The organism is Nocardiopsis synnemataformans (assembly GCF_965343085.1).
Lineage (GTDB): Bacteria > Actinomycetota > Actinomycetes > Streptosporangiales > Streptosporangiaceae > Nocardiopsis > Nocardiopsis alborubida.
Genome location: NZ_CBDRFA010000054.1, coordinates 1 through 57671 on the forward strand (window position 1 = coordinate 1; position 57671 = coordinate 57671).

The window sequence follows — 57671 nt, forward strand, 5'->3', positions numbered from 1 at the left end:
TCCGCTTGGCGGGCTCAGGGATACCCACCCGCTCCAGCGACTCCACCGCTCGGGCGTGCGCCTCGGCCTTGGAGGCCTTGGGCCGGTGGATGCGGTAGGCCTCGATCAGCTGGTTGCCGATCGTGTACTGCGGGTGCAGCGACTGCATGGGGTCCTGGAAGACCATGGCGATGTCGTTGCCGCGCATGCGCCGCAGCTTCTTGTCCGAGGCGCTGACCACGTCCTGGCCAGCGACCTCGATGGCGCCGGTGATCTTCGCCTTGCTGCCCCGGTGCAGGCCCATGAGCGCCAGCGAGGTCACGCTCTTGCCCGAGCCCGACTCGCCCACGATGCCGAGGGCGCCTCCGGCGGGCACCTCGAAGGACAAACCGTTCACCGCCCGGACGTCACCGTCCATGGTCGGGAACGTCACCCGCAGGTCGTCCACGCGGACGACGGGCTCGGTCGAGGCCATGTCACTTTCCTTCGCTAGAACTGCTCTGTTCAACGCTGTCGGTCGTTAGCTGGCGATGCGCACACGCGGGTCGAGGACCGGGTAGAGCAGGTCGACGACCAGGTTGCAGACGACGATGAAGACAGCGCCCATCAGGGTCACACCGAGCACCACGGGCAGGTCCTTGCCGATGATCGCGTCGATGGCGTAGGCACCGATGCCGTTCAGGGAGAACACCTTCTCCGTGAGGATCGCGCCGCCCAGGACCAGGCCCACGTCCAGGCCGAAGATGGTCACGATCGGGGTCAGCGTGGGGCGCAGCGCGTGCTTGAAGATCACACGGCGCTCACTCAGCCCCTTGGCGCGGGCGGTGCGGATGTAGTCCTCGCCCAGGATCTCCAGCATGCCCGCGCGCGTCTGGCGCGCGTACTGCGCCGCGTGGAGGAAGGCCAGGGTCACCCAGGGCAGGAACATCACCTGGAACCAGCCGACCGGGTCCTCGGTGAGGGGGACGTAGCGCGAGACCGGGAAGAGGTTCCACGTGTGCACGAGGAAGGCCAAGGCGAGCAGACCGGTGAAGTAGATCGGCATGGACACGCCCACCAGGGCGGCGCTCATGGCCAGGCGGTCGAAGATGCTGCCCTTCTTGACCGCGGACAGGACACCGACGGCCACGCCGCCGATGATCCAGATGATGGCCGCGCCCAGGGCCAGCGAGGCGGTGACCGGCAGGCGGTCGAGCAACTGGGGCAGCACGGGGCTGTTGGTGGTGAAGGAGTAGCCCAGGCAGGGCGCCGCGCACTCGATCGTCTCCCGGCCGAAGGTGTACTCGGAACCGAGGACGAGGCCCTTGATGAAGTCCAGGAACTGCACGGCGATGGGCTGGTCCAGGCCCAGGCGCGCCACCGTGGCGTCGAGCGCCTCGGGGGTGGGGGCCTTGCCCACGTACATCGCGGCCATACCGCGCGGGGTCACTCCCGCCCAGCGGGGCAGGACGTAGAAGATCCAGAAGGTCACCGCCGTGACGACGGCGAGCAGCAGCAGTCCCGCACCGAGGCGGCGGAGAATATAGTTCAGCATCGCGGTCGGCGGCGGGGGTACCCACGGGGCCGGGGCACCCCCGCCGCCTTCACCTGCCTTCTCGTACTAGTTCAGGCCGGTCGGAGCACTAACCCCGGTCCACGCCCAGGGCCATGAAGTCGTACATCGCGTACGAGGACGTGTAGTAGGCGTTGGTCAGCTCGTCCGAGCGGTAGAACAGCGCGCGGTCGAAGACGACCGGCAGGATGGCCGCCTGCTCCATGACCAGGGTGTCGATCTGCTCGTAGAGGTTGGCGCGCTCCTCCGGGTCCTCGGTGGCCAGCGCCTCGTCCCACAGGGCGTTGACCTCAGGGTCGTCGAGCTCGGAGGTGTTGTAGTTGCCCGTGGCCTGGATGGCGTCGCCGTCGGTGATCTTGGAGGCGAAGCCGTAGCCGGTGGCCCAGTCCGGGATCCAGCCGGAGACGCTCAGACCGATGTTGTTCTCACGGACGTAGTCCTGCGAGCCCGCGTACTGGGCGAAGAAGTCCTCGGCCGGGAAGGTCTGGATGTCGGTCTCGATGCCCACGCGCTTGAGGGACTCCTGGAGGGACTCCGCGGTGGCGATGTCGTTGGGACGGCCGTCGCGGACCGCGATGGTGGTGCTGAAGCCCTCGGCCTCGCCGCACTCCTCCAGCTTGGCCTCGGCCGACTCCAGGTCGCCCTTGTTGTCCTCGGAGGGGTACAGGTCCGCCTCCGGGTTCGAGCCCGGGATGGTCGGCGGGAGCAGGTTGGTGGCGATGTCGCCGCCGGTCTCGCCGCCCCAGGCGCGGTGCAGGCTGTCACGGTCGGCCGCGTACATGATCGCCTGGCGGCAGGCCACGTCCTCGATGACCGGGGTGTGGATGTTGACGTAGCGCAGCGCGCCGGAGTACGGGTTGTCCAGGTTGCCCTGGGCGCCCTCGTCGGTGAGCAGGCTGCTCTTCATCGCCGGGCCGACGCCCACGCCGGACAGGTCGACGTCGAGGTCGCCGTTGACCAGGCGCTGGTCGATCTCGTCCTGGTCGATGCCGATCTGGACGGTGACCTCGTCCGGCAGGGCCGGGCGGATCGGGTCGGTCTCGGTGTCCCAGTGCTCGTTGCGGACCAGGTTGAGCTGCACGCCGGGCTCGTAGTCGCCGTCGAACTGGTACGGGCCCGAGGAGAGGACGTGCTCCTTGTACAGCGCGCCGCGGTCGGCCTCCATGGGCACCGGGGCGGTCTGCGGCTGGGTCAGCACGTAGGGGAACTCGGAGAACGGGGCCTTGAGGTGGAAGACCAGGGTGTGGTCGTCCGGGGTCTCGACCGCGGTGAAGGTCTCCAGCGGGTCGTCGACCTCGTAGACGTTGAAGGGCTCCTGGTCCAGGTGCGACTCGAAGTAGCGCGGACCGTTGGGCAGCTCACCGCCGTTGTAGTTCGAGCGCGCGATGGCGTACTTGATGTCCTGCGCCGTGATCTCGGAGCCGTCCTCGTACTTGAGGCCCTCCTGGATCTTGACGGTCCACTCGGTGAAGTCCTCGTTGGGCTCGGGCATGCCCGCGGCCATGTCCGTGGTCAGCTCCGTGGACTCCTGCGCCGGAGCCGGGGTGAAGGCCAGCAGCGTACGGGCGTAGTAGCGGGTGAAGTTCCAGCTGAACCCGTAGTAGGTGTCGCCCGGGTCGGTGGAGTCGAAGTCCGAGGAGATGGCGTAGCGCAGGGTGCCGCCGGTCTTGTCGGACGGGTTGACGACCTCGGTCGAACCCTGGTCGAAGCTGGCGCTGGACGCGGAGTCTCCGCCGGTGGAGCCACCGCCCCCGCACGCCGAAAGGAGGATGGAAGCCGCCGCGCCGAGCGCGACGAAGCCGAGGGTGCGTTTCCTCAAGGAACTGCCTCTCATGCGAACCTGATGGTGATGATGGGATCAACCTGTCGTCGGATCCCTGCCTTGCGGAGGCCGGGCGGGTCAGCCTCCACCGACCGTGGGTCAGTCGGAGGTCTTGGGGTCGAAGGCGTCGCGCAGCCCGTCGCCGAACAGGTTGAACGCCAGCACGGTGATGAAGATGGCCAGGCCCGGGAAGACGACGAAGTAGGGCGCCTTCTCGTACAGGGACACCGCGTCGGAGAGCATCTTGCCCCAGCTCGGCGTGGGCGGGTTGATACCGACGCCGAGGAAGCTCAGGGCCGCCTCGAACAGGATGTTCGTGGGGATGAGCAGGGTCGAGTAGACGATGATCGGCGTGACCAGGTTCGGCAGGATCTCCCGGAAGAGGATGTGCCGGTTGCTGGCGCCCAGGCTCCTGGCGGCCTCCACGAACTCCCGCTCGCGCAGCGAGAGCGTCTGTCCCCGGACGATGCGGGCGATGTAGGGCCAGTTGAAGAACCCGATGATGAAGACGATGACGCCGATGCGCAGGCCGTTGCCGCTCAGGCCGAGGACGCCCTCGGGGATGACGCCCACGAGCGCGATGGCGAAGAGCATCAGCGGGAAGGCCAGGAAGACGTCCATGGCCCGGCTGATGACGGTGTCGACCCAGCCGCCCTTGTACCCGGCGACGATGCCGAGGACGGTGCCGATGAACACGCACAGCAGCGTGGACAGGAAGGCCACGAGCAGGGAGATCTGGGCGCCGTAGACGATGCGGCTGAACAGGTCGCGGCCGGTGACCGGCTCCACGCCGAGCAGGTGGTCGGCGCTGATGCCGCCCCAGGGGTCGGTGTCGAAGGGGCTCGGGTTGGCCGGGTCGTTGGCCGGCAGCCCGGTGCCGGGCTCGATCAGGTCCTGGTGGAACTGGGTGGGCGGGTGCCCGAACCACTTGGCCAGGAGGGGCGCGAGGATCGCGGCGAGGATGAGCAGGACCACGACCACGCCGGAGACCATCGCGACCTTGTCCTTGCGCAGCCGCTGCCAGGCGATCTGGCGCAGGGACCGGTTGTCGGAGTCTCCGCGGACCCCGTGGGCCTGCGCAGCGACGTTCACGGCGTCGTTCTGCTCCGCCTGCTCCGCCGAATCGGGGGCATGCGAGGGCGCGCTCATCAGGCCACCACTCTCCACTCATACGCTTCTGGCCGAGGGGAACGGGACAGAACCCACGCGTGCGTCCGCAAGGAGGGGTGACCTGCGGTGCGCGCGGTGGGGCCGGCCGGTTCTCGACGCTGGCTGGCGTGGGCTTGCGTGTCGGCGGAGCGGGAGGATGACCCGCCCTCGCAGACCCGGTCCGCGGGAGTGTGCCACATCACCTGAGGAGTTGGACACACCGGGACCGTTGCGCCCGGGCTGTTACACAGCGACCAACTTACTCGCGATCTGAACGCACAGCGTCCAATATCCGATCATGTATCTAAATCGTGACAAACAATGCTAAAAGGCCTATATAACAACAAAAGGCCGCAGAGTTCGCATTCATCGGACGACCGGTCGCGAGCTGCGGCGACGTCCTCTATCGCCGCGCCCACGATACGCCCGGATGTGTACCTGTTCGACCCCGGAAGAGGCACGCTATGGCAAGTGCTATACGTCATAACGTCGTGGTGCGAACACGTAGCGCGACGGTCACGGGCACGCCAGGACGCGGCCACGGACACGTACGGTGACGGCCACGGCATGCGCGAAGACGACGGCCCCGCGCTCGCGGAGCCGTCGTCGGAAGGGTGTGCGGGCCGCGCCCGCGGCGGTCACTCGATACCGCGCTTGCGCAGCAGCTCCTCGATGTCATCCAGGTCGGAGAGGTCGTCCGCGGCCCCGGCCTTCTTGGGTGCCGGGCCCACCGTGCCCTTGGCCTGCGGAGCGGCGGGCGCCGCGCCGGGTTCGGCCGCGCTCCCCGCTCCACCGGCGGCCTTGGGCTCCTTGGGCTCCTTGGCCCTGCCGGGGCGGGTTCCCACGTCACGGGCGCGCATGACGCCCGAGACCACGTAGAGCACCACCGCCAGGCCCGTCAGGGCCACACCGGCCCACACCGCCGGGTTGAACAGCAGGCCGACCAGGATGCCGAAGATGCTCATGGCGAACTGCCAGACGGCGTTCATCAGCCCGATCAGACCGGCGGCCAGCGGCAGCAGCGACCACGCCACACCGCGCAGACCCGAGGCGGCGCCCTTGGCGCGCCACACGAAGAAGGAGATCACCAGCCCCACGAGGGTGAGGCCGCCTCCCAGGACCAGACCGGTCATCCACGTCAAGTTCTCAGGCATGGGGCCAGTCTCCCATCCGACGCCGCGACGCACATCCGGTCGATCCCCTAGGGCGGGCCCCGGAGCAGGGGATCCTGTCCACCCAGGCTACTCCCCGTGCCCGGGGCGGGCGGCCGGGGCACGGGGAGGGGCGTAAGGGCACGGGGACGGGCGGACCCGGCTCAGCGGTCGGCGACCAGGGACTCCAGCCAGTCCAGGTCCACGCCCACCAGGCTGTCGCGGAACACCACGCCCTCGCGCGGCGGGATGTGCACGTGGTTGGGCACCGCGACCGTGGCGCACCCGGCGTCGGCCGCCGAGGCCACGCCGACCACGGAGTCCTCGAAGGCGACGCAGCGCGCGGGGTCCACGCCGAGCCGCCGGGCGGCCCTCAGGTACGGGTCGGGGTGGGGCTTGTTCGCCTCGACCTCGTCCCCGGCCACCGAGTCGTCGAAGTTGTCCAGGCCGATCCCGCCGATCGCCGCCTGCACCAGCGTCCTCTCGGTGGAGGTCACCAGGACCACGGGGACCCCGGACTCCGACAGCAGGGTGACCAGCTCCTTGGCCCCCGGGCGCAGGTCGGCGCCTCCGGCGAGCCTGGCGCGGAACCTCGTGTACAGGCGGTCGGCCACCTGGCGCGGGGTGAGGTGGTGGGCGCCGGTCAGGTCGATGATGTAGCGGCCCACGGGCTCGGCGGCGTTGCCGACGTTGCGCCGGTGGTCCTCCTCGGTCCACACTCCGCCCAGTTCGGCGACCAGGTCGGCCTCGGCCTCACCCCACAGGTGCTCGCTCTCGATGAGGGTGCCGTCCATGTCCAGGAGTACGGCCTGGAGGCGTCGGGCCTGGGGCGTCGCGGTGTCGGAGACTTCGGGACTCAGTGTGCTCTGCTCGCTCATACGTTCGGTGGCGCCTTCCGGACCGGGCGGCACCACGCTCTCCCCTCGTGTGTCATGGGTTGCCCGCTCGCCCACGGGACACCCGGGTTGTGCGTCATCATCGTGCGGGACGCGGGGCGCCCGCGCCGTGAAGAGGACCTGTCGGCGTCCTTTCCACACTACGAACACTCGGGCGCCGGCGGGTGGAGAGCTGTCCCACACTCGCGCACGCGCGCGGCCCTGCCCCCACGTGTGGGAGGGACGGGGCCGCGCCGGACGAACAGCCTCGGACGAGCCGGTCAGACGTTGAAGTAGGTCGCCTCCGGGTGGTGGACCACGATCGCGTCGGTCGCCTGCTCGGGCACCAGCTGGAACTCCTCCGACAGGGTCACGCCCACCCGCTCGGGCTCCAGCAGGCGCATGATCTTGGCGCGGTCCTCCAGATCGGGGCAGGCCCCGTAGCCCAGGGAGAAGCGGGCCCCCCGGTAGCCGAGCTTGAAGAACGCGTCCAGTTCGGCCGGGTCCTCACCGGCGAAGCCCAGCTCCGCGCGCACCCGGGTGTGCCAGTACTCGGCCAGGGCCTCGGTCAGCTGCACCGACAGCCCGTGCAGCTCCAGGTAGTCGCGGTAGGCGTTCTTGGCGAACAGCTCGGCGGTGGCGCGGCTGATCGCCGAACCCACGGTCACCACCTGGAAGGACACCACGTCCAGCTCCCCCGACTCCTTGGGGCGGAAGAAGTCGGACAGGCACAGGTGGCGGTCCCGGCGCTGGCGCGGGAAGGTGAAGCGGGTGCGCTCGGCGCCCTCCTCGTCCAGCACCACCAGGTCGTCGCCCTCGCTGTAGCAGGGGTAGTGGCCGTGCACCACGGCCGCCTCCAGCAGGCCGTCGGTCTGGATGCGGTCCAGCCACATCCGCATCCGGGGACGGCCCTCGGTCTCCACCAGCTCCTCGTAGCTGGGGCCCTCGCCGCCGCGGGCGGCCTTGAGCCCCCACTGGCCCATGAAGGTGGCGCGCTCGTCGAGGAAGGCGGCGTAGTCGGCCAGCGGGACGCCCTTGCTGATCCGGTCGCCCCAGAAGGGCGGTTCGGGCACCCGGTTGGTGGTCGACACGTCGCTGCGGGCGGGCATCTCCTCGGGCTCGGTCACCCTGAGCTTGGCCCCGGACTTGACCCGGCGCTGGCGCAGGGCGGGCAGCTCGGCTCCCTCGTCGCCGCGCTTGACCGCCATGAACGCGTCCATCAGGCGCAGGCCCTCGAAGGCGTCCTTGGCGTAGCGCACGTGGCCGTCGAAGACCTCGGCCAGGTCCTGCTCCACGTAGGAGCGGGTGAGCGCGGCGCCGCCCAGCAGGACCGGGAAGCGCTCGGACAGGCCCCTGGAGTTCATCTCCTCCAGGTTCTCCTTCATGATCACCGTGGACTTGACCAGCAGGCCGGACATGCCGATCACGTCGGCGCGCTGCTCCTCGGCGGCCTCCAGGATCGCCGTCACCGGCTGCTTGATGCCGATGTTGACCACGTCGTAGCCGTTGTTGGACAGGATGATGTCCACGAGGTTCTTGCCGATGTCGTGGACGTCGCCCTTGACGGTGGCCAGGACGATGCGGCCCTTGCCGTCGTCGTCGCTCTTCTCCATGTGGGGTTCGAGGTAGGCGACGGCGCCCTTCATGACCTCGGCGGACTTGAGGACGAAGGGAAGCTGCATCTGGCCGGAGCCGAACAGCTCGCCGACGGTCTTCATGCCCGAGAGCAGGGTGTCGTTGACGATGGCCAGGGCGGGCCTGGACTCCAGCGCCTCGTCGAGGTCGGCCTCGATCCCGGCCATCTCGCCGTCGATGATGCGCCGCTCCAGGCGCTCCCACAGCGGCAGGGAGGCCAACTCCTCGGCGCGGGAGGCCTTCATGGACTTGGCGTCCACACCCTCGAACATCTCCATGAACCGCGAGAGGGGGTCGTAGTCGCCCTCGCGCCGGTCGTAGACCATGTCGAGGGCGACCTCGCGCTGCTCCTCGGGGATCTGGTTGATCGGCACGATCTTGGAGGCGTGCACGATCGCCGAGTCCAGACCCGCCTGGACCGCCTCGTGCAGGAACACCGAGTTCAGCACGATGCGGGCGGCCGGGTTGAGGCCGAAGGACAGGTTGGACAGGCCCAGGGTGGTCTGCACCTCCGGGTAGAGCCGCTTGAGCTCGCGGATGGCGTTGATCGTCTCCAGGCCGTCCCGGCGGGTCTCCTCCTGCCCGGTGGTGATGGGGAAGGTGAGGCAGTCGATGATGATGTCGCCGGTGCGCAGCCCCCACTCGCCGGTGATCTCCTCGATGAGGCGGGTGGCCACGCGCACCTTCCACTCGGCGGTGCGGGCCTGGCCCTCCTCGTCGATACACAGGGCCACGACGGCGGCACCGTGCTCCTTGACCAGCTCCATGATGCGGGTGAAGCGGGAGTCGGGGCCGTCACCGTCCTCGTAGTTGACGGAGTTGACCACGCTCCTGCCGCCGAGGGACTCCAGGCCCGCCTCCAGGACGGGCGGCTCGGTGGAGTCGAGCATGATCGGCAGGGTGGAGGAGGTGGCCAGGCGCGTGGCCAGCTCGCGCATGTCGCCGGCCCCGTCGCGGCCCACGTAGTCGATGTTGAGGTCGAGCAGGTGGGCCCCGTCGCGGATCTGGTCCCGGGCGATCTCCACGCAGTCGTCCCAGCGGCCCTCCAGCATGGCGTCGCGGAACTTCCTGGAGCCGTTGGCGTTGGTGCGCTCGCCCACGGCCAGGTAGCTGGCGTCCTGACGGAAGGGCACGCTCTGGTAGAGGGAGGAGGACGCCGACTCCACCAGGGGTTTGCGGTTCTTGACGCCGCGGCCCTGGACGCGCTCCACCACGTGGCGCAGGTGCTCGGGGGTGGTGCCGCAGCAGCCGCCGACCAGGCTCAGGCCGAACTCGGAGGTGAAGGTGTCGTGGGCGTCGGCCAGCTCGGCGGGCGTGAGGTTGTAGACCGCGCCGTTGGGACCCAGTTCCGGCAGGCCCGCGTTGGGCATGCAGGAGATGGGGATGGGCGAGTGGTGCGACAGGTAGCGCAGGTGCTCGCTCATCTCGGCGGGGCCGGTGGAGCAGTTGAGGCCGATGACGTCGATGCCCAGCGGTTCCAGGGAGGTCAGCGCGGCGCCGATCTCGGAGCCGAGCAGCATGGTGCCGTTGGTCTCGATGCTGACCTGGGCGATGATCGGGACGTCCCTGCCCGCGGCCCGGCGGGCGCGCTGGGCGGCCACCACGGCGGCCTTGACCTGGAGCAGGTCCTGGCAGGTCTCGATGAGGATGGCGTCGGATCCGCCGTCGACCAGGCCGCGCGCGCACTGCTCGTAGTAGTCGCGCAGCAGGGCGTAGGGCGCGTGGCCCAGGGTGGGCAGCCGGTTTCCCGGGCCCACGGATCCGAGGACGTAGCGGGGCTGGTCAGGGGTGGAGTAGGCGTCGGCGGCCTCGCGGGCCACCTGCGCTCCCGCCTGGGCGATCTCGTAGGTGCGGTCCTCGATGCCGTACTCGGCGAGCCCGCCGAGGTTGGCGGAGAAGGTGTTCGTCTCGATGGCGTCCGAACCCACGGCAAGAAAGGCGGCATGGGTGTCGCGGACGATGTCGGGACGGGTGAGGTTGAGGATGTCGTTGCATCCCTCGTGCCCCTCGAACTGGTCGAGGTCGAGATCGTGTGCGTGGAGCATGGTGCCCATCGCTCCGTCCGCCACGACCACACGGCGGGACAGCGTTTCGCGGAAAGTGGGGCTGGCTCTCATATCTGGCAACTCTATGTCGGAGCACCACGGTGGCCCAGTTGGTGTCCCCGTGACGCGTGGCACTGGGCGGACCCGCGGTGCGGGGGCGGGTCGGTCGTCCGGGGACGGCGGTGTCCTTGTCAGTCGCTGTCTGTGAGGTTATCCCATCGGCCGTTCCACCAGATGAGACAGCTGTCCCGCAGCGCGGGGGCCCGAGCCCTCCGGCGGAGCGCGCCGAACGGTTCCCCGAGCGGGTCGTCACCCCGTAGGGTGGACTCCGTCCGCGTGCAGGGAGGAGCCACATGACCAAGCTCGTCCGGGAGCTTGTCGATCCCGTGATGGTGGCGGCGTTCGAGGGATGGAACGACGCTGGTGAGGCGGCCAGCCTGGCCGTGGAGCACCTGTCGAGGGAGTGGGGCGCCTACGAACTGTGCGCGCTGGCACCGGACGACTACTACGACTTCCAGGTGACCCGGCCGCGCATGTCGGTCGTGGACGGCGTGGTCGGCGAGGTCGAGTGGCCCACGACCCGGGTCCGCGTGGCGACGCCGCCGGGTTCGAAGCGCGACGTGGTGCTGGTGACCGGGCCCGAGCCGAACATGCGGTGGCGCTCCTACGCCGCCGACCTGCTGGCCGTGGCGCGGGAGCTGGGCGTCACGCGGATGGTGATGCTGGGCTCGCTGCTGGCGGACGCCCCCCACACGCGGCCGATCCCGGTGACCGGGATGGCCTCGCCCGTGGAGCTGGGCGCGGCGCTGGGGCTGGAGGCGACCACCTACTCGGGCCCGACCGGGATCGTGGGCGTGGTGCACGAGGCGTTCAACGCCGTGGGGATCGAGACCGCGTCGCTGTGGGCGGCCATCCCCCACTACGTCGCCCAGCCGCCGTGCCCGAAGGCCTCCCTGGCGCTGCTGGCGTGGGTGGAGGACTTCCTGGGCGCGCGGGTGCCGCTGGGCGACCTGCCCGAGGACGCGGTGGCGTGGGAGTCCAACGTCAACGAGCTCACCGCCGAGGACGAGGACATCGCGGCGTACGTGCGCGGCCTGGAGGAGGCCAAGGACACGGCCGACCTGCCGGAGGCCTCCGGCGACGCGATCGCCCGGGACTTCGAGCGCTACCTGCGCCGCCACGACGAGGGCTGAGTCCCCGGCGGTGCCCCCGCCGGGTCACCGTGTGCGCCGCGGGCCCGCACCCGATGCCCCGGCCGGTGGAAAGCGGCGCGAAACGGGATCTCCCTCGTCCCGGGCACGCTCACGCGTTCCTCTCCGACCCGGGACCGGATTCCCGCGTGCACCGCGGACCCGTTCAGACCCGCATGTGGCGCCACTCCCCCGTGGACAGCACCACGGCCCAGGCCCCGGCGATGCGGGCCAGCCCGCGGCGGACCTCGTCCACCACCGCGGGGGTCAGCGGCACGGGGGCCTCGCGCGAGGCCTGGAGGCGCACGGTGACGCGGAGGCCGTCCAGGACCTTCTGTCCCCGGGCGATGGCCTCGTGGTCGGGTTCGGCCCGGCGCTCCAGGACCGCCCGAATGCCGTCGCGCAGGGCGATGGCCTCGTCGAGGTCGGCGAGGGTGATGGGGATGGCCCCCTCGGTGGCCAGGCGGTGCTCGCGCAGGAACCGTGCGAGGTCGGCCCGGTCGGTGAGCCTGCCACCAGTGGAGACGAAGTCCGCGATGAGTTCGGCGGCCGTGCTGTGCCGCGTGGGGGTCGTCATGAGGGCTATCCCACCACGGCCGGGTCCCGGATACCGGCGTTTTCGCGAGCCCGTGGCCACAGGTGGTCACCGTGCACGTGCATAACGAGACGGGTGGGGACGAAAGGGGCGCGGTGGTTTCCAGTCCGGTCGCCGTGGGGTTCCGCTCCCGCCCGGCTCAGGCCGCGAGCAGCGCGCGGAGCTCGTGGCGCTCCCGCGGCAGCCCCAGCCGGGCGAGCACGACCAGGAAGTTGGCGAACCGGCCGCCCCAGAAACCGTCGTGCTCGGCCAGGACCCGGAGGTAGTCGCGCTGGACGGCGGTGAGCTCCGCGGGATCGCGCGGCGCGGCGGGTCCCGCCGCGAGCGGCTCCGCGGTCCCGGCGGGTCCTGCCTCGGATCCCGCGTCGGCGCCCCGGAAGACCAGGTCCAGCAGCGGCCCGGCGTCGGCCGCGGCGGTGAGCGGCGAGGTCAGCGGGGCCAGCGCGCGCAGCACCGGGAGCAGGCGCGCGGCGTCCTCGGCGGTGGAGCGCTCGGTGAGTTCCCGGACCAGGGCGAAACGGACGTGGCCGATGAAGTGGGCGGGGCGCCTGGTGAACCAGGCGTCTGCGGCGTCCGGGTCGGCGAGCGCGGCGGCCAGCTCCGCGGTGGCCGCGGGGTTGGCGCGCTGCCCGGGCGCCAGCGCGGCGCAGGCGCGGATGGCGGGGTCCGCGTGGGTGAGGAACTCCGTGGTGTCGCCGCCGCAGGCACCCAGGGCCAGGACGATCACCGCGCCCTCGTCGCGGGTTTCGGCCATGTCGGCGGCCCCGGACAGGTCCGGCTCCAGCCCGCCGAGCCGGGCCAGGGCCGCGGCTGCCTCCACCGCGCACATGCGTGTGCCCGCGTCGGGGGCGGTGAGGTGGGGTTCGACCGCCGCGTACAGCGCGGGGGCGGCGGCGCGCATGTCCGGGCCCACCCGGAGCATGAGCGCGTCCACGGCGGGGGTCTCCCACACCCCGACCGCCTCGTCCTCGTCCTCGGAGGCCAGCGCGGCGTACACCCGGTCCAGCTCGGCCCCGGCTGGAGGTTCGGGCACGGGGCCCGCGGGGTTCTGGTGCAGCGCGCCCTCGGCCGCCCCGGCCAGGAAGTCCAGCAGGACGCGGCGCAGGGAGCCTGGGGCGGCGCCCGCCGCTTCGGGGCCCGGGTCGCGGGACGGGTCGTCGAGTTCGGGGCGGTCCAGGATCCCGGCGACGAACAGGGCGGCGGGGACGGTGGCCGGGTAGACCGTGCCCTGGTGCAGGAGCGCGCTGTGGAGGTGGTCCAGCGCGCGCCCGTGCTCGTGCGCGTCGCCGGTGAGCAGGAGGGCGAGGTGCCCGGGAGCGTCGGCGCCGGAGCCGTAGGCGTGGAAAGTACGGGCCCAGTCGGTGGTGTGGAGTACGTCCGGTCCTGTCTGCATGTCCCGGATTGTGGCAGCGCCCACCGACGCTTTCGCGGCGTGCCAGGGCCTCGGGCGACCCCGGAACGCGCCCGGGTAACGCACTGACCTGGTGTTCCCCGCACAGGCGGAAGGGGCCTCCCCGGAGGAGGGCCCCTCGTGTCCGGCCGCGGTGCGCGGGCTCCGCTCTCGGTTACAGGCGCACGCCCAGCAGGGTGTCGACGGTGGCGCGCACCAGGGCGGGCGCGCCGGTGTCGGTGCCGCCCTCTCCGAGGGCGGTGTCGGCCCAGGCGTCCACCGCGGCCAGGGCGGCCGGGGAGTCCAGGTCCTCGGCCAGGGCCGCGCGCACGGCGGCGAGCACCGGGGCGGCGTCGGGCGCCGCGCCCAGGGCCAGGGCGGCGCGCCAGCGGTCGGCGCGGGCGGTGGCGGCGGGGAGTTCGGCGTCGGTCCACTCCCAGGGGGTGCGGTAGTGGTGGCCGAGCATGGCCAGGCGGATGACGGCCGGGTCGACGCCCTGCTGGCGCAGCTTGGAGACGAACACCAGGTTGCCCAGGGACTTGGACATCTTCTCGCCGTTGAGGCCGACCATGCCCACGTGCAGGTGGTTGTGGGCGTTGGGTCCGCCCGTGGCACATCGGGTCTCGGCCGCGCCCATCTCGTGGTGGGGGAAGATCAGGTCGCTGCCGCCGCCGTTGAGGTCGAAGGCCGGGCCGAGCCGGTCCAGGGCGATGGCGCTGCACTCGATGTGCCAGCCGGGGCGCCCGCGGCCCAGGGGGCTGTCCCAGGCGGGTTCACCGGGGCGCTCGGCGCGCCACAGCAGCCAGTCGAGCGGGTCCTTCTTGCCGCTGCGCTTCGGGTCGCCGCCGCGTTCGCCGAACAGTTCCAGCATCTGCTCGCGGTCCAGGTGGCTGATCTCGCCGAACCCGGACGCCTCGGCGGCGGAGAAGTACAGGTCCCCGTCCAGCTCGTAGGCGGCGCCGGTGTCGCGGATGCGGGCGGCGAGGTCGCTGATGAGGTCGACGGACTCCACCACGCCGACGTAGGAGGTCGGTGGGATGATCCGCAGGGCGGCCATGTCCTCGCGGAAGACGTCGATCTCGCGGTGGGCGAGGTCGCGCCAGTCGACACCGGTGGCCTCCGCGCGCTCCAGCAGCGGGTCGTCGATGTCGGTGGTGTTCTGCACGTAGTTGACGTCGTGCCCGGCGTCACGCCAGACCCGGTTGACCAGGTCGAAGGCCAGGTAGGTGAAGGCGTGGCCCAGGTGGGCGGCGTCGTAGGGCGTGATGCCGCAGGCGTACATCCCCGCCCGGGAACCCGGCGTCGTCGTCCTTATCCGGCCGGTGGCGGTGTCGTGGACACGGAGGGGGCCGCCGGTACCCGGCAGGGGGACGATGTCAGGCGCAGACCATGAACGCATACCGCGCAGCCTATCCGGACGGGCGTGCGGGAGGCGTGCACGGGAGGGTGGGCACAGCGCGTGATGATCGCCCCAGAAAGGGCGGGAATAAGCCGGACAGGGACGGGACCCCCACCCGTTCACCGGGGTGGGGGCCCGCGCTGGTTCTGGGTCGTGTCAGGGCGTCCAGCCTGCGCTCCGCGCAGGTCCTAGCGCGTCTCGGTGCGCAGCAGCGCGTTCCACTCCGACGCGGGGAACGTCAGGTGCCCGGCTTCACGGTTGACGGTGTCGCGAACGTCCGCGCCCTGGGGAGTCTCCCGAACCTCGACACACTGACCACCCGTGTTGCTGTAGCTGGACTTGCGCCAGTCACTCACAGTAGTTCCTCCAGTACCTTTCGCGACTGCTGGGTGGGGAGTGCCAACGCGAACGCGCGCTTGACCAGTTCCGACAGTCGATCGAAGTCGTCCGTTTCGCCGTAGACGACATTACCGGTCAGGTGGTCCGCACTCGCGGCCTTCCCGCCCTCCCTGAGACGCACCATGAGCATGGGGGACGTGATCCCGATCAATGCCGAACCTTCGGGTACCAGGTGAACCGACACCCGGCCCGCGTCGATCAGCGACAGCAGGTGTTGGGTCTGCTCGGCGCGGACCGCATCCGGAACGCATTCCAACGCGGACACTGGAAACACAGCTGACACCCCGGGGTCGTTGCGCACACGAAGCAGTTCGTGACGAGAGCACCGCAACGCGACCAACCGTTGAATATCCGTCGCGGACGACAACGGTTGGCCCTCACGGAAAACGATCTCCGCGTATCCAGGCGATTGCAGCAATCCGGGGACCAGCACTGGAGAGACGTACTCGATCAGGGAAGCTGCTTCTTCGAGCATGCCCGCGTCCTGCATCCACGGGAGCAACGCGGAAGGAGCGGTGAAACCTTCCCACTTGCGGACCAACGCGCCGCGCATGCCCAACGCTTTGTCGAGCTTCACGACGTCGTCACGTGCTGGGACATAATGGTCATTTTCCCAGCGAGAAAGGGTTGACGAAGAGAACTTCGCGTGGGTCGCGAGCTTGCGCAGTGTATAACCTGCACGTTTGCGTTCGCCTGAGAGGTATGACCCGAAACTGTGATCCGCCATGTCCCACACGCTACGCAAGTTGTCCCACTCGCAACCAGCCCCGGGGAGGATACAAAGCACTTTCTGTGGGACACGAGGTTTCGGTCGGACGCTGGAATCATGAACGACACCGAACAGCGTCGAACGAACGCGAACACACAACGAGACCCCTTCACCGAAGCCCGCGACGCCTTCCTCTCACAGCGAGGGCTCGCCTTCACCCTGGAATGGAGGCGCTTCCCCTGGACGTGGGGCGCGGACGTCGACCGCGCCCTCATCGGTCCCGCCTACCTGGGAAACGTCTCCATCGGACTCAAGGACGGCTGGACCTGGGGATGGCAGGGCCAGCACGGAACCTGGAAGTACGTCCAGCGGGACAGGATTGACCTGTTGGTGGCCCAGGTGATCGAGACCCGCGCGGGATACGTCCCACCCCTGCCGCGCAGGCGGGACCGGAACGGCTAGCGGGTGGCGGGACACGGGGGACCACCGGACCAGGGGGTGGTGGTCTCTCGTGCTGTGTCCGGACGCGCGGGAGGGTGGGCACCGCGCGTGGTGATCGCCCCGGAAAGGGCGGGAGCGAGCCGGGCAGGAACCCACGACGAGGGGCCCGAACGGGCCGGGCCCGGGGCTCACGCGGCGAGGTCGTGGTGCCTTCTGCTGATGAGGAGGGCGCCGAACACGGCCACGGCGGCGCACAGAGCGGCCATGCCCTCGTTGCCCAGGCGCCAGTGCAGCAGCGCGCCGCTGACCGAGACGACGTAGAGGAGCCAGTACGCTCCGCTCTCCACCAGGTTGCCGTTACGGCCCTCCATCGTGCCCCCTGCCGTGAACGCGTGCCTCCACGCGAGCCTGACGGCGCGCGCCGTCTCTCTCTGAGACGCCGCGGTCACTCTCGGGGTTGACACGCCGTCGCGACCTGGGGTGTGACGGTGGTTATGCGCACTGGTGACGCACGCCCGCCCTGGTCAGGGCCGGTGCGCCCTGGTCAGGGCCGGTGACGTACATCCATCCCGGTCAGTGCCGAACAGGCCGGGGCCGTTCCTCGGCCGACCGCTCCGACCGCTCTGACCACTCCGGCCACTCCGGATCAGGGCCGGGCCGCGTCCGCGAGTTCCAGCAGGTCCAGCGCCTCGGCCGCGCGCACCAGGTCGGGGTCCCCGGCGGGGCCGAACTCGACGATGTCGGCCTGGATCGCACGAAGCCGCCACCGGGCGCGGGACACGTCGCGGCGACCTCCGTGCGGGCTGGGGACGTGGTGGGACGGGGCGGCCTGGTCACGGACGGGCATAGCACTCATGGACGGTCCTTCGGGGTGGGTCGACGGTTGTGGGGTACCCCGGGTCACGGTGTGACGCTGCCTCCGCGCCCCGGGTTCACCGTGGACACGGTCCCGTATCCCGCCTCCAGCGCGGTTCCGGAATCCTTTCGCTCCACCCCAGGTCAACGGGGAACGGGGAGGAAGCGCCCCCACAGTGTTCCCGTCCTCTACCCGTTGTTCCGTCCGGAATGCACAGAGTTGACACAGCGAGACAGCACATGTCCACATTCGGAGGGTGCACACCCGACCGAACGGTTTCCGCCGCACGCACCTCTCGACCCTCGCCCCTTACCCCCGTTCCACCCCTTGTGCCGGAGAAAGACTAAACGTACAGTAACTTACCAATTCGATTCGTTGCGTAACACGGCGACTGCACGCAGTCGCCCACCTGGTCCGACGCACGCGCGTCGTGCATCGGACCGACTCCGCCCGTCACCGCCCCGCCGCGGCGGGGCTTCCCCCCGGAGTAGCCCATGCGCACCGCGTACCGGCCCCGCAGGACCCTCGTCTCCGCAGCCCTGTCCTTCCTCACCGCCGCCGCGCTCCTCATCCCGGCCGGGGCCGTGTCGGCCGCCCCCGTTCCCGAGGACGCGGCGGCCCCGGCGTCCGCCGAAGCCGCCCAGGCGGCTCTGGTGTGGTCCGACGAGTTCGACGGCGCCGCCGGAAGCGCCCCCGACCCCGCCAACTGGAACCACGAGACCGGCGACCACGGCTGGGGCAACAACGAACTCCAGAACTACACCAACAGCCGCGCCAACTCCGCCCTCGACGGCCAAGGCAACCTCGTCATCACCGCACGCCAAGAAACCCACGGCGGCTACACCTCCGCACGCATGACCACCCAGAACAAAGTCGAACACGCCTACGGCCGCATCGAGGCACGCATCAAGATCCCCCGCGGACAAGGCATCTGGCCCGCCTTCTGGATGCTCGGCGCCGACTTCCCCAACACCCCCTGGCCCGACTCCGGCGAGATCGACATCATGGAGAACATCGGCCGCGAACCCCACCTGGTCCACGGCACCCTCCACGGCCCCGGCTACTCCGGAGGCAACCCCCTGACCGGCTCCTACATGCACCCCCAGGGCTGGTCCTTCGCCGACGACTTCCACACCTTCGCCATCGACTGGAGCCCCGGCTCCATCACCTGGTCCGTGGACGGCAACGCCTACCAGACCTACACCCCGGCCGACACGCGCGGAAACCCCTGGGTCTACGACCAGCCCTTCTTCATGATCCTCAACATCGCCGTGGGCGGGAACTGGCCCGGCTACCCCGACGGCACCACCCAGTTCCCCCAGCAGATGGTCGTCGACTACGTCCGGGTCTACTCGGACGGCGGCGGCTCCGGCGGTACCGGCACGATCACCGCCTCCAACGGCATCTGCCTCGACGTGGCCGGGGCCGCGACGGGTGACGGGACCCCGATCCAGCTGGCGCACTGCAACGGCAACCAGGCCCAGCAGTGGACCGAGGGCGCCAACGACACTCTGCGGGCGTTCAACAAGTGCCTGGACGTGGCGGGCGGCGCCACCGCCGCGGGCACCGCGGTGCAGCTGTGGACCTGCAACGGGACCGGCGCGCAGCGGTGGACCCACGACAGCGGGACACAGGCCCTGCGCAACCCGCAGTCGGGCCGCTGCCTGCAACCCCAGGGCCGGGCGCAGAGCGACGGCACCCGCATGGTGATCGCCAACTGCGACGGCAGCGCCGTCCAGCGCTGGAGCCTGAACGGCTGACCCCTCCCCCAGCGCCGCCCGCCGACCCCCTCCGGCGGGCGGCGCTCTGCCTCGCCGTCCCTCAGGCAAACAGCGGCATCCGTCCCTCAGGACCGGGGTGCCGACGTGTCGACCATCCGCCACGCCCCGGGGTCGGCCGGGGCGTCGGTGAAGGCGTAGCGCACGGTCTCGCGGTCCATGGCCAGCAGGGTCACCGACCCGGTCTCCCACGTCCTGCCCCCGCCCAGGTCGGCGCGGGCGACCAGGCCCGTCGGGTCGCCTGACTCGTCGGGGCCAGCCGAGCGGGGCGCGGAGTTGGCGGCCTCGTTGACCAGGCGCGGCCACTCCCCCCACACCTCCTCCACCCCGCAGGCGCGGGCCAGGTCGGCCGGATCGGGCCGGGTGCGCGCGAACTCGGGCGTGTGGCGGGCGGCGCGTGGGTCGTCCGGATTCAGCCCGGTGTTGACCACCATGCTCACGCCGACCGGCAGCGGACGGGTGTCCAGGCACCGGCCGTCCCAGCTGTGCAGTCCGACCCGATGGGCGTCGGCGTCCAGCAGGTGGAAGGGCGCGTAGAGGGTGGGGTCGTCTCCGTGCAGCGGGTCGCGGCCCGGGTTCCTGCCCGCGTGCGCGAGGGCGCGCAGCGGCAGTTCGCCCCGGCTGGCCGGGTAGGTGCCCTCCCAGGGCATGCGCCCGTCCCAGGGCCAGCCGTTGAGCAGGGCCGCCGTGCGCGGGCCCGTCGGGTCCACCGCCAGCCAGGTGCCCCCTGCGAGGCGGTCACGGCCGCCGACGAGGTCGGGCCGGTCGGGCCAGTGGCGGGCGGGCCTGTCCCAGGGACGGGAGGACATCTCGTCCCTGAGCGCGGCGATGACCAGGGGCGTGTCCGCGCCAGGGTCGAAACCGACGATGACGGTGCACATGACGACCTTGTGACCTTTGCTGTGGGTCCCCGGCGTGGTGCGGTTCGCGCGGGACGGGGATGCGGACAGGAGGTAGACGCAACCGTACCCGGGGGGGACCTTCGGTGGTGCTCCGCGGACCCGGGGTGGTGCGGACACCACCGGCGTCCGGGGGATGGTGTGCCTGTTCCTGGTCCGGGAGTCTTCTAGTCTGTAGTCTCCCTCCCCCTTCGCGTGTGCGGGGCGGATGCCGCGTCCAAGGCGCCTCCCGCCCGTCTCGTTTCCGGACCACACAGGAGTAGTGCGTGCCCGAGCAACCCGACCCGGACAGGCCGCAGGACGCGGTTCCCGAAGCTCCAACCGGAGCCTCCGCCGAGCCCGTCCCCGCAGGCCCCAAGGGCCCGTCGGGCCCTCCGCCCGAGACGGGACTGACCGGTCAGCAGGTCGCCGAGCGGGTCTCGGCGGGGCGGACCAACGACGTACCCGTGCGCGCGAGCCGCACGGTCGGCCAGATCATCCGCGGCAACGTGTTCACCCGGATCAACGCCATGGTCGCGGTGCTGTTCGCGATCATCGCCGTGATCGGCCCGGTGCAGGACGGGCTGTTCGCGATGGTCATCCTCTTCAACACGCTGATCGGCATCGTCCAGGAGCTGCGGGCCAAGCGCACCCTGGACAAACTCGCCATCGTCAACGCCGCCCGGCCCCGGGTGGTGCGCGACGGCGCCACCGTGCACGTGGCCACACAGGAGATCGTCCTTGACGAGGTCCTGGAAGTGGGCGTGGGCGACCAGGTCGTGGTCGACGGCACCGTCACCTGGGCCGGGGGGCTGGAGGTCGACGAGTCACTGCTGACCGGCGAGGCCGACCCCGTGGTCAAGCGGCCCGGGGACACGGTGATGTCGGGCAGCTTCGTGGTGGCGGGCACCGGCCGGTTCCGGGCCACCAAGGTGGGGCGGCACGCCTACGCGGCGCGGCTGGCCGAGGAGGCGAGCCGCTTCTCGCTGGTGCACTCGGAGCTGCGGTCGGGCATCAACCGCATCCTGACCTGGATCACCTACGCGTTGTTCCCGATCGGCGCCCTGCTGATCTACAGCCAGCTGTTCATGGGCGGGCACGTGTCCCTGGAGGCCTCGACGGAGGGCGGCCAGATCTCCGGCCCGCTGGCGGACGCCCTGCGCAGCATGGTCGCGGCCCTGGTGTCGATGATCCCCGAGGGCCTGGTCCTGCTCACCAGCATCGCGTTCGCGGTCGGGGTGATCCGGCTGGGGCGGCACAAGTGCCTGGTGCAGGAGCTGCCCGCGATCGAGGGCCTGGCCCGCGTGGACGTGGTGTGCACCGACAAGACGGGCACGCTGACCGAGGCGGGCATGAAGCTGGCTGGGATCCGCGACCTGGGCGGACACAGCGGGGAGGCGTCCCCCTCGCTCGTGCTGGCGGCGCTGGCGGCCAGCGACCCCGACCACAACGCGAGCATGGCGGCGATCGCGCGCGGGTGCGAGGCCGCGGGCCAGGAGGCGCCCGACTGGACGGTCACGGCGCTGGCGCCGTTCTCGTCCGCCCGCAAGTGGAGCGGAGCCAGCTTCCTGGCCCCCGACAACGAGGAGCACTGGGTGCTGGGCGCGGCCGACGTGCTGGCCTCTCCCCAGGACCCGGCGGCGGCCGAGGCGGCTCGACTGGGCGCGCAGGGCCACCGGGTGCTGCTGCTGGCCCGCGCGTCGGCGCGGGTGGACTCCGACGAGGCGCCCGAAACGGTGCTGCCGGTGGCCCTGGTGGTGCTGGACCAGAGGCTGCGCGAGGACGCCGGTCCGACCCTGGACTACTTCGAAGAGCAGGGCGTGGGCGTCAAGATCATCTCGGGCGACCACGCGGCGTCGGTGGGCGCGGTGGGCCGCGAGCTGGGTCTGCCGGGCGCGGACCAGCCGGTGGACGCACGGGCACTGTCGAAGAACAGCGACGAGCTGGCCCGCGAGGTGGAGGAGCGCTCGGCGTTCGGCCGGGTGACGCCCGAGCGCAAGCGCGACATGGTCAAGGGTCTGCGCGACCGCGGGCACACCGTGGCGATGACCGGCGACGGCGTCAACGACGTGCTGGCGCTGAAGGAGGCCGACATCGGCGTGGCGATGGGCTCGGGAAGCCCGGCGTCGCGGTCGGTGGCCCAGCTGGTGCTGCTGGACAACCGGTTCGCGGTGCTGCCGCGCGTGGTGGCCGAGGGCCGCCGGGTCATCGGCAACATCGAGCGGGTGGCCAACCTGTTCCTGACCAAGACCGTGTACACGATGACGCTGGCGATCATCGTGGGCCTGCTCGCTGTGGCCTACCCGTTCTTCCCCCGCCACGCGACGCTCATCAACGCGGTGACCTTCGGCATCCCGTCGTTCTTCCTGGCGCTGGCACCCAACACCGACATCGCCCGCCCGGGGTTCGTGATGCGGACGCTGCGGCTGGCGATCCCCTCGGGCATGGTGGCGGGCTTCGCGGCGGTGACGACCTACCTGCTGGTGCTGGGCGGTCGGACGGTGCCCGATCCGGCCGACCGGACGGCGGTGGTCATCACGCTGTGCGCGACGACGCTGTGGGTGCTGCTGCTGGTGGCCAAGCCGTACGTGTGGTGGAAGGTACTGCTGGTGGGCTCCATGGTGGGCCTGTTGACGCTGGCGATGGTGACACCGCTGGGGCAGTGGTTCTTCGACCTGGACGTGAGCGACCCGACCAAGGTGCTGACCGGTCTGGCCGTGGCGGGTGTGGCGATCGTGGTGATCACGGTGATCCGGGTGGTGGACGACCGGATGATGGCCCGGTCCGAGGCGCGTGCGGCGGAGAGGGAAAACAAGACCGAGGAGCGCACCCCGGAACCGGTGTAGGGGCGGCCACCCGTAGAGCGCGGGCTGACGGTGCGGGGGTTGAGGTTATGGTTCACCCCCGAAAGCTGGCGTAGAACACCCCGTGGCGGCGCACCGCAGGGGGTGTCCCTTGTCAGGCGACCTCAGCCAGGCACCCGTAGAGCGTGCGAGTTCCCCGCCCGCCCCTGGGGGGTGGGCGGTCGTGGTGGGCACTGGAGCAGACGATCAGTGCTGGGGGCGGGGACCGACTGAGGGCAAGTTCGCCTAGCGAACTTGGCGAAGGAGATCCCTGCACTCCGGTCACTCCAGGGGTCTGGTGGGCGTCACGAAGGCGGTCGGGAGAGTGCCGGGAGGAACGCCCACCGGGAGTGACCCCTCAGCCACCCGGGGGCGGGGGGTCAACACGGTTCAGACCGGCATCAGCCACGAAGCCCCGCACGTGACCGGGCGTCGTAGGGGGTCCGCACGTTGTAGAGCGTCCTTGCGTCAGCAACCACGCACCCGTAGAGCCCGGGCAGACGCTCGATCCAGCGGGGTTGACGTAGAACAGACCGGTATCCGTGACCACTGACCCATAAGACCCCTGCCCCTGACCGGCGCACGACCCCAGAAGGCAAAACGTGGACCCTCTCCGGGGCTAAGCTACGCGGGTTCCACGGCAGGGCCCGGGAGAGAGGGCAAGAACAAGAAGGAGAAAGGACAGGACCATGCTGAGTGAAACCGACATGCGTCACCTGCGGCGCGTGGTCGATCTGGCCGAGGAGTCCCTGGAGGCGGGTGACGAGCCCTTCGGTTCGGTGCTGATGTCCCGAGAGGGAACAGTGCTCTTCGAGGACCGCAACCGTGTCGCCGGGGGCGACCCGACGCAGCACCCGGAGTTCGCCATCGCCCGGTGGTCAACCACCCATCTGAGCCCCGCCGAACGGGCGGCGGCGACCGTCTACACCTCCGGAGAGCACTGCCCCATGTGCTCGGCCGCCCACGGCTGGGCGGGTCTGGGCCGGATCATCTACGTGAGCTCCTCGGCGCAGCTCGTCTCGTGGCTGGAGGAATGGGGCGTACCCCCGGCGCCGGTGCGGGCGCTGCCGATCAGCGAGGTCGTGCCCGGGATCGCGGTGGAGGGCCCGGTGGACTCCCTGGTCACGCGGGTGCGGTCTCTACAGGCCCGCTTCCACCACCGGAGCTGACACCAGCTCCGACCGCCTACAGCGCGATCAGCGCGGTCAGTCCCTGTCGTCGTCCCTGGGCTCGAACCGCCCCTGGATGACGTGGCCCCTGTTCTGCGGGGCGGCGTCCCCGTCGGCGCGGGGGCCGAACGGGCTCTGACCGGGGCCGAACGGTCCCGTCGGGCCCGCCCCCGACCCGGGGGCGGTGGACCCGCGGACGACGAACTCCTCGTTCATCCGCTCCTGCATCCTGCGCACACGGCGCTGCGCCCAGGAGGCGAAGGCCCAACGCAGGACGGGCCGGGTGAAGGGCAGGACCATCAGCAGGCCGAGCACGGCGGTGATGAACCCGGGGATCACGAGCAGGATGCCGCCCGCCATGAGCATGAGCGGGTCGAGCAGGCCGCCGCGCGGCTGCTCGCCCGAGCGCATGGCCTGGTCCGCGTCCCGGAAGGCCCTGGTCCCGGCCCGGCGCAGCACGGTCACGCCCAGAACCATCAGCGAGACCAGCGCGGCCAGCGTCCACGGAACGCCGATCCAACCGCCGACGGCGATCATCAGCCACACTTCGAGGAACGGCAGCGCCATCAGCGCCAGCACTGTCAGCAGCGGCATGCGTAACCATCCTCCGGGTCATCGGCGGGAGCTCCCCTACAGGAGAGAACGCGCGCGCGGGCGCCAGGGTTCCCCCGGGCGTGTTCCTCTCGGCGGCGATGCGGACGTAACCCTCTCAGCCACCACGACGTCAGGCGTACCGGCGTACCGGCGCACCTGCGCATCCCTCTCACTCAGACACGACGCTCACTCAGACACGACGACGGCGACCCAGGACCACCGCCACGACCGCCGCGCCCAGCCCCAGAGCGCTCAGGAGGGCCTCCGGCACCGCGCCGAGGCGGGTCGCGACCGTGGTGCCCTCCATCGCCTCCAACTCGGCCACGTGGATGTCGGGCACCGCCTCGGGCGAGCTGTAGGCCAGGGTCCCGTCGGGGTTGACCACGGCGCTGACACCACTCGTGGAGACGACCACCGCCGGGCGCCCGTGCTCGACGGCGCGCAGCTGGGTGATGGCCAGCTGCTGGTTGGTCTGGCCGGTGAAGTTGTAGTTGGCGTTGTTGGTGGGGATCACGATGACCTGCCCGCCCGCGGCGACGGACTCGCGCACCGGGAGGTCGAAGGCCACGTCGAAGCAGATGCCCACGGCCAGGGTGGTGCCGCCCACGTCCAGGGCCCCGGGCTCGGTGCCGGGGACGGCGTCGGAGCTGACCTGCTGGAGGCGGGCCACGAACTGCGTGAAGAAGTCGCGGAAGGGGACGTACTCGCCGAACGGCACCAGGTAGCGCTTGTCGTAGATCTCGCCCGGTCCGGTCTCGGAGTCCCAGACCACGCTGCTGACGTAGCGGGTGCCGTCATCGTTGAAGCGGCTCATGCCCCACAGCAGGGGGACGCCCGCGTCGGCCGCGGCGGCGTCGATGATCTCACGCGCCTGGGGGTCGCGGAAGGGGTCGATGTCGCTGGCGTTCTCCGGCAGCAGCACCATGTCCGGCTGGGGGTGCTCCCCCGCGCGGACGGCGTCGGCGAGCTCGTGGACCCCGTCGGCGTGGTTGTTGAGGACCTGCATGCGCTCGCCCGCGATGGACATCTGGCCGACGTTGGGCACGTTGCCCTGGACCATGCCGACGGTGACGGTGTGGGAGACGTCGGGACGGCCGATCGCGGGGGCCAGGGTGCCGCCGACGACGACGGCCGCGCCGGCGGCCAGTCCGAGGACGGCCGGGACCCAGCCGGTCCGCAGCGGGCCGCCCTGCCGCGCCGGGTCATCCTGCCGCTTTGGACCACCCTGGCCTTCGGGACCACCCAGCCCTTCAGGAATACCCGGACCTTCGGGACCATCCGAACCCACGGGACCACCCTGACGCGCGTCCGTCGCCCGCGGCGCGTTCTGATCGTTTCGGTCGTCCCGATCGTCGTTCCGATCGTCGTTTCGATCACCGCGCCCGGCCCACCGGGCCCCCGCCACCAGTCGCAGCACGCTCCACAGCAGCAAGCCGCCGGTGAGGGCGACCGCGAAGGTCACCAGGGCGGAGGAGCCGAGGGCGGCGTAGCCGACGAAGGGCGTGTCGGGCTGGGCGAAGGCGAGCTTGCCCCAGGGGAAGCCGCCCAGCGGCCAGCGGGCGCGCAGGGCCTCCTGGGCCACCCACAGGGCCGCGGTCCACAGCGGCCAGCCCGGCAGGCGCATGGCCAGCGCCAGGGCCATCGCCATGGGAAGGAAGTAGACGGTCTCGGCTCCGGCGATGAGCAACCACACGTCGACGCCGAAGATGTCCTGCCAGTGCACCAGCGGCACCATGAGCGTGGCCCCGGACAGGGCGCCGAGCCAGGCGGCGCGGCGCGTCCGGGTTCCGGCGACGGCGAGGGCGAGCAGCGCGGCGCTGAGGGGCCCCAGCCACCACAGGCCGTAGGGCGGCAGCGCGAAGAGCTGGGCGAGACCGGATCCGACCGCGGCGAGCACCCGCCACAGCAGGTCGTGGCGTCCCCAGCGGTGTCCCAGTGCGAAGGCGGAGGCAGATACGGGGTCCGAGACGGAGGAGCGTGCCGGGTTCGCCGTCCGCTCCCGCCCCACCGGTTCCGGCGAGGGTCTGTCGGAGCCGTGGGCGCTGCCCTGCTCGGTGTGCTCGGCAACCACGTGGGGTGCTCGCTTTCCGCTTGCTGATGAGAGGTGCTCGCGGTCAGCATATGGGGGACGCGGAAAAGGCCCGAGCCACCCTTCGGACCGGCTCCGTCCCGTCGGCGGCGAGCTCGGAAGACCGTTGTCTACTGGATGTTCGGGCCTTTTCCGGGTCCAACCCCCCGCCCGGTCGCGGTACTCCACCCCTCACCCGATCCCAACTGCACCTGGCGCGTGATGCAGCGTCCAATCGGACGAGTGGGGGCCGCACAACCGGTCCGTCCAGTGCTGGACTGGTCGTTAGGTTACCCAGACTCCCCGACCCGATGCCTCAACCCGGCTGCCGTGTCGTGGCCGCCGACCCGAGGGCGCGGAGGGGAGAAAGGAAGGAACCGTCGGACAGGCTAACGCACCTGGGGCCGCCACGCCAGCTGAGCGGACAGGGTTTGTGTCTGACCGCAATCGGATCGACATCGACTCAAGTATGGACTTTTCGATCAGGATCATGTCTGATGTGATCAGCACAACGACCTGGTTCGATCAACTGCGAAAGTTCCAGGTCGGCGGCGCGGACACTCCGAGATCCGCGTCACCCCACATCTCGACCCCGGCCCGGGAGCTGACAACCATGGCGGAGATCGTCCTCGATGGCGTTGACAAGATCTACGGCGGCGACGTCAAGGCCGTCGACAACCTGAACCTGAAGATCGAGGACGGCGAGTTCATGGTCCTCGTCGGCCCCTCCGGCTGCGGCAAGTCCACCGCGCTGCGCATGATCGCGGGTCTGGAGGAGATCACGGGGGGCACGCTGGTCATCGGCGACGAGATCGTCAACGACCGTCCGCCCAAGGACCGCGACATCGCGATGGTCTTCCAGAACTACGCGCTCTACCCCCACATGACCGTCGAGCAGAACCTGGCCTTCGGCCTGAAGCTGCGCAAGGTGGCCAAGCCCGAGATCGCGCGCCGCGTGAAGGAGGCGGCCGAGATGCTGGGCCTGGAGCCCTACCTCAAGCGCAAGCCGGGCGCACTCTCCGGCGGTCAGCGCCAGCGTGTGGCCATGGGCCGCGCGATCGTGCGCGAGCCGCGCGCGTTCCTCATGGACGAGCCGCTGTCCAACCTGGACGCCAAGCTGCGCGTGCAGATGCGCGCCTCCCTCAACCAGCTTCACGAGCGCCTGGGCGTCACCACCATCTACGTCACCCACGACCAGATCGAGGCCATGACCCTGGGCGACAGGGTCGCGGTGATGCGCGACGGACGCCTCCAGCAGGTGGACACCCCCAAGCGCCTGTTCGACGCTCCCAACAACCTGTTCGTGGCCGGGTTCATCGGCTCCCCGGCGATGAACTTCGTCGACGCCGAGCTGGTCGCCGAGGGCGACGGCGCGGTGCTCACCTTCGCCGAGCACAAGCTGCCGGTCCCGGCGAGCGTCCTCGGGGAGCGCGAGGGCCTGCGCGACTACCTGGGCCGCAGCCTCATCCTGGGCATCCGCCCCTCGGACTTCAACGACGCCGACCTGGACAACAACGGCGACCCGCAGATCCAGGTCAAGGCGAGCGTGACCGAGGAGCTGGGCACGGAGATCAACGTGATCTTCACCGTGGACGCCCCGCCGGTGCGCCACGAGGACGCCGCCGCCCTGGCCAAGGACGCCGCGGGCGAGGAGGGCGAGGGCGACGGCCTGCCGCTGGGCGGCAACACCTCGCTGTTCACCGCCCGGGTCAGCCCCCGCAGCAACGTGCGCCCGGGCCAGCCGATCAGCCTGTCGGTGGACGTGAGCCAGCTGCACTTCTTCGACCCGGAGAGCGGCCTGGCCATCGGCCACCCCAACAACGAGCCAGCTTCTCAGTCCTGACGGACCGAGTGTGCGGTTGCACCACCCCGCTGGGTGCGAGGGAGCCCACCGCGTCTGACCCGACCACTCCGCTAGGGGTGGTCGGGTGGGACGTGTGACTTCCGCCCCGCGTCCCACGCCTCCCGGCCCCTGCGGACCAGGACACGGGAAGCATTGCGGTCCGCGTGCGCAACGACGCCGCAGCCCCGGCAGACGAACAAGGCCCGCGAGACCCGGTTGGCCCTGTGGGTGCAGGAACACGCGGCGCACTCGCGCGAAGAGTGCGCCAGATCCACAAGCACCACCGGCACCCCCGCACGGCGGGCCTTGTAGGCGATGAAGGCGCCCAACTGGTGGAAGGACCAGGAGCGCAGCGTGACCCGTTGGGACCTGCGTTGCCGTACCCGCGAATCCCCGTCAAGTCTTCGAGGGAGATGCCGCGCCCGGTGCGTTCGGCCTCGGCCACGATGCGTTTCGAAATCCGGTGGTTGGTGTTTCTGGCGTGCCCGGCCTCACGGCGGCGCCGCTTCCTGAGCAGGCGCCTGGCGGAGCGGGTGCCCTTAACCTGCAACTTCTGTCGCAGCCTGAGCTGTCGGCGGCGGTACCGGTTGATCTGGCGCCCGGCCATGACCTGGCCGTCGCTGGTGGTAGCGATGTTGACGATGCCCAGATCCACCCCGACAAAGGAGTCGGGGACGATCTCGGGGGCGTCGGGCACCTCAACGGTCACCGCCAGGAACCAGGCACCGTCGCGGCAGAGCAGGTCAGCCTCACCGCGTTTGTGCTCGGCCAGCATCTTCATTTGGTCGGGGAGCCGGTGAAGGGCACGTCCTTCAACCGGCCGTGGAAGGTCCACAGCGAGATCGTGCGCGCGTCCAGGGCGAAGGACAGGTTGCGCGCGTCGTAGGGGTGCGCCGACTCCGGACGGAAAGCGATCGGTGTGGTCTCGATCCGCTCCGGGCGAGCCGAACCCCGGGGCCCGTAGTTGCCGTTGTTCAGGTTGGACCGGCGGGTGCGGTAGGCGTCGCACACCTTCTTGATGGCGTGCTGAGCCGCCTGCGAGCCCACCTCGGCCTCGCGCAACTGCTGGTAGGTGTGTTTGCGCAGCTCGTAGTTGCGCATCACACCCTGCTCGTGGGCCACCTTCGCCACCCAGGTGGCGTGGGTGTTGAGCACGCGCAGGGTCGAGGTCAACACCGCCGCCTGCTCGGGCGACGGCGTGAGCTTGACCTGCACGACGATCTTCGACACGCCCACCATCGTGCACCCGACCAGTGACAGACCGCAGCCAAAGCAGTCCATTGTGACTCCTGACATCAAATGACTGGTGCGGTCCACACAGCGATTCCTCCCGGAAAGAGAAGCTGAGCCCGTCTCCCAGCGCCCCGCCGGGCCCTCTCCCCCTCCTCCGGGAGGGCCCGGCGGGGCGCACCCGTGCGCGGGGTTCCCGGCCCGATGGGGCGGCATTGCCCGGTCGGCACCGAGGCAAACCTTGCTCCGAGGCCACAGTCGCGCACCCCTGGGCAAGGCATCTGTTCCTTGACCCCCGGATGAGCGCACCCCAACGATTGTGTGGTGTCCAACCGAGCCCCCGGAGCCGCTCTCGTCACCGAGTCCGCTCCCGAGCCCGAGCCCGCCGTCGACCTCCTGCACGGCCGTCCCGTGCCCGACCCCTACCGGTGGCTGGAGTCCGCCGACTCCCCCGAGACGCTGAGCTGGTTGGAGGAACGGGGCCGCGAGTACGCGGCGGAGGCGCTCACCTGGCCCCTGCGTGACCGCCTGGCCGGTCTCATCCGCTCCCTGGTGGGCACCGACCTGTGGAGTCCTCCGGTGCACCGGCCCGGCACGGTGTTCGCCACCGTGCGCCCGGCCGGAAGCGAGCACCCCCGGCTGGTGGTTCTGACCGGGGACGGACCGCCGCGCACCGTCTACGATCCCGGCGCCGAGGACCCCGCCGGACACACCACCCTGGACGCCTGGGAACCCTCTCCCGACGGAGGCCTGGTCGCCGTGCAGACCTCGTCGGGGGGCGTGGAGCGCGGCGCCCTGCGCGTGATCGGCACGGAGACCGGGGAACCGGTCGGCCCCGCCGTGCCGGGGGTGCGCTACTCCCACGTGGCCTGGGCGCCTCGGGGCGTTCCCGCCTTCTACTACGTGCGCCGCGACGGCGCGCGGGGCGTGCGCGGCGTGTGGCTGCGCCGGGTCCTCGACGGCGCCGAGACGCTCGTCCACGCCTGCACGGCGCCCGGCACCGTGCCCGGAGTGCGCGTCCTGGGCGACCGGTGGCTGCTGGTGACCGAGAGCCACGGCACCGGGCACCGCACCGACCTGTGGCTGGCCGACCTGGCCTACCCAACCGACCCGATCAACCCAGCCGACCCGACCAGCCTCACCGATCCGGCTGACCCGGCTGACCTGACCAACCCAGTCGCCCCGGCCGACGCCCCCGAGCACCCCCCTCTACGACCCGTCCAGGTGGGCGAGGAGGCCGAGACCGAGGCCCGGCTGGGCCCGGACGGTCTCCTGTACCTGCGCACCACCCTGGGCGCGCCGTGGCGGCGGATCTGCGCGGTCTCCCCCGAGGAGCCGGGGGTGGGGCACTGGCGCGAGGTGGTGCCCGAGGAGGACGGGGCGACCCTGGACGCCTTCGCGCCCTGCCCCGCCGGACCGGAGGGCGGCACCGCCCTGTTCGTCGCGCGCACCCGCCTGGGGATCAGCGCCGCGGCCGTCCACGACACCCGCACGGGCGGGCTCCTGTGCACGGTGGACCTGCCCGGCGAGGGGATGGTCTCCACTCCTGAGGCGGCGCCCGACGGGTCGGTGTACCTGGGGTACGCGGACGTGTCCACCCAACAGCGGGTCCTGCGTCTGGCCCCCGGGGAGCGGACTCCGCGCCCCTGGCCGCCCGGCGCCGTCGAGGCCCGACCCTCCCCGGCCGTGGAGCGCTCGGTGGTCTGGTGCCGCTCCGCGGACGGCACGCGGGTCCCGGTGACCGTGTTCACCGCCGCGGGCCGCGTCCGCACCGCGCCCGGCACGGGGCTGATCCCCGAGCCGACCCTCCTGCACGCCTACGGCGGCTTCGGGCGCCCGCGCCAGTTCGGGTTCAGCGCGACCGTGCTGGCCTGGCTGCTCTCGGGCGGCCGGTACGCCGTCGCCCACGTGCGCGGCGGCGGGGACGCGGGCCGCGACTGGCACCTGGCCGGTTCGGGCCGCGGCAAGCCGCGCGCCGTGGAGGACCTGGTGGCCGCGGCGGCGGCCCTGGTCGGGGCGGGGATGTGCACCCGCGACCAGCTGTGCCTGTCGGGCGGCTCGGCGGGCGGGCTGCTCGTCCTGGCCGCCGCGACCGCACGCCCGGACCTGTGCGGGGCGGTGATCGCCTCCGCGCCGCTCGCGGACATGGCCCGCTTCGAGCGGATGGGCCTGGGCCGGATGTGGACCCGCGAGTTCGGCACCGCCGCCGACCCCGACGACTTCGCCGCCCTGATGTCCTACTCCCCCTACCACCGGGCGCTGGAGGGCGCGGGGGACGGGCACGGACGGCGCTTCCCCAGCGTCCTGCTCACCGGCTTCCACGGTGACACCCGCACCGACGCCGCCCACCCGCGCAAGATGTGCGCGGCGCTGCTGGCGGCGGCCGCGCGGGAGGAGGGGCGCCCACCCGTCCTGCTCCGGTACGAGCGCGACGTGGGCCACGGCCCGCGCGCGGTCAGCCGGGCGGTGGGACTGGCCGCCGACGCGCACGCGTTCGCGGCCCACCGGACAGGGCTGTCGCCGCGCTGAGCGCGCGGGGTCGGTCCTGGCAAGAGAAACGGCACACAGAAAGTGAGGTGTGGTGCGTATGGACCCGATCGAGGTCGAGACCGAGGACCTGGCCGAGGTGACCTCCCGCGACATCACCGCGGGTGGCGACAACGACGGCACCGACTCCAGTTCCGACTTCATCTGACCGCGTCCCGCCCGGCCCGGTCCCCCCGGGCCGGGCGGGGCCCCACCCCCGTGCACGGAGAGGACGCCCCCTCATGACCGATCCCGGCCACCTGTTCACCCGGACCCTGAGCGACGTCGTGGGAAGGGAGGCCCTCACCGAGCGCCTGTCCGAGGAGTTCGTCTTCGCCGATCTGGGCGCGGACGCGGTGCGTTCGCTGCTGACCTTCGACGACCTCAACGACCTGCTGGCCACGTGCTCCCCCGAGCCGCCCAGGCTGCGCCTGCACCGGGACGGGGCTCCGGTCCCGGCCGACCGCTACACCGAGGCGGCGACCTCCTCGCGGAGCGCGCGGCGGGTGGTGCGGCCCGAGGCGCTGTACCGGGAGTTGCGGGAGGGGGCGAGCCTGGTCCTGGACAGCGTGGACCGGATGCACCCGCCGGTGGGCGCGGCGGCCGACGACCTCATGCGGCTGGTGCGCGAGCGCGCACAGGCCAACCTGTACCTGATCTGGGGCGGCTCACGCGGCTTCGACACCCACTGGGACGACCACGACACGGTGATCGTCCAGGTGGAGGGGACCAAGCACTGGCAGGTGCACGGCCCGGGGTCGCGCCCGTACCCGATGAAGAACGACGTGGACCACGCCCACACGCCGCCGCGCGACGCCGACGGCGAGCTGCACCTGGTGTGGGAGGGCGTGCTGCGGCCGGGCCAGGTCATCCACGTGCCGCGCGGCTGGTGGCACACGGTGACCGGGACCGGCGGGGTGAGCATGCACCTGACCTTCGGCTTCACCCGGGCGACCGGAGTGGAGTGGGCGGACGCGCTGGTGCGCCGGCTGTTCGAGGAGGAGGTGTTCCGCAGGGACCTGCCGCGCTTCGCCGACCCGGACGTGCGGCGCAAGCACCAGGGCGAGCTGGTGGCCCGGATGGCGGAGCTGGCCGAGGAGCTGGACCTGGACGGCTTCCTGGCCGAGCGGGACGCGCGCTTCCCGCGCCGGACCTCGTTCTCGCTGCCGTGGCCGGTGGAGGAGAGTGCGCCGCCCGCGCACGCGCGGGTGGAGTTCGTGCCGATCCTGCCGCCGCCGCTGTCGCGGGACGGCGAGAGGGTGGCCGTGACGGTGGGCGGGCGCAGGTACCGGTTCCCGGCCGTGGTCGGGCCGGTCCTGGAGGCGCTCGCCGAGCACCGGGAGCTGACCGTGGCCGAACTGGCCGAGCGCGCGGGCGCGAAGGTCGAGCGGACGGCGGAGGTCGTGTCCGTGCTGTCGCGGCACCACCTGGTGGTGGTGCGGTAGTCGTCCACAGGCGCGCGGAGGGCCTGGTGGGCCCGGCCCCGCGCGCCTACCGTGGTACTAGGGGGGTCCCCGGCCCGCCCGCTTCGCGCTGCCCGCGCCCAGCGGCCACGTGCACCGCACTAGGGGAGGCGGGCCAGCACGTGGGCGTCGAGGAAGCCCCGCTCGGAGGCCGGGTCGTGGAGCAGCCGGGCGAACGTGACGAGCCCGGCCCCGGTCAGCAGCTCGACGAACCGGTCCACCGGCCAGCTGTAGGCGGGCGCCACCTTGTGGTCGAAGCGGACCGGCTCCGGTCCGTCGGTCGCGAAGAACGAGGCCAGGAGCAGGCCCCCCGGTGCCAGGACGCGCGCCTGCTCGGCGAGCAGCGCGGGCAGCTCCCCGGGCGGGGTGTGGATCATCGAGTAGTGGGCCAGCACGCCGCCGAGCGCACCGTCCCCGACCGGCAGGACCTCCATCCGTGCCTCGTCGAACCGCAGCGCCGGATGGGCCCGCCGGGCGTGCCCGACCATGGCCGGGGAGAGGTCGAGCCCGAAGGCGTCCAGCCCCAGGTCGCACAGCATAGCCGTCAGATGTCCGGGCCCGCACCCGACATCGGCCGCCCGCGGGTTCCCCGTCCCGCGCACCAGCTCGGCGAAGGCGCCGATCATGTTCCGCGAGAACGGCTGCGTCTCCAACCGGTCGGCGAACATCGAGGCGTACAGCTCGACGACCCCGTCGTAGGCCGCCCTGGTCTCGTCCTGGTGCTCCGTCATGGGAGAGGAAGCTAGCACCCGCGCGCGTTCGCCGCCTCTGCTGCCCCGCTACTCCCTCGCTACTCCCCCGCGCCCGAGGACCGCTCGGCTGGGGGCGGCCAGGACGAGGGGGACGCCGACGCTACTCCCCCGCACCCGGGGACCCCTCCCGCTCCCCCGCGGCGCGCTGGCGCTCCACGTACACCTCGATGCCGTCCAGGACTCGGCGGATGGAGAAGTCCAGGTCCTCCGCGGGCCCGCCCGCGCCCTCCTGCGCGGCGTCCGAGAGCTCCTCCATGACCCCCTCCCGGAGCAGCCGGTCGATGGTGGGGAACCCCTCCTCGGTGACGACCCTGCGCAGTCCCCTGCTGTAGTCGCGCCCGGTGTCGGCCATCGTGCCGCCCGCCGCCTGGACCGCGCGGCTCATGTCCAGCTCGATGCGGATCGTCTCGCGCAGGATGGCGGACAGCATCGTCAGCATCTGGAGCGACCAGCCGAGGTCCAGGCCGGACCGGGAGATCTCGCGCAGCCCCGACTCCATCCAGCGCAGCCCGTTGGGTCCGCTGGGCGGCCCGTTCAGGGAGAGGTAGACCGCCCACGGGTGGCGGCGGTACATCGCGATCAACCTGCGGGCCCACTCCTCCACACCGGCCCGCCAGTCCCCGTCCTCGCGCGGCTCGGGCGGGTCCCCCTCCATGGCCGCGTCGCTCATGAGGACGAGCATGTCCTCCTTGCTGTCCACGTACCGGTACAGCGACATCGTGGTGTAGCCCAGCTCCTTGGCCACCCGCTGCATGGAGACGGCCTCCAGGCCCTCCGCGTCGGCGATGGCGACCGCCGCCACCACCACCGCCTCCCGGCTGAGCCTGGGCTTGGGGCCCCTCCTCGGTTCGGGCTGGCGCAGCCCCCACAGGAGCTCGACCTCCCGCTCCATCCGGTTCGTCCCCCGCTGCTCGGCCGTCATACCCCACCCGTCGTCGGCTGCGTCGTTGACACCATCCTAGATCTGTGTATTACTTACACTAATACATGTACGGCATAAACAGTTTATGGAGCACACTGACATGTCCCACATGACCCCGGCCATCAGCGCCGAGGGGTTGCGCAAGGACTACGGCGCCACCCGCGCCCTGGACGGCCTCGACCTGACCGTCGGAGCCGGGACCGTCTTCGGCCTGCTCGGCCCCAACGGCGCCGGTAAGACCACCGCCGTCCGCGTCCTGGCCACCCTGCTGCGCCCCGATTCCGGGCACGCCCGCGTCGCCGGGTACGACGTGCTCACCCAGGCCGACCGCGTGCGCGCCGAGATCGGCCTGACCGGCCAGTACGCCTCGGTCGACGAACTCCTCACCGGCCGCGAGAACCTCGTCATGTTCGGCCGCCTGTACGGCCTCACCCCCCGGGGCGCCGACGAGCGCGCCCGTGCCCTGCTGGAGCGCTTCGACCTCGTCGAGGCCGCCGACCGCCGCGCCGACGGCTACTCCGGCGGGATGCGCCGCCGCCTGGACCTGGCCGTCAGCCTCATCCAGGAGCCCAGCGTCCTGTTCCTGGACGAACCCACCACCGGACTGGACCCCCGCAGCCGCCTCCAGGTCTGGGAGTCGGTGCGCGCCCTGACCGCCTCCGGAACGACCGTGCTGCTCACCACGCAGTACCTGGAGGAGGCCGACCAACTCGCCGACGCCGTCGCCGTCATCGACCACGGCCGCGTCATCGCCGAGGGCACCCCCGACTCCCTCAAGTCGCAGGTGGGCGGTGACCGCCTCGACGTGGTCGTGCGCGACCCCGCAGACCTGGACGCCACCGCGCGCCTCCTGGGCGCGGCCGTGTCCGCCCGGGCCAGCGTGCACCGCGACGAGCAGCGCGTCAGCGTTCCGGCCGAGGACCGCATGGAGGCGCTGACCCGGGCCGTGCGCGCCCTGGACGGCTCCGGCCTGCGGGTGGAGGACGTCGGCGTCCGCCGCCCGAGCCTGGACGAGGTCTTCCTCGGCCTGACCGGAACGACCGCCACCGGCCACGAAGACGCCCACCGCGCCCCGCAGGAGGTGTCCCGATGACCGCCGCCGCCACCGCTCCCTCAGCGGGTCCGCGCCCGCTGACCCACGGGAGTCTGCCGCCCCGCCAGCTCACCCGGGCCCAGCGCCTGCGCAAGGCCGGCGCCGACACCCTGGTGCTGACCCGCCGCAACTTCCGGCACATGGTCCGCGACCCCTTCGAACCGGTCATCGCGATCACCATGCCGGTGATGGTGGTGCTCCTGTTCGGCTACGTGTTCGGCGACGTGATGGCGCCCCCGGGCACGGAGAACTACCGCGAGTTCCTGGTCCCGGCGATGCTGGCGATGGTCATGCTCTACGGCGTCGGCGGCACCGCCTCCGGGATCGCCCGCGACACCGCCCGCGACGTGATGAGCCGCTTCCGGTCCATGCCCATGTCCCCCGCGGCCCTGCTCGGCGCCCGCGCCCTGACGGACATGGCGCGCGCCTGCCTGGAGGTGGCCCTGCTGCTCCTCGTCGGGTTCGCGATGGGCTGGCGCGCCGAGGACGGGGTCCTCGGAGCCCTGGCCGCCGTCGGCGTGCTGCTGCTCTTCCGGCTGGCCCTGGTGTGGCTCGGGGTGCTGTTGGGTCTGGTGCTGCCCACGGCCGACTCCGTGAGCATGGTCGTCTACCCGCTGACGTTCCCGCTCAGCATGCTCTCGACGAGCTTCGTGCCGTCCGAGGCCATGCCCTCCTGGCTGGCCCCCGTCGCCGAGTGGAACCCGCTGTCGGCGGTGGTCACCGCTACCCGCGACCTGTTCGGCAACCCGTCCCTGCCCTCGGACGCCTGGCCCGCGGAGAACGCGCTGTTCGTGGCCGTGGCCCTGCCGGTGGCCGTCATGCTCCTGGTCACCCCGCTGGCCGTGCGCCGCTTCCGACGGCTCAGCCGCTGACCCGGGCGCTCTGACCCCGCCCGACTGACCCGGACGCGCTGGCCCCGCTCCACCGGTCCGGTGCCCGCGGTCCGGGCGGCTCCCACGGAGGCGGAGCCGCCCGGACGCCCAACAGAACACGCGGCCCAGCCGTGCCACGCCGGACGGCCCAAGTCCGGCCGCCCGTCTCCCCTCACCCGCGATCCCGGCCCCCGCACCGCGGTTCCATCCCCGCACCCGTCGCTTCCAGAGGAAGGACCGATATGACCGCGACCGCCGCCGCCCCTCCGGAGCGGCCCGCCCAGCGCTCCGCCCCCCACTGGTGGCAGCGCCCCTGGATCCTGCCCCTGGCCCTGTTCAGCGCGACCTTCCTGGCCTACGCCCTCCCGCCCTACCTCGGCCTGGACCCGGCCCAGGCGCGCGTGACCGTCCCGGAGGGCGTCGCCTGGTACTACCCGCTGCTGGTCATCCACATCTTCGGCGGCTCCCTGCTGACACTGCTGGTGATCCTCCAGGTGTGGCCGTGGCTGCGCGCCCGCCGCCCGGCCGTCCACCGCTGGAGCGGCCGCGTCTACGTCCTGGCCGGAATCCCGCTCGTGGGCGTCCCTGGCCTGCTCATCGCCCCGTTCAGCCACTTCGGCACCAGCGTCCAGATCAGCAACGTCATCTGGGCGCTCCTGTGGCTGTCCTTCACCGTCATCGGGTACCGGATGGCGCGTCGGCGCCGCTTCGCCCTCCACCGCGAGTGGATGCTGCGCAGCTTCGCCCTCATCTACGGCATCGCGTTCAGCCGGGTGCTCACCGTCGTGCTGGTCATGGCGAGCCTGCCCCGGCTGGAGAGCGAGTACGGCGGCGACGCCGAGGCGCTGGGGCTGGCCATCGCCCCGACCAACGCCTTCCTGTCCTGGATCGTGCCGCTGTTGCTGGTGGAGTGGTGGCTCAAGTACCGCCGCCCGCGCGGACGGCGTTCGCGGACCGCGGCCACCGCCTGAATCCCTCAGGGGTCCTCCCCGCGGCGCGACCGCGGAGAGGGCCCCTTCCGCACGCCTGTGTGGGACTGGAGGGACGCAGGAGCCTCGCTCTGCCATCCCTTCCGACACTTGCGCCACACCGCACACGCAGCGGAAACGGCGCCGGTGACGCACGCCACGCCCGCCGCCACTCGGAGAAAAACGCTCGTACCTGCATCTTCTGCCCGCGATGCGGTTAGGGGATGTTCGGATGATCATTGCGGTACACGAGTTCGTTAGGGTAGCCTCACTTAAGAGGCGCAGATGCACTCGTTCCCCGAAGGTCACTGCACCCACACGACCCCCGGACATGACGGCATCGTGCGACGAAGGGCAGGTTACGCGGTGGCTCCAGATCCGCTCGACGCGTTGCGCGACGCCTGTGCGCCGCTGAAGTTCGCGCCCCTGCCCGAACTGCTCTCCTTCGAGGAGCTCTCCACCGTTCCCCGCGGCCGTGTGCACTGGCACCAGGCGGGCGCCATGGCCGCGGACGGCTGGCTGCCGGTCCTGTACGACCGGCTCCGCAGCGAGCACGGCCCCGGACACCGCCTCCCCGCCGCCACCAACTTCCTGCGGGTGACCCTGCGCGAGCCCATCTTCCTGGTCTCGGCCTCGCTGTACCTGACCGGGCGCGCCCCGCTGCTGAGTCCGGACACCCTCTACCTGCCCTGGGACTCCGGCCTGGCGCGCTTCGGCACACCCGCCTCGGTCGGCACCCGGACGGCCGTCCTCCCGGACGACCCCGCCGTCGGCCACCCCGGCACCGTGGTCGCCGAGGACGAGGACGCCCAGCTGCGGATGGCGGCCGAGGCCCTGTTCGCCACGTTCGAGCCGATCATCGACGCCCTGCACGGGCACACGCGCTCGGGCAAGCGCACCCTGTGGGGCTGGGTGCTCGACACCCTGCACTTCTACATGCTCAACCCGGCCCGCTACCTGGGCCGCGACCCCGAGCAGGCCTGGGGTCTGGCCACACGCCTGGGCGACGCGGTGGTCGCGGCGGGCGCGGTGACCCGCAGGCGTCCGCGCCTGTTCCCCTTCGCTCCCGACCACCCGCGCGGGACCTGGGCGGTGCGGGGCACCTGCTGCTTCGACTACAAGGGCGACCCGGAGCACGGGTACTGCACCACGTGCCCGCTCAAGTGCGACGGCGAGCGCCAGCAGGACCTGTCGGAGTGGCTGCGCGACCCGGCGCTGGCCCCCTGAGCCGTCTTCCAAGCCTTCCCGCGGCGCCGCCGGTCAGCTGACCGGCACCTCCACCGGTTCGCCGAAGAAGGGGGAGAAGACCACGGTCTCGGGCTCCACGTCCCCCTCCACCGTGATCACCCCCGAGACGCTCTGCCCGGGGGCGAGCGTGCGCGCACCGATCTCGTCGGCGTCCATGCCGACGGCCTCGGAGGTGCTGTGCTGGTCGCCCTGGGCATCCACGACCTGGAAGTAGAGCGGGTTGACCTCGATGTCCTCCTGGCCGGTGTTCGTCACCGACACGTCCACGCTCGTGTACGCGCCCTCGGTGTAGAGCGGTCCGGGGTCGAAGTCGGCGGGGGCGGCGGTGAGCTCGACCCGGGGCCCGGCCGCCTCGCCGCCCTCCTGCCGGGACTCGGTCTCCTCCACCGGGGTCGGCCTGTGTGCCGCCGCGAACAGGACGACGGTCGTGCACCCGGCGATGACGAACATCAGCAGCAGGAGAACGCCGCAGCTGAGACCGATGATCTTGCCCCACGGGGTGGGTCTGGTCTCCGGCGGCCCGTAGCCGCCCTGGGGCGGGTAGCCCTGGCCCGCTCCGGACTCCGGCCCGTAACCGTAGGCCTGTCCGTAACCGCCAGTCTGTCCGTAACCACCGGTCTGCCCCGGCGCGTACCCCGGCCCCTGGCCCGAGGGGTAGCCGCCCGCCGCGGCGTAGCCCGGGCCCTGGCCGGAGCTGAAGTTGTCCGGCGGCCCTCCGGGCGGCTGTCCGCCCGCGCCGGTCGCGGGCCCGTCCGACTCCCCGTATCCGGGGGCGTATCCCGCGTGCTCGTATCCGGCCTGGCCGGGGCCGCTGGGGCCCTCGGAGAGCTCACCGGTCACCGGTTCGGGGGGCGCGCCCGTCGGGTGTCCGCCCGGGGGGACGTCTGCGGGGGCGCGTCCCCCGGCCGGGGGCTCCCCGTAGGCGTGTGCTCCAGTGGAGGGAGGGCTCTCGTGGCGGCCGTGCGGGAGCTGGCCTTCCCCGGGTCGCGTCTCCTGGTGGGGGAAGCGGTGCGGCGGCTCCCCCGGCGGCTGCGGCCCGCCCTCGATCGGATCACCGGGGTCACCGGGGCGCCACTCCTCCGGCGGACGGTGGTTCACCGGGTCCGGGCGCTGTCCCGACTGCTCCTGCGACACACCCTCGGACTCCCGATCGGACACTGAGAACACCCCTCATGTCAGCGTGGTCCGCCCACCGGAAACCGCCGTTGGGCGCTTCACGCCTGCACGGTAACCGCGGGGGCGGGATCGAGCGCGGAGATCACGGGGTGTTTTCGGTAAAGGCCCGGGCAAATGACACAGGGCGAAGGCCACAGAACACGGTCACCGCGCCCTCCGTGCCGGACGGCCGGGGTTCCCGTTCCCAGGACCCCACTCCCCGGCAACAGACCCGTCAGCGGTCAGCGCGCTCCCGCGGCCCGCTCCCGCCGGTCTCCCCGGGCCAGCCGCGCTCGCACGGCGAGCACGAACACCGGCACGGTGAACACGGCCGCGAACAGGTTGAGGCCGCCGAAGCCCGCCTGGGCCAGCACCACACCCGACAGGGCGCCCGCCGCCGCGCCGCCCAGGTTCATCACCAGGTCGCTCACGCCCTGCACGCGGGGGCGCACATCCGCCGCCAGGGACTCCGCCAGCAGGGCCGTCCCGGACACCAGCCCGAACGACCACCCCAGACCCAGCAGCACCAGTCCGACCGTCACCCTGGCCTCGTCGTGTCCGGCCGTGCCCGCCACCACCGCGGCGGCGACCAAAATGACCTGTCCGGTCAACAGCACGGACACCCGGCCGAACCGGTCGGTGAGCCACCCCACCACCGGGGACAGGGCGTACATACCGGCGATGTGCAGGGAGATGGTCAGGCCGATCACGGTCAGCGCCGCGCCGTGGTGGGACATGTGCACCGGGGTCATGGTCATGACCGCGACCATCACCGTGTGGCTGGCCACGATGCCGACCACCGCGAGCAGCGCTCCCGGGCTGGCCGCGATCACCCGCAGCGCCCCGGCCACGGACAGCCGGGCGCCGGAGGGGGTCGCGCCGGAGGGCCGGTCCGCGGTGGCCGCGCGCAGCGGGTCCGGGCGCAGCAGGGCGAGGATCAGCAGCCCGCCCAGGACGAATCCGGTGGTGGTGAACAACACCGGGCCCAGAAGGTCGGGCAGGCCGAACAGGGCGGCCACGCGCGCGCCGGGGCCGGTGAGGTTGGGGCCCACCACCGAGCCGACGGTGGTCGCCCAGACCACGATCGACAGGTCCCGGCCGCGGCTGCGCTCGGAGGCCAGGTCGGCGGCGGCGTGGCGCGCCTGGAGGTTGGTGGCGGTCCCGGAGCCGACCAGGACCATGCCCACGAGGAACAGCGCGAACGCCTCCAGCACCGTGGCGGCGATGACGACGGTGCCGCCGAGCGCGCCGAGCACCCAGCCCAGCGCGAGGCCGGGGCGGCGGCCGCGCCGGGCGGCCAGCGAGGCCAGTGGCAGGGCGAACACGGCGGCGCCCAGGGTGATCATGGTGGTGGCCATACCGGACCAGGTGTCGGAGCCGGTGAGTTCGAGGGCGATGAGCGCGCCCACCGCGATCATCGCGCCCATGCCCACGCCCCCGACCACCTGGGCGAGCATGAGGACCAGGACGGTGCGCCGCTGGAGCCGGGCCCGTTCCGGCTCGGTGAGGGCCTGCCCCGGCTGAGCGGTGTGTATCGACACGCGTCCGTCCTCTGTTCAGTCCTACCAACGGAGGAATCCTAGTCAGAAGCGTGCTATGTCCGCCATGTCGTAATACCCACCCTTACGGACGTCGCTCAACCGCGTCCGTAGCGCCACCGCAGGAAGTCGTGCTCGCGCTCGACGTAGCGCATCTCCGAGTACAGGGTGTGCGGGTCGCGCGCGCTGATGACGACGCCGCCCGCGGGGACCACCGGCCAGCACGCGAACGCCCAGAAACAGCGGGTGTAGGGACCCCACAGGACCACCCACGCACCCTGCTTCTGCCACTCGATGTGTTCGGCGATCCGGCGCTGTTCCTGCTCCCCAGTCCTGTCCATGCCGATGGTGGACATACCCGGCATGGGGACGGGTGATCAGGCCGGAACCGGCCACGTCACCGGTGACCTGCGACCCTTGCCGAACACGGGATTCGGACTCCCGCTCCGGAGGTTTCGGCCGCGCGGGAGCGGGTCCGGGCGCCACGGAAGCGCCGCACCGGTGCCCCGCAGACGGCGCCCCGACACCGCGGGAGCGCGTCCCGCCTGCGAGGACACCGGTCCCCGTACGACGACGGTGCCCACGGCGACGCGGGGGGCGTCGGCGCGGGCACCGCGGGGAGTCCGGTGGCCGGGGCCCGACGGACCCGGGTTCGGAGAACCGGGTTCAGCGTCCGGAGACCAGCGTGCTCCCCGGCACCGGCTCGGCCGGGTCCTCTCCCAGGGAGATGATCCTGTTGTCGCGGTCCACGTGCACGATGTGCTGGACGTGCTCGGCCCGCTCGGCCTCGGTGAGCTGGGCGTAGGAGATGATGATGACCAGGTCACCGGGGCTGACCAGCCGGGCGGCGGCGCCGTTGATGCCGATGACGCCGGTACCGCGTTCGCCGGTGATCGCGTAGGTGACCAGCCGGGCGCCGTTGTCGATGTCGACGATGTGGACCTGCTCGCCGTCGACGATGTCGGCGGCGTCCATCAGGTCGGCGTCGATCGTGACCGACCCGACGTAGTGCAGGTCGGCCTGCGTGACCGTGGCGCGGTGGATCTTGCCGTTGATGAGGGTGCGCAGCACTGCTCAAGCCTCGTTTCAGGTGTCTTGCGAACTACAGGCCCAAGGGTCCCGTGTCCATCCATGATGGCCCCCTTCGGGTGCCGCTCCGGCCACCGGGGTCCACCATCGCGTCCAACAGCACCCGCCACCGGGGTGTTCCGCGTGTGGCGTCCGACACCCGGGCGCGCTCTCCGCCCGCGCGGCGCCGCCGACCGTCCCGCCACGGCCGGGGACGCGGCTGTCGCGTTCCCCGCTCACCGACCGGGGCCGCTGGGGCACAATGGGACCGCGCGTGCCCGGACCTCCCTGAGCCCCCGGGCGGTCGCCCCGCGCAGCGCCCCCTCCTCGTGCGGGGGACGCCGCGGACGGTGTCGGGACGAGGGGGTAGTAGCGGTGTCCGTGGACCACAACGGCGATCGGCGGGTCACGGCGGACCCGGTGCGCCGGGCCACCATGCGCGATGTCGCGGCCCTGTCCGGGGTGAGCGTCAAGACGGTCTCGCGCGTGGTCAACGACGTCTCCACCGTCTCCGAGGAACTGCGCGACCGCGTCATGCGGGCCGTCGCGCAACTGGACTTCCGGCCGAACCTGGCCGCCTCCAGCCTGCGCCGCACCGACGGCGCCACCCGCCAGATCGCCCTGCTGCTGGAGAACGTGGCCAATCCCTTCTCCGCCACGCTGAGCCGGGCGGTGGAGAACGTGGCCCGCGAGCACGGCACCCTGGTCTTCGCCGGGAGTCTGGACGAGGACCCCCGGCGCGAACTGGAGCTGGTGCGGGCGGCCACCCTGCACCGGGTGGACGGAATCCTGCTGGTCCCGGCCGCGCCCGACCACGGCTACCTGCACCGCGAGATCCGCACCGGCACCCCGGTGGTGTTCGCCGACCGCCCGCCGCGCGGTCTGGACGCCGACGCGGTCATGGCCGCCAACACCGAGGGAGCCCGCGAGGCGGTGCTGCACCTGGCCGACCACGGACACGCCGAGATCGCCTTCCTCGGCCACGAGCGCGGCATCAGCACCGCGGACGAGCGCCTGACCGGCTACCGGGCGGCACTGGCCGAGCGGGACCTGCCCGAGCGCCCCGGACACGTGGTGTGCGGTCTGACCGGCCCCGCCGGAGCGGCACGGGCGGCCGGCGCGCTGCTGGACTCCGCGCACCCGCCCACGGCGCTGTTCACCGCCCAGAACCTGGTGACCATCGGCGCCATCCAGGCCCTCCAGGAACGCGGCCTGCACGAGCGCGTCGCGGTGGTGGGCTTCGACGACTTCCCCATGGCCGACCTGCTCACGCCCCGGGTGACCGTGATCGCCCAGGACGTGATGCGGATCGGCGCCCTGGCGGTGCGGCGGCTCTTCGCGCGCATCGCGGGCGACGACGGCCCGCCCCGCGAGGAGCGGGTGCCCACCGCGCTCGTCGTGCGCGGCTCCGGGGAGATCCCCCCGCCGGGCCCGCGTTAACTGCCCTCCCGGGGCCCGCCCCTCCGCCGTGATCTTGTGCTCATAGCGAGGTTGGACGGTCGAGACGCGCTATAAGTACAAGATCATCGCAGGTCAGAACCCTTGCGTCACACCGGCAACGGTTCCGGCCTGTCCACTAGGTGAACGAGGAGTAGGCCACCACCCCGCGCCGCACCAGGTCACCGGCCTTGCGCGCGGTGGAGCGCACCTCGGCGTCGCCGCTGGCCCCGGCGATCTGGCTGAGCATGTCCACCAGCATCTTGGCGGTGCGCACGAAGTCCCCGGCGGGCATGTCGGCCTGGCGCAGGATGGCGTCCAGCCGGTCGCCGCCCGCCCACCGGTGCGCCGTCCACACGAAGCCCAGATCGGGCTGGCGCAGGAACGACACCCGGTGCCGGGACTCGACCTCCCCCAGCTCGCCCCACAGGCGCACCATCTCCGTGAGCGTCTCCTCGATCCGCCCGCCGGGCAGGCGCGGGTAGGCGTCGTCGCCCCGGCGCGCCTCGTAGACCAGCGAGGCGGCGCAGGCCGCCAGCTCGACCGGGGTCAGGCCCTTCCACAGGCCGCGGCGCAGGCACTCGGCCACGAGCAGGTCCAGCTCGGAGTAGACCTTGGCCAGCCGCGCCCCGTCGTCGGAGACGCTGTCGCCCTCCAGGTACCCCAGGTCCTCCAGCACCCCGCACACGCGGTCGAAGGTGCGGGAGATGACGTGCGAGCGCCCCTCCACCCGGCGGCGCAGGCTGTCGGTCTCCCGGCGCAGGCGGAAGTAGCGCTCGGCCCAGCGCGCGTGGTCCTCGCGGTCGGCGCACCCGTGGCAGGGATGCTGGCGCATCTCCCCGCGCAGGCGCAGCACCTCGGAGTCCTCCCCCGCCTCGCGCGAGCCCCGCTCGTAGACGGGGTCGGTGCCGCGCTCCTTGAGCTTGTTGCGCAGCGTGGAGGCCAGGTCCTGGCGCGAGCGCGGCGACTTGGCCGAGAACGACTTGGGCACGCGGATGCGCCCGGAGGGGTGCACCGGCACGGTGAAGTCGCTGGCGTTGACCCGCTTGACCTGCTTGTCCACGGTGAGCACCAGGGGCGCGGGCAGGTCGTGGCGCAGACCCGGGTCCAGCACGACCGCGTGCCCGGAGTAGCGGCCCGAGGGGATGCGGATGATGTCGCCGGTGCGCAGTTTCTCCAGGCTCTCCAGAGCCTCGTCGCGGCGTCGGACCGAGCGGTTCTTGGAGAGCATGGACTCGCGGTCGCTCAGGGCGCGGCGCAGCGCGGCGTACTCCATGAAGTCACCCAGGTGGCACTCGGCCGCCTGGGCGTAGCCCTCCAGGGCCTCCTCGCTCTTGCGCAGCTGCTTGACCAGGCCCACGACGGCGCGGTCGGCCTGGAACTGGGCGAAGGACGCCTCCAGCATGTTGCGGCTGCGCTGGCGGCCGACCTGGCCGACCAGGTTCACCGCCATGTTGTAGGAGGGCTGGAAGCTGGAGTTGAGGGGGTAGGTGCGGGTGCCCGCGAGGCTGGCCACCGACTCGGGGTCGGTCCCGGCCTGCCACACGACCACCGCGTGGCCCTCCACGTCGATGCCGCGCCGCCCGGCGCGTCCGGTGAGCTGCGTGTACTCGCCGGGGGTGAGCTGGGCGTGGGTCTCGCCGTTCCACTTGTCGAGCTTCTCGATGACCACCGTGCGCGCGGGCATGTTGATGCCCAGGGCCAGGGTCTCGGTGGCGAACACCGCGCGGATGAGGCCGCGCGAGAACAGGTGCTCGACGATCTCCTTGAACGTGGGCAGCATCCCGGCGTGGTGGGAGGAGATGCCCGCCTCCAGGGCGCGCAGCCACTGCTCGAAGCCGAGCACCGCCAGGTCCGCGGGCGGGATGTCGGCGCACCGCGTCTCGGCGTACTCGCGGATCTCGTCGGCCTCCTCCGGGGTGGTGAGCACCAGCCCGGCCGCCAGGCACTGGCGGACGGCGTCGTCGCACCCCGCCCGGCTGAAGACGAAGGTGATCGCGGGCAGCAGGCCGCCGTCGTCGAGCTCCTCGATGATGGTGGGCCGCGAGGGCGGCGCGAACCGGGAGCGGGGCCGCACGCTGCCGCGGGCCCGCGACTGCGGGTGACGGCGCCGGTTGGCCAGCTGGGTGACGCGCGAGTCCTCCTCGGCGAAACGGGTCAACCGGGGGTTGATCCGCAGTCTCTGCCCGCCGACCTCGATCTCGCGGGGCTGCCAGCCCTGGCGACGGCGCTCGCGCCTGCGCTTCTTGGCGCGCCCGCCGGAGCCCTCCTGCCCGTCCCGGTCCTCCGGGTCGGAGGCGGGGTCCTCCTCCATGTCCACGAACAGGTCGTGGACGCGGTTGCCGACCATGACGTGCTGCCACAGCGGCACGGGCCGCTTCTCGTCGACGATGACGGTGGTGTCGCCGCGCACCTGCTGGAGCCACTCGCCGAACTCCTCGGCGTTGCTGACGGTGGCCGAGAGGGCGACCATGCGCACCGACTCGGGCAGGTGGATGATCACCTCCTCCCAGACCGCGCCGCGGAAGCGGTCGGCGAGGTAGTGCACCTCGTCCATCACCACGTAGGCCAGTCCGCCGAGGGTGGCCGAGCCCTCGTAGAGCATGTTGCGCAGCACCTCGGTGGTCATGACGACCACGGGCGCCTCGCCGTTGACGCTGTTGTCACCGGTCAGCAGTCCGACCTGGTCGGCGCCGTAGCGCTTGACGAGGTCGTTGTACTTCTGGTTGGACAGCGCCTTGATGGGCGTGGTGTAGAAGCACTTGGTGCCCTCGCTCAGGGCCAGGTGCACGGCGAACTCGCCGACCACGGTCTTGCCGGAGCCGGTGGGCGCGGCCACCAGCACCCCGTGGCCTCTCTCCAGGGCCTTGCAGGACCGGATCTGGAACGGGTCGAACTCGAACCCGTAGAGGCCCTGGAAGGCCTCGATGGCGGCGCTGGAGGACTCCTGGCGCCGACGGAAGGCGGCGTACCGCTCAGCGTGACTACTCATATGGCCTCCAGCCTATGAGGTCAGCTCCAACATCTCGACCGCTTTGGGCGCCACCTCGCAGACCAGGGGCGGCTCCCCGGTGCGTTCGCCGTCGGCGTAGGCGGTACCCGCCGCGCCGCGGATGGTGACGGTGCGCCCGCGCTCGACCACCACCTCGTCGAGGCCGGTGTGGCTGCCGTTGAAGACGCGGGGGAACACGCGCAGGAAGCGGCCGATCGGGGCCTGGCGGACGAAGACCACGTCGAGGAGGCCGTCGTCGGGGACGGCGTCGGGGCACACGCGCATGCCGCCGCCGTAGGCGCTGGTGTTGCCGACCGCGACGAGCATCCCGGGCTCGGCGATGCGGCGCCCGTCCACCTCGATGTCGTAGTCGATGGGGCGGAAGGAGCGCAGCTCGGCCAGGAGCCCGGCCATGTACCCGGCGCGGCCGACGCGGTAGCGGAACCCGTTGACGCGCTCGTTGACCCGGGCGTCGAAGCCGCAGGCCAGGACGCTGAGGAAGTAGCGCTGCGTGCCGTCTGCCAGGGTCAGGCGCACGGCGTCGGCCGGGCGGGTGCGCCCCCGCAGGACCGCCTCGGCCACGTCCCGGGCCGACCCGCGGGGGCGGCCGAAGGCGCGGGCGATGTCGTTGCCGGTCCCGGTGGGGACCACGGCCAGGGGAACCCCTGTGCCCACCACCGCCTGCAGGGCCTGGTGGACGAGCCCGTCCCCGCCCACGGCCACGAGCGCGTCGGGCCGGTCGGAGGCGGCCAGGCGTGCCATGCGGCGGCTGTCGGCGGCCGAGCGGCCGGTGTAGACGTGCACGCGGGCCCCGGCATCGCGCAGCGCCTCCTTGAGGCGTACCGCGACGACGGCCGCGCGGCGCCGCCCGGAGTTCGGGTTGACCAGGAGGGCGATGTGTGGGGGCATGGGAGTCCTAGCGGGAACGGGGGCGCGGGACGCGCCGGGGCGCCCCGTGCCCGGTGCGCTCGTCTCCCGCTGGCCACGGGGGCGGGAGCGGAGCGCGACGGTGTGGCTGCGGGCTCCCTGCCCGGACGGTGGGCCCGGCCGGGGTACCCGATGGGTCACACTACCTACCCTCGCCCCGCCACCGCACCAGTCGGCCACCAGGTTTGTGACGGCCTCGGTTCCCGGCCCGGGGTCACGCGCCGACGCACCCGCCGGAGGTTCCGGCCTCCGGCCGTGCGGGACCGTGCGCGGCCGGGCCCGCGGGGCGGCCTCAGTTCCCGGCGGTATGGGGCTGCGCGGTGCCGTACTCGCCGGGGCTCATGATCCTGCCCTCCAACGTCGGCTGCGCGACCGGCTGCTCGGGCTGGGCCTGCGGCTGGGGCCGCGCGGCGGCCCGCTGCGGCTCGGCGGGTTGGGGCCGCGCGCCGTCGGCGTCGCCGTGCATGCCCTTGGTCTCGGCCTTGAGGATGCGGGCGCTGCGCCCCAGGGAGCGCGCCAGGTCCGGGAGCCTCTTGGCTCCGAACAGCAGTAGCGCGATGACCAGGAGGATCAGGATCTCACGTGCCCCGAAACCCATCGTTCTCACTTCCTTCTTCCGCGGCGTGCCCCGTGGCACGGCCTCCTCGGCTCGGGCGCCCGGTCCCCCGGGTCCGCGGCCGCTCAACACAACGATGAACCACGCGGGCGGTGTCCGTCATCCGGGGGGCTGGAAACGGTACCCCATACCGGGCTCGGTGATGAGGAACCGCGGCGCCTTGGGCTCGGGTTCGAGCTTCTTGCGCAGCTGGGAGACGTACAGGCGCAGGTAACCGGTGTCGGTGACGTGCTCGGACCCCCACACGTCCGCCAGCAGCCTCTGGCGTGTGACGAGCTTGCCCGCGTGGCGCATGAGGATCTCCAGGATGCGCCACTCGGTGGGGGTCAGCCGGACGCTCTCCAGCCCCGACCCGCCCTCGCGGGTCACGGTCCTGGCCGACAGGTCCACGGTCAGCTCCCCCAGCCTGACGAGCGGTTCGGCGTCGCCGCCCGCGCCCCGGCGGGTCAGGGCCCGCACCCGCGCCAGGAACTCGTCGATGGCGAAGGGCTTGGTGACGTAGTCGTCGGCGCCCGCGTCGAGCGCCTGGACCTTGTCGACGGAGTCGGTGCGCCCGGAGACGACGAGGATCGGGGCGCTGGTCCAGCCGCGCAGGCCCTCGATGACCTCCACCCCGTCCAGGTGCGGCATGCCCAGGTCGATCACGTACAGGTCCGGGCGCTGGTCGACGGCGGTGTTGAGGGCGTCCGCGCCGTTGGTGGCGACCACGATGTCGTAGCCGCGGGCGCGCAGGGTCACCCTGAGCGCGCGCAGGATCTGCGGGTCGTCGTCGGCGACGAGGATCTTCACGCGTCCTCCCCCGGGTCAGGGCGCTCGGTCAGGGGCAGGGAGATGACCATGGTCAGCCCGCCGCCGGGGGTGTCCTCGGCCGTGAGCCGTCCGCCCATCCCCTCCACGAACCCCCGGGACAGCGCCAGCCCCAGGCCCAGCCCCGTGGTGTTGTCGGTGTCGCCCAGTCGCTGGAAGGGGACGAAGAGCTGGTCGAGGCGGTCCGGGGAGACACCCGGTCCGTGGTCGATCACGCGGATCTGGGCGGCGGCGCCGAAGGCGCTGGTGGCCACGCGGGCCCCGCGCTCCGGAGGGGAGAAGCGCACGGCGTTGGCGAGGAGGTTGACGATGGCCCGCTGGAGCAGCCCGGCGTCGGCGCGCACGGCGGGCAGGTCGGGGTCCAGTTCCAGGTCGACGTCGGCGGGGCCCAGGCCCAGCTCGTCCAGCGCGGGCAGGACCACATCGTCCACGTCGGTGTCGTGGATGGAGACCGCCAGCACCCCCGCCTGGAGTCTGCTGACGTCCAGAAGGTCGGTGACCAGGGCGGTGAGCGTGGCCAGGCTCTCCTCGGCCGTGGCGAGCAGTTCGTCGCGGTCGCCGGGCGACCAGTCCACCCCGGACAGGCGCAGACTGCTGACCGCGGTGGTCACGGCGGCCAGCGGACGGCGCAGGTCGTGGCTGACGGCGGAGAGCAGGGCACTCCTGACCTGGTCGTTCTCGGCGAGCGGGCCCACCTCGCTGGCGGTGGCGCGCAGGTCCTGGTGTTCGAGGGCCGCGTCGATCTGGGTGGCGATCACCTCCAGGAGCCGCCGCTCGGAGGCGCCGAGGTCGGCGCCGTGGAGTTCGAGGCTGGCGCGCCCGCCCACGGCCACGACCGTGGGCTCGGCGCCGGGAGGGGCCTCGCCCGCGGCGCTGAGGACCGCCCCGCCCGAGCGCAGCCGCACCGCGTCCAGGGCGAAGGCCTCCCGGGTGCGGTCGACCAGGGCCCTGAGGGCGTCCTGGCCCCGCAGGACGCTGCCCGCGACGGTGGCGAGCAGCTCGAACTCGGCCCCGGCCCGCTGGGCGGCGCGGGTACGGCGCGCGGCCTGGTCGACGACGTAGCTGACCAGGACCGCGTTGAGGGCGTACAGGACCAGGGCGCCCAGGTGGAGGGGGTGGTCGATCCTGATCTCCAGCAGCGGTTCGATGAACAGCAGGTCCAGCGTGACGGCGGACATCACGGCGGCGTAGAGCGCGGGCCAGATGCCGCCGACCAGGGCCACGACCACCACCAGCAGCTGGTAGGTCAGCACGTCCGCGACCAGCGACTCCGTGCTGCGGTGGGAGACCAGCAGCCAGGTCAGGAGCGGGCCCGCGGCGAGCGAGAGCGCGAACCCGGCCAGGCGGCGACGGAGGCTGAGCGCCCCGCCCAGGCGGGGCAGGGCGAGCCCCCTCGCGGCCGCGGCGTGGTTGACGATGTGCACGTCGATGGGGCCCGACTCGCGGATGACGGTCGCGCCGACCCCGGGTCCGGTGAGTGCGGTGAGGAGGCGGCCGCGGCGGCTGATGCCGATGACCAGCTGGGTGGCGTTGACCGCGCGGGCGAACTCCACCAGCGAGCGGGGGACGTCGTCGCCGACCACCTGGTGGAAGGTGCCCCCCAGCCGCTCGGTCAGGACGCGCTGGGCGGCGAGCGCCTCGGGGCGGGCGTCGCGCAGGCCCTCCTGGCCGCTGACGTGCAGGGCCAGGAGTTCGCCGCTGCCCGAGCGGGCGGCGATGCGCGCCCCCCGGCGCAGCAGCGTCTCCCCCTCGGGGCCGCCGGTGAGGGCGACCACGACGCGTTCGCGCGCCTCCCAGGTGCTGTCGATGCGGTGCTCGGCCCGGTAGTCCATCAGCGCGCTGTCGACCTCGTCGGCCAGCCAGAGCAGGGCCAGTTCGCGCAGCGCGGTGAGGTTGCCCAGGCGGAAGTAGTTCGACAGGGCGGCGTCGATGCGCTCGGCCGGGTAGACCTGGCCCGCCGCGAGCCGGTCGCGCAGGGCCTGGGGCGCGAGGTCGACCAGCTCGATCTGGTCGGCCGCGCGCAGCACCCGGTCCGGGACGGTCTCGCGCTGGGGCGCCCCGGTGATGCGCTGGACCACGTCGTTGAGGGACTCGATGTGCTGGATGTTGACGGTGGTGATGACGTCCACCCCCGCGGCGCACAGCCGCGCCACGTCCTCCCAGCGCTTGCCGTGGCGCGCGCCGGGGGCGTTGGTGTGGGCGAACTCGTCGACCAGGGCGACCTGCGGGCGCCGGGCCAGGACGGCGTCCAGGTCCATCTCCGTCAGGCCCACGCCCCGGTGCGAGACCGCCGTGCGAGGGAGGGTCTCCATCCCGTCGAGCAGGGCGGCGACCGCCTCGCGGCCGTGGGTCTCCACGATGGCGACCACCACGTCCCGGCCCTCGTCGCGCAGGCGCCTGCCCTCCTCCAGCATGGTGTGGGTCTTGCCCACACCTGGGGCCGCCCCGAGGAAGACCCGCAGCCGTCCCCGCCTCATCAGCTTCCCCACCGGTCGAGCGCGATGTTCAACTCCAGGACGTTGACCCTCTCCTCGCCGAGGAAGCCCAGGTCCCGGCCTTCGATACTACTCCGGACCAGGGCCCGCAGCTCCTCCTCGGGCAGGTCGCGCGCGACCGCCACCCGCGGCACCTGGAGCAGGGCGTACCCGGGGCTGATGTGGGGGTCCAGGCCCGAGGCGGAGGCGGTCAGGGCGTCGGCCGGGACGCGGTCGGGGTCCACGCCCTCGAAGGCGGCGACCGCCTCCCGGCGCTCCTCGACCGCAGCGACGAGGTCGGGGTTCTCCGGGCCCAGGTTGCTGCCGCCGGATGCCCCGGCATCGTGGCCGTCACCGGCGGCGGAGGGCCGGGACTGGAACCACTCGGGCAGGGGCCGGCCGTCGGTGCCGGTGAAGGACTGGCCGATCAGCGCGGACCCCACGACCGTCCCGTCCGGCGCCCGCAGGAGTGAGCCGTCGGCGCGGGCGGGCATGAGGGCCTGGGCCAGGAGCGTGACGGCCAGCGGATAGGCCAGGCCGAGCACGAGGGTGAGGACCAGCACCGCACGGAGGGCGGTGCCGAACTGGCGCAGGGTGGCGCGGGTGGAGCTCATGGTGGGTGTCGCCTCCTGTGGGAGCGCGTCAGAATCCGGGGAGGAGGCTGACGGCGCGGTCGATCAGTGCGATGCCGACGAAGGGGGCGACCACGCCGCCCAGGCCGTAGACGAGCAGGTTGCGGCTCAGGACACGGGACGCGCCCAGGGGCCGGTGGCGCACGCCGCGCAGGGCGAGCGGGATCAAGGCGACGATGACGAGCGCGTTGAACACGACCGCGGACATGATGGCCGAGGCCGGAGAGCCGAGCCCCATGACGTTGAGCGCCGCCAGGCCGGGGAAGGCGCCCGCGAACAGCGCGGGGATGACGGCGAAGTACTTGGCGACGTCGTTGGCGATGGAGAAGGTGGTCAGGGCGCCGCGGGTCATGAGCAGCTGCTTGCCGATCCGCACGACGTCGATGAGCTTGGTGGGGTCCGAGTCCAGGTCGACCATGTTCCCGGCCTCCTTGGCCGCGGAGGTGCCGGTGTTCATCGCCACGCCCACGTCCGCCTGGGCCAGGGCCGGGGCGTCGTTGGTGCCGTCGCCGGTCATCGCGACGAGGGCGCCGCCCTCCTGCTCGCGGCGGATGAGGGCGAGCTTGTCCTCGGGGGTGGCCTCGGCGAGGAAGTCGTCCACCCCGGCCTCGGCGGCGATCGCCCGGGCCGTCAGCGGGTTGTCGCCGGTGACCATGACGGTGCGGATGCCCATCGCCCTGAGTTCGGCGAACCGCTCGGCGATGCCCTCCTTGACCACGTCCTTGAGGTGGACCACGCCGAGGACGCGGGCTCCCGCCCCGGGTTCGCGCACGGCGACGGCCAGCGGGGTGCCCCCGCTCTGCGAGACGTCGGCGACCAGCGCCTCCAGGTCGGTGCGGACCACGGTGCCGACCGGGCCCTCCTCCCCGACCCACGCGGTGACCGCCGAGGCGGCCCCCTTGCGGATGCGGGTGCCGTCGGGCAGGTCGAGGCCGCTCATCCTCGTCTGGGCGGTGAAGGGCACGACCTCGCCCGGTGCCGTGGGGCCGACGTCGGCCCCCCGTGCGGCGGCCAGCTCCACGACGGAGGTGCCCTCGGGCGTGGGGTCGGCCAGGGAGGACAGGGCGGCGGCGCGGACCAGGTCCGCCTCGGGCACGTCCTCCAGGGGCAGGAACGCGCTCGCCCTGCGGTTGCCGTGGGTGATGGTGCCGGTCTTGTCGAGCAGCAGGGTGCTCACGTCCCCGGCGGCCTCCACGGCCCTGCCGGACACGGCCAGGACGTTGCGCCGCACGAGCCGGTCCATGCCGGCGATGCCGACGGCCGACAGCAGGGCGCCGATGGTGGTGGGAATGAGGCACACCAGGAGGGCGACCAGGACGGGCACGCTCACCGGGGCGCCGACGTGGGCGGCGATCGGGCTCAGCGTGAGCGCGACGACCACGAAGACGACCGACAGGCTGGCCAGCAGGATGTTGAGCGCGATCTCGTTGGGGGTCCGCTGGCGCGAGGCGCCCTCGACCAGGGAGATCATCCGGTCCACGAAGGTCTCCCCCGGCCTGGAGGTGACGCGCACCACGATCCGGTCCGAGAGCACCCGGGTGCCGCCGGTCACGGCGCTGCGGTCGCCGCCGGACTCCCGGACCACGGGGGCCGACTCGCCGGTGATCGCCGACTCGTCCACCGAGGCGATGCCCCAGACCACGTCGCCGTCGCCGGGGACGAGCTCACCGGCCGAGACCACCACGACGTCGCCGAGGGCCAGCTCGGAGGAGGCGACCGGGCGCGTCACGGCGTGCTCGGCGGAGGGGTCGGCCCCGGGGTCGTAGTCGCGGACCCGGTTGGCCGTGGTGCTGGTGCGCGTGCGGCGCAGGCTGTCGGCCTGGGCCTTTCCGCGCCCCTCGGCGACGGACTCGGCCACGTTCGCGAACAGGACGGTCAACCACAGCCAGACGGCGATGGCCCCGGTGAACCCGGCCGGGACCGGGGAGCCGCCGGAGGGCTCGGGGCCGCCGAGGAAGGGCGCGGCGACCGCCAGGACGGTGGTGAGCGCCGCTCCCGCCTCGACGACGAACATGACGGGGTTGTGGCGCATCGACCTGGGGTCGAGCTTGCGCAGCGCGCCGGGCAGGGCCGCGGCGAGCTGTCGGGCGCCGAAGGTCCTCCGGGTGTTCTTCGGGCCGGAACCGGAACCGGGACCGGAGCCAGGGCCGAAACCGGGGACTTCGCCGGTCGGCCGGTCGGTGTCGGGGGTGCGCGATGTCAGGGACACGGTGTTCACAGTCCTTCCGCCAGGGGGCCCAGCGCGAGAACGGGGAAGTAGGTCAGGGCGGTCACCAGGACGGTGACGCCCACGAGCAGGCCGACGAACTGCGGCCGGTGGGTGGGCAGGGTTCCCGGTGTGGCGGGCACCCTGTCCTGGGCGGCGAGGGAGCCCGCCAGGGCCAGGACGAACACGACGGGCACGAACCGGCCCAGCAGCATCGCCACACCCAGGGCGGTGGTGAACCAGGGGGTGTCGGCGGTCAGTCCCGCGAAGGCGGAGCCGTTGTTGTTGGAGGCCGACGTGAACGCGTACAGCACCTCCGAGAGCCCGTGCGGGCCGGGGTTGAGGATGGAGGTGGCCAGGACGTCGGCGCGGACGGCCGGGACGGCGAAGCTCAGCGCCGTGCCGACCAGCACCAGCGTCGGGGTGACCAGGATGTGGAGGCTGGCGAGCTTGATCTCCCGCGGCCCGAGCTTCTTGCCCAGGTACTCGGGGGTGCGCCCGACCAGCAGGCCGCCGACGAACACCGCCAGGACGGCCAGCACGAGCATCCCGTACAGGCCGGAGCCCACACCGCCCGGCGCGACCTCGCCGAGCATCATGTTGATCATGGGCATCATGCCGCCCAGCGCGGTGTAGGAGTCGAACATCGAGTTCACCGCACCGGTCGAGGTCAGCGTGCTCGCCGACCCGAACAGGGTGGAGGCGTACACGCCGAACCGCTGCTCCTTGCCCTCCCAGGCTCCCCCCGCCGCCTCGGGCGCCGTGCCCGCGCCGTGGGCCTCCAGGGCGGTGAGCGCGACGAGCGAGGCGGTGAACAGGACGGCCATGGCGGCGAGGACCGCGTAGCCCTGCCGGTGGCTGCCCACCATCCGCCCGAAGGCACGCGGCAGGGAGAAGGGGATCACCAGCATGAGCACGGTCTGGAACAGGCTGGTCCAGGGCGCCGGGTTCTCGAAGGGGTGCGCCGAGTTGGCGTTGAAGAAGCCGCCTCCGTTGGTGCCCAGGATCTTGATCCCCTCCTGGGAGGCGACCGGGCCGCCGGGGACGGTCTGGGTGGCGCCGGTGAGGGTGGTGGCCTCGGTGAAGCCGTTGAGGTTCTGCACCACGCCGCCCGCGACGAGCACCAGGGCGGCCAGCAGGGAGACGGGCAGCAGGACGCGCAGCGTGCCGCGGGTCAGGTCGACCCAGAAGTTGCCGATCGTGGCCGAGCGGCGGCGGGCGAAGCCGCGGACGAGGGCGACCGCGACGGCGATCCCCGTGCTCGCCGACACGAAGTTCTGGACGGCGAGCCCGGCGAACTGGACGGTGTAGCCCAGGGTCAGTTCCGGCGAGTAGGACTGCCAGTTGGTGTTGGTCACGAACGAGGCGGCCGTGTTGAAGGCCAGATCCTCGGGGACCGGCGGCAGGCCCAGCGCGTGGGGCAGGACGTGCTGGAGGCGCTGGAGCAGATAGAGCAGGACCAGACCCACGGCTGAGAAGGCGAGCACGGCGCGCAGGTAGGCGGGCCAGGACTGCTCGGAGCGGGGGTCCACGCCGACCAAGCGGTAGAACCCGCGTTCGATTCGCAGGTCCCGGGGCGAGGTGAAGACCCGGGCCGTGTAGTCGCCCACGGGGCGGTACAGAAGGGCCAGGATCAGGGCGAGGGTGGCGACGGGCAGGGCCGCGAGGAGCACCGGCATCAGAACCACTCCGGTCTGACGAGGGCGCACACGAGGTAGGCGATCGCGGCCACCGCGAGCGCGGCGGCCAGGAGGTCGAGGGCGATCACAGCTTCTCGACCCCCCTGCCGATCACGCCCACGAGCGCGAACACGACGAGGGCACCGAGGAGGTAGACGGCGTCGAACACGGCGGGACTCCAGGGAAGGCGCGGACGGGTGCCGTCCTCCAGAGCGGAGGACGCGGGCCCCGAAGGGCCCCGAACCCATGCAAGACCCCACGAAAGCGGACGGAGCACGTCCTAACGGATTCCATGCGGGCGGGGCGCGAACGCTAACGGAGTCCCTACGCCCCGCTCCCGCTGTGCCAGGCCGGTCCGGGGCCTTCCTCCCAGGCCCCGTGCGGCGATGACCCGCGCGGAAGCGGCCGCACGGAAGCAGCCGCGCGGGAGCAGCCGCGCGGGAGCAGCCGCGCGGGAGCAGCCGCGCGGGAGCAGCCGCGCGGGAGCAGTCACGCAGAAACAGCCGCGCGGAAGCGGACCCGCGGCACACCGGACCCGCCGGACCCGCCGACTGCTGTGGAAACGCCGCAGGACACCCTCGCCGGCTCCCACCTGCTGGGACGTCTGGAGTCCAAGTAACACCGGTGAGCTGCGCGCAGGTCCGCCCCGGTCTCCGCGGTCTCCTGTCGGCGACCGGGCGGGGGTGACCGGGTTTTCCACAGGTGG

At 72.1% G+C, this 57671-nt stretch carries 45 protein-coding genes and 3 pseudogenes; 14 read left to right on the forward strand and 34 right to left on the reverse strand.

The genetic code is table 11. The features are described from left to right. The 7 genes from ACSIH6_RS26470 to metH form a co-directional block, all read right to left on the reverse strand. Window positions 1-454: ATP-binding cassette domain-containing protein (locus ACSIH6_RS26470; RefSeq protein ID WP_435111060.1), on the reverse strand; the 454-nt coding region annotated here is incomplete at its 3' end. A 45-nt stretch (window positions 455-499) separates the two neighbouring features. Continuing rightward, the gene (locus tag ACSIH6_RS26475) at window positions 500-1513 is read right to left on the reverse strand and encodes an ABC transporter permease (protein ID WP_435111061.1); all 1014 of its coding nucleotides are present in this window, start codon (window positions 1511-1513) and stop codon (window positions 500-502) included. Window positions 1514-1601: 88 nt separating this feature from the next. Next, window positions 1602-3350, reverse strand: a complete 1749-nt coding sequence (locus ACSIH6_RS26480) for an ABC transporter substrate-binding protein (RefSeq protein WP_435111062.1) — start codon at window positions 3348-3350, stop codon at window positions 1602-1604. Window positions 3351-3452: 102 nt separating this feature from the next. Beyond that, window positions 3453-4502 (reverse strand): ABC transporter permease, encoded by a 1050-nt coding sequence (locus ACSIH6_RS26485; RefSeq protein ID WP_435111063.1) that lies wholly within the window; start codon window positions 4500-4502, stop codon window positions 3453-3455. 638 nt (window positions 4503-5140) lie between these two features. Beyond that, on the reverse strand, window positions 5141-5656 hold the full coding sequence (locus ACSIH6_RS26490; protein ID WP_435111064.1) for a cellulose synthase: 516 nt from the start codon (window positions 5654-5656) through the stop codon (window positions 5141-5143). Between the two features lie 161 nt (window positions 5657-5817). Further along, window positions 5818-6531: an HAD family hydrolase gene (locus ACSIH6_RS26495; protein ID WP_435111065.1), complete on the reverse strand. Its 714-nt coding sequence runs from the start codon at window positions 6529-6531 to the stop codon at window positions 5818-5820. Window positions 6532-6809: 278 nt separating this feature from the next. Further along, on the reverse strand, window positions 6810-10280 hold the full coding sequence (metH, locus tag ACSIH6_RS26500) for a methionine synthase (protein WP_435111066.1): 3471 nt from the start codon (window positions 10278-10280) through the stop codon (window positions 6810-6812). Between the two features lie 281 nt (window positions 10281-10561). Between metH and ACSIH6_RS26505 the strand changes: the two genes are divergently transcribed. Further along, the gene (locus tag ACSIH6_RS26505; protein ID WP_435111067.1) at window positions 10562-11401 is read left to right on the forward strand and encodes a PAC2 family protein; all 840 of its coding nucleotides are present in this window, start codon (window positions 10562-10564) and stop codon (window positions 11399-11401) included. Window positions 11402-11564: 163 nt separating this feature from the next. On the opposite strand, the gene ACSIH6_RS26510 is transcribed toward ACSIH6_RS26505, so the two are convergent. The 5 genes from ACSIH6_RS26510 to ACSIH6_RS26530 form a co-directional block, all read right to left on the reverse strand. Then, window positions 11565-11975: an ABATE domain-containing protein gene (locus ACSIH6_RS26510; protein ID WP_017564881.1), complete on the reverse strand. Its 411-nt coding sequence runs from the start codon at window positions 11973-11975 to the stop codon at window positions 11565-11567. A gap of 157 nt (window positions 11976-12132) precedes the next feature. Further along, a complete protein-coding gene (locus ACSIH6_RS26515; protein WP_435111068.1) occupies window positions 12133-13386 on the reverse strand; it encodes a hypothetical protein in 1254 nt (417 codons plus the stop codon). A gap of 172 nt (window positions 13387-13558) precedes the next feature. After that, window positions 13559-14782 (reverse strand): cysteine--1-D-myo-inosityl 2-amino-2-deoxy-alpha-D-glucopyranoside ligase, encoded by a 1224-nt coding sequence (gene mshC, locus ACSIH6_RS26520; protein ID WP_435111069.1) that lies wholly within the window; start codon window positions 14780-14782, stop codon window positions 13559-13561. Window positions 14783-14970: 188 nt separating this feature from the next. Next, entirely contained in the window at window positions 14971-15138 is a 168-nt protein-coding gene (locus ACSIH6_RS26525) for a DUF397 domain-containing protein (protein ID WP_435111070.1), read from the reverse strand. Further along, window positions 15135-15908 (reverse strand): helix-turn-helix domain-containing protein, encoded by a 774-nt coding sequence (locus ACSIH6_RS26530; RefSeq protein ID WP_435111071.1) that lies wholly within the window; start codon window positions 15906-15908, stop codon window positions 15135-15137. The genes ACSIH6_RS26525 and ACSIH6_RS26530 overlap by 4 nt, the downstream gene beginning before the upstream one ends. A 99-nt stretch (window positions 15909-16007) precedes the next feature. On the opposite strand from ACSIH6_RS26530, the gene ACSIH6_RS26535 reads away from it, so the two are divergent. Next, complete coding sequence (locus tag ACSIH6_RS26535) at window positions 16008-16352, forward strand: hypothetical protein (RefSeq protein WP_435111072.1); 345 nt, start codon at window positions 16008-16010, stop codon at window positions 16350-16352. Between the two features lie 167 nt (window positions 16353-16519). Here ACSIH6_RS26535 and ACSIH6_RS26540 read toward each other — a convergent pair whose 3' ends face one another. Both ACSIH6_RS26540 and ACSIH6_RS26545 read right to left on the reverse strand, forming a co-directional pair. Further along, complete coding sequence (locus tag ACSIH6_RS26540) at window positions 16520-16702, reverse strand: hypothetical protein (RefSeq protein WP_061082512.1); 183 nt, start codon at window positions 16700-16702, stop codon at window positions 16520-16522. A 275-nt stretch (window positions 16703-16977) separates the two neighbouring features. Continuing rightward, window positions 16978-17187 (reverse strand): hypothetical protein, encoded by a 210-nt coding sequence (locus ACSIH6_RS26545; protein ID WP_435111073.1) that lies wholly within the window; start codon window positions 17185-17187, stop codon window positions 16978-16980. A gap of 494 nt (window positions 17188-17681) precedes the next feature. Between ACSIH6_RS26545 and ACSIH6_RS26550 the strand changes: the two are divergent. Both ACSIH6_RS26550 and ACSIH6_RS26555 read left to right on the forward strand, forming a co-directional pair. Then, a pseudogene (locus tag ACSIH6_RS26550) lies at window positions 17682-18545 on the forward strand (glycoside hydrolase family 16 protein); the annotation flags it as partial. A gap of 75 nt (window positions 18546-18620) precedes the next feature. Beyond that, window positions 18621-18947 (forward strand): annotated as a pseudogene (locus ACSIH6_RS26555) (RICIN domain-containing protein); the annotation flags it as partial. An 86-nt stretch (window positions 18948-19033) separates the two neighbouring features. On the opposite strand, the gene ACSIH6_RS26560 reads toward ACSIH6_RS26555, so the two are convergent. After that, window positions 19034-19846, reverse strand: coding sequence for an NRDE family protein (locus ACSIH6_RS26560; RefSeq protein WP_435111074.1), 813 nt, complete (start codon window positions 19844-19846; stop codon window positions 19034-19036). 284 nt (window positions 19847-20130) lie between these two features. Here ACSIH6_RS26560 and ACSIH6_RS26565 point away from each other — a divergent pair, with 284 nt between their 5' ends. Beyond that, on the forward strand, window positions 20131-22689 hold the full coding sequence (locus ACSIH6_RS26565) for an HAD-IC family P-type ATPase (protein WP_435111075.1): 2559 nt from the start codon (window positions 20131-20133) through the stop codon (window positions 22687-22689). Window positions 22690-23375: 686 nt separating this feature from the next. Then, window positions 23376-23855: a nucleoside deaminase gene (locus tag ACSIH6_RS26570; RefSeq protein WP_435111076.1), complete on the forward strand. Its 480-nt coding sequence runs from the start codon at window positions 23376-23378 to the stop codon at window positions 23853-23855. Window positions 23856-23891: 36 nt separating this feature from the next. On the opposite strand, the gene ACSIH6_RS26575 is transcribed toward ACSIH6_RS26570, so the two are convergent. Both ACSIH6_RS26575 and lnt read right to left on the reverse strand, forming a co-directional pair. After that, window positions 23892-24449 carry an FxsA family protein gene (locus ACSIH6_RS26575; protein WP_435111077.1) on the reverse strand — a complete coding sequence of 186 codons (558 nt, stop codon included), beginning with the start codon at window positions 24447-24449 and terminating at the stop codon, window positions 23892-23894. 190 nt (window positions 24450-24639) lie between these two features. Continuing rightward, on the reverse strand, window positions 24640-26520 hold the full coding sequence (gene lnt, locus ACSIH6_RS26580; protein WP_435111078.1) for an apolipoprotein N-acyltransferase: 1881 nt from the start codon (window positions 26518-26520) through the stop codon (window positions 24640-24642). 610 nt (window positions 26521-27130) lie between these two features. Between lnt and ACSIH6_RS26585 the strand changes: the two genes are divergently transcribed. Further along, window positions 27131-28360 carry an ABC transporter ATP-binding protein gene (locus ACSIH6_RS26585; RefSeq protein ID WP_435111099.1) on the forward strand — a complete coding sequence of 410 codons (1230 nt, stop codon included), beginning with the start codon at window positions 27131-27133 and terminating at the stop codon, window positions 28358-28360. A gap of 71 nt (window positions 28361-28431) precedes the next feature. Here the strand turns inward: ACSIH6_RS26585 and ACSIH6_RS26590 are convergent. Further along, window positions 28432-29599 (reverse strand): annotated as a pseudogene (locus ACSIH6_RS26590) (RNA-guided endonuclease InsQ/TnpB family protein). A gap of 312 nt (window positions 29600-29911) precedes the next feature. On the opposite strand from ACSIH6_RS26590, the gene ACSIH6_RS26595 reads away from it, so the two are divergent. Both ACSIH6_RS26595 and ACSIH6_RS26600 read left to right on the forward strand, forming a co-directional pair. Further along, window positions 29912-32119, forward strand: a complete 2208-nt coding sequence (locus tag ACSIH6_RS26595; RefSeq protein WP_435111079.1) for a prolyl oligopeptidase family serine peptidase — start codon at window positions 29912-29914, stop codon at window positions 32117-32119. Between the two features lie 239 nt (window positions 32120-32358). After that, window positions 32359-33561, forward strand: coding sequence for a JmjC domain-containing protein (locus ACSIH6_RS26600; RefSeq protein WP_435111080.1), 1203 nt, complete (start codon window positions 32359-32361; stop codon window positions 33559-33561). Window positions 33562-33680: 119 nt separating this feature from the next. On the opposite strand, the gene ACSIH6_RS26605 is transcribed toward ACSIH6_RS26600, so the two are convergent. Together ACSIH6_RS26605 and ACSIH6_RS26610 are read right to left on the reverse strand one after the other, a co-directional pair. Next, on the reverse strand, window positions 33681-34310 hold the full coding sequence (locus ACSIH6_RS26605) for a class I SAM-dependent methyltransferase (protein WP_435111081.1): 630 nt from the start codon (window positions 34308-34310) through the stop codon (window positions 33681-33683). 121 nt (window positions 34311-34431) lie between these two features. Beyond that, on the reverse strand, window positions 34432-35253 hold the full coding sequence (locus ACSIH6_RS26610) for a TetR/AcrR family transcriptional regulator (RefSeq protein ID WP_435111082.1): 822 nt from the start codon (window positions 35251-35253) through the stop codon (window positions 34432-34434). Window positions 35254-35353: 100 nt separating this feature from the next. Here ACSIH6_RS26610 and ACSIH6_RS26615 point away from each other — a divergent pair, with 100 nt between their 5' ends. From ACSIH6_RS26615 to ACSIH6_RS26630, 4 genes are all read left to right on the forward strand, one after another. Continuing rightward, window positions 35354-36346 (forward strand): ATP-binding cassette domain-containing protein, encoded by a 993-nt coding sequence (locus ACSIH6_RS26615; RefSeq protein ID WP_435111100.1) that lies wholly within the window; start codon window positions 35354-35356, stop codon window positions 36344-36346. Beyond that, entirely contained in the window at window positions 36343-37218 is an 876-nt protein-coding gene (locus ACSIH6_RS26620; RefSeq protein WP_435111083.1) for an ABC transporter permease, read from the forward strand. Before ACSIH6_RS26615 ends, ACSIH6_RS26620 begins: the two co-directional genes overlap by 4 nt. Before the next feature lie 242 nt (window positions 37219-37460). Next, window positions 37461-38189 (forward strand): DUF2306 domain-containing protein, encoded by a 729-nt coding sequence (locus tag ACSIH6_RS26625; protein ID WP_435111084.1) that lies wholly within the window; start codon window positions 37461-37463, stop codon window positions 38187-38189. Between the two features lie 363 nt (window positions 38190-38552). Beyond that, entirely contained in the window at window positions 38553-39413 is an 861-nt protein-coding gene (locus ACSIH6_RS26630; RefSeq protein ID WP_435111085.1) for a (2Fe-2S)-binding protein, read from the forward strand. A 33-nt stretch (window positions 39414-39446) separates the two neighbouring features. Here ACSIH6_RS26630 and ACSIH6_RS26635 read toward each other — a convergent pair whose 3' ends face one another. The 4 genes from ACSIH6_RS26635 to panD all read right to left on the reverse strand — a co-directional run bounded on the left by ACSIH6_RS26635 (window position 39447) and on the right by panD (window position 43198). After that, complete coding sequence (locus ACSIH6_RS26635) at window positions 39447-40568, reverse strand: DUF4352 domain-containing protein (protein WP_435111086.1); 1122 nt, start codon at window positions 40566-40568, stop codon at window positions 39447-39449. A 263-nt stretch (window positions 40569-40831) separates the two neighbouring features. After that, window positions 40832-42130 (reverse strand): MFS transporter, encoded by a 1299-nt coding sequence (locus tag ACSIH6_RS26640; protein ID WP_435111087.1) that lies wholly within the window; start codon window positions 42128-42130, stop codon window positions 40832-40834. Between the two features lie 95 nt (window positions 42131-42225). Next, window positions 42226-42483, reverse strand: coding sequence for a hypothetical protein (locus tag ACSIH6_RS26645; RefSeq protein ID WP_017564856.1), 258 nt, complete (start codon window positions 42481-42483; stop codon window positions 42226-42228). A gap of 310 nt (window positions 42484-42793) precedes the next feature. Next, window positions 42794-43198 carry an aspartate 1-decarboxylase gene (panD, locus tag ACSIH6_RS26650; protein WP_061082506.1) on the reverse strand — a complete coding sequence of 135 codons (405 nt, stop codon included), beginning with the start codon at window positions 43196-43198 and terminating at the stop codon, window positions 42794-42796. 372 nt (window positions 43199-43570) lie between these two features. On the opposite strand from panD, the gene ACSIH6_RS26655 reads away from it, so the two are divergent. Continuing rightward, window positions 43571-44635: a LacI family DNA-binding transcriptional regulator gene (locus ACSIH6_RS26655; protein ID WP_435111088.1), complete on the forward strand. Its 1065-nt coding sequence runs from the start codon at window positions 43571-43573 to the stop codon at window positions 44633-44635. A gap of 136 nt (window positions 44636-44771) precedes the next feature. Here ACSIH6_RS26655 and ACSIH6_RS26660 read toward each other — a convergent pair whose 3' ends face one another. The 10 genes from ACSIH6_RS26660 to ACSIH6_RS26705 form a co-directional block, all read right to left on the reverse strand. Beyond that, window positions 44772-47624: a DEAD/DEAH box helicase gene (locus tag ACSIH6_RS26660; protein WP_435111089.1), complete on the reverse strand. Its 2853-nt coding sequence runs from the start codon at window positions 47622-47624 to the stop codon at window positions 44772-44774. A gap of 12 nt (window positions 47625-47636) precedes the next feature. Then, complete coding sequence (locus ACSIH6_RS26665; RefSeq protein ID WP_435111090.1) at window positions 47637-48533, reverse strand: diacylglycerol/lipid kinase family protein; 897 nt, start codon at window positions 48531-48533, stop codon at window positions 47637-47639. A gap of 310 nt (window positions 48534-48843) precedes the next feature. Then, window positions 48844-49149, reverse strand: coding sequence for a Sec-independent protein translocase subunit TatA (gene tatA / locus ACSIH6_RS26670; protein WP_435111091.1), 306 nt, complete (start codon window positions 49147-49149; stop codon window positions 48844-48846). 117 nt (window positions 49150-49266) lie between these two features. Continuing rightward, window positions 49267-49956 (reverse strand): response regulator, encoded by a 690-nt coding sequence (locus tag ACSIH6_RS26675; RefSeq protein ID WP_435111092.1) that lies wholly within the window; start codon window positions 49954-49956, stop codon window positions 49267-49269. Further along, complete coding sequence (locus tag ACSIH6_RS26680; RefSeq protein ID WP_435111093.1) at window positions 49953-52451, reverse strand: sensor histidine kinase; 2499 nt, start codon at window positions 52449-52451, stop codon at window positions 49953-49955. The genes ACSIH6_RS26675 and ACSIH6_RS26680 overlap by 4 nt, the downstream gene beginning before the upstream one ends. Then, window positions 52451-53062, reverse strand: a complete 612-nt coding sequence (gene kdpC / locus ACSIH6_RS26685) for a potassium-transporting ATPase subunit KdpC (protein WP_435111094.1) — start codon at window positions 53060-53062, stop codon at window positions 52451-52453. Before kdpC ends, ACSIH6_RS26680 begins: the two co-directional genes overlap by 1 nt. Window positions 53063-53090: 28 nt before the next feature. Further along, window positions 53091-55298, reverse strand: a complete 2208-nt coding sequence (gene kdpB / locus ACSIH6_RS26690) for a potassium-transporting ATPase subunit KdpB (RefSeq protein ID WP_435111095.1) — start codon at window positions 55296-55298, stop codon at window positions 53091-53093. Next, window positions 55295-56965: a potassium-transporting ATPase subunit KdpA gene (kdpA, locus tag ACSIH6_RS26695; RefSeq protein ID WP_435111096.1), complete on the reverse strand. Its 1671-nt coding sequence runs from the start codon at window positions 56963-56965 to the stop codon at window positions 55295-55297. Before kdpA ends, kdpB begins: the two co-directional genes overlap by 4 nt. Continuing rightward, entirely contained in the window at window positions 56965-57054 is a 90-nt protein-coding gene (locus ACSIH6_RS26700) for a potassium-transporting ATPase subunit F (protein WP_435111097.1), read from the reverse strand. The genes kdpA and ACSIH6_RS26700 overlap by 1 nt, the downstream gene beginning before the upstream one ends. Beyond that, window positions 57051-57242 (reverse strand): hypothetical protein, encoded by a 192-nt coding sequence (locus ACSIH6_RS26705; protein WP_435111098.1) that lies wholly within the window; start codon window positions 57240-57242, stop codon window positions 57051-57053. The genes ACSIH6_RS26700 and ACSIH6_RS26705 overlap by 4 nt, the downstream gene beginning before the upstream one ends. Window positions 57243-57671: the final 429 nt, after the last annotated feature.

Coding starts and splice junctions, on each gene's coding strand:
- ACSIH6_RS26545 (WP_435111073.1), bottom strand. CDS start 17,187: ATGAGTGCTATGCCCGTCCGTGACCAGGCCGCCCCGTCCCACCACGTC.
- ACSIH6_RS26625 (WP_435111084.1), top strand. CDS start 37,461: ATGACCGCGACCGCCGCCGCCCCTCCGGAGCGGCCCGCCCAGCGCTCC.
- metH (WP_435111066.1), bottom strand. CDS start 10,280: ATGAGAGCCAGCCCCACTTTCCGCGAAACGCTGTCCCGCCGTGTGGTC.
- kdpA (WP_435111096.1), bottom strand. CDS start 56,965: ATGCCGGTGCTCCTCGCGGCCCTGCCCGTCGCCACCCTCGCCCTGATC.
- ACSIH6_RS26605 (WP_435111081.1), bottom strand. CDS start 34,310: ATGACGGAGCACCAGGACGAGACCAGGGCGGCCTACGACGGGGTCGTC.
- ACSIH6_RS26680 (WP_435111093.1), bottom strand. CDS start 52,451: ATGAGGCGGGGACGGCTGCGGGTCTTCCTCGGGGCGGCCCCAGGTGTG.
- ACSIH6_RS26515 (WP_435111068.1), bottom strand. CDS start 13,386: ATGCAGACAGGACCGGACGTACTCCACACCACCGACTGGGCCCGTACT.
- ACSIH6_RS26585 (WP_435111099.1), top strand. CDS start 27,131: ATGGCGGAGATCGTCCTCGATGGCGTTGACAAGATCTACGGCGGCGAC.
- tatA (WP_435111091.1), bottom strand. CDS start 49,149: ATGGGTTTCGGGGCACGTGAGATCCTGATCCTCCTGGTCATCGCGCTA.
- ACSIH6_RS26570 (WP_435111076.1), top strand. CDS start 23,376: ATGCTGAGTGAAACCGACATGCGTCACCTGCGGCGCGTGGTCGATCTG.
- ACSIH6_RS26535 (WP_435111072.1), top strand. CDS start 16,008: ATGAACGACACCGAACAGCGTCGAACGAACGCGAACACACAACGAGAC.
- ACSIH6_RS26490 (WP_435111064.1), bottom strand. CDS start 5,656: ATGCCTGAGAACTTGACGTGGATGACCGGTCTGGTCCTGGGAGGCGGC.
- ACSIH6_RS26560 (WP_435111074.1), bottom strand. CDS start 19,846: ATGTGCACCGTCATCGTCGGTTTCGACCCTGGCGCGGACACGCCCCTG.
- ACSIH6_RS26505 (WP_435111067.1), top strand. CDS start 10,562: ATGACCAAGCTCGTCCGGGAGCTTGTCGATCCCGTGATGGTGGCGGCG.
- ACSIH6_RS26615 (WP_435111100.1), top strand. CDS start 35,354: ATGTCCCACATGACCCCGGCCATCAGCGCCGAGGGGTTGCGCAAGGAC.
- ACSIH6_RS26620 (WP_435111083.1), top strand. CDS start 36,343: ATGACCGCCGCCGCCACCGCTCCCTCAGCGGGTCCGCGCCCGCTGACC.
- mshC (WP_435111069.1), bottom strand. CDS start 14,782: ATGCGTTCATGGTCTGCGCCTGACATCGTCCCCCTGCCGGGTACCGGC.
- ACSIH6_RS26610 (WP_435111082.1), bottom strand. CDS start 35,253: ATGACGGCCGAGCAGCGGGGGACGAACCGGATGGAGCGGGAGGTCGAG.
- ACSIH6_RS26540 (WP_061082512.1), bottom strand. CDS start 16,702: ATGGAGGGCCGTAACGGCAACCTGGTGGAGAGCGGAGCGTACTGGCTC.
- ACSIH6_RS26645 (WP_017564856.1), bottom strand. CDS start 42,483: ATGTCCACCATCGGCATGGACAGGACTGGGGAGCAGGAACAGCGCCGG.
- ACSIH6_RS26660 (WP_435111089.1), bottom strand. CDS start 47,624: ATGAGTAGTCACGCTGAGCGGTACGCCGCCTTCCGTCGGCGCCAGGAG.
- ACSIH6_RS26475 (WP_435111061.1), bottom strand. CDS start 1,513: ATGCTGAACTATATTCTCCGCCGCCTCGGTGCGGGACTGCTGCTGCTC.
- ACSIH6_RS26530 (WP_435111071.1), bottom strand. CDS start 15,908: ATGGCGGATCACAGTTTCGGGTCATACCTCTCAGGCGAACGCAAACGT.
- ACSIH6_RS26510 (WP_017564881.1), bottom strand. CDS start 11,975: ATGACGACCCCCACGCGGCACAGCACGGCCGCCGAACTCATCGCGGAC.
- ACSIH6_RS26495 (WP_435111065.1), bottom strand. CDS start 6,531: ATGAGCGAGCAGAGCACACTGAGTCCCGAAGTCTCCGACACCGCGACG.
- ACSIH6_RS26485 (WP_435111063.1), bottom strand. CDS start 4,502: ATGAGCGCGCCCTCGCATGCCCCCGATTCGGCGGAGCAGGCGGAGCAG.
- ACSIH6_RS26575 (WP_435111077.1), bottom strand. CDS start 24,449: ATGCCGCTGCTGACAGTGCTGGCGCTGATGGCGCTGCCGTTCCTCGAA.
- ACSIH6_RS26665 (WP_435111090.1), bottom strand. CDS start 48,533: ATGCCCCCACACATCGCCCTCCTGGTCAACCCGAACTCCGGGCGGCGC.
- kdpC (WP_435111094.1), bottom strand. CDS start 53,062: ATGAGCTCCACCCGCGCCACCCTGCGCCAGTTCGGCACCGCCCTCCGT.
- ACSIH6_RS26600 (WP_435111080.1), top strand. CDS start 32,359: ATGACCGATCCCGGCCACCTGTTCACCCGGACCCTGAGCGACGTCGTG.